The organism is Litoreibacter janthinus, from assembly GCF_900111945.1.
Lineage (GTDB): Bacteria > Pseudomonadota > Alphaproteobacteria > Rhodobacterales > Rhodobacteraceae > Litoreibacter > Litoreibacter janthinus.
The window spans coordinates 1891098-1947778 of the sequence record NZ_FOYO01000001.1 but is presented as its reverse complement, the minus strand read 5'-3'; the positions used below and the strand labels follow the sequence as shown (position 1 = coordinate 1947778).

The window sequence follows — 56681 nt, the reverse complement described above, 5'->3', positions numbered from 1 at the left end:
GCTTGTCGCGCAGGCCAACGAGTTCTCGCGAGACTACGGCTTCAAATCATGGAAGCTTAAAGGCGGTGTTTTGGAGCCAGAGCTTGAAGTCGAAACGATGCTCAAACTCCGCGAGTCATTCCCCGATCACGCGCTTCGTATCGATCCCATGGGGGCATGGACGGTTCCAACCGCCAAGCGCATTGCCGATCAGCTTGAAGGAGTCCTCGAGTACCTAGAGGACCCCTGCCGCGGAATGGATGCGATGGCTGAACTGTCGGCGCTTATTCACATACCCTTGGCGACGAACCTTGTTGTGGTGGAGTTCGAGCAAATCATCGAAGCGGTCAAAAAGGATGCTGTCCAGATCGTGCTGTCAGACCATCACTACTGGCGCGGCGCAACTGGCGCCATTCATCTGGGCGAGATGTGTCGCGCCGCAAACCTTGGCGTTTCCATGCACTCCAACTCCCATTTGGGCATTTCGCTTGCCGCCATGTGCCATGTCGCTGCGGCGACGCCCAACCTCACCTATGACTGCGATACCCACTATCCATGGTCGACCAAGGAAATCATCAAGGGTGGTCGACCGAAATTCAAAGACGGAACGCTTCAAGTGCCAGAAGGCCCGGGCCTTGGGGTCGAGCTAGACCACGAAGCGGTAGCCGAACTACACGAGCTTTATAAGACGGCCATGGTCAAAGACCGCGACGATACGGACGAAATGCTCAAGTACATTCCTGACTACGTGCGCAAGGTGCCCAGATGGTAGGTGCAATCAATACAACTAAAACAGCGTCACCCACGGAATACTGGCAAACGCGGTTGCCATCACTTATGTCAGGTCTCAAACGGAGGATACGGCAATGCCAACAGTAGCACGCGTAAAAGAACGCAGAACGAGCGTCGATGTCGTGTTTGACCATCTTTACAAATCGATTGTCACTCTGGATCTGCTGCCCGGCGATAAGATATCAGAAGCCGAGATCGCCGCACAGTTCGAGGTGTCGCGCCAGCCAGTCCGAGACGCGTTCAGTCGGCTTGAAAATCTGGACTTGCTGCTAATACGTCCGCAAAAAGCGACCGAAGTAAAACGGTTCTCGCTTCACGAAATTACCAAGTCGCGGTTTGTTCGCGCCAGTGTCGAAGCCGAAGTTCTGCGCCGCGCTGCAAAAATTGCCACATCAGCTGACGGTCTGTCACTTGACGCCGCACTTGCTAAACAGGCCCAAGCTGTTGCCGACGGGAACTATCAAGAATTTGGCAAGCTCGACTACGCCTTCCACAAAGAACTGTGCAAGATCGCGAAGGTTGAATTTGCTTTCGAAGTGATTTCCTTCGAGAAAGCGAACGTGGATCGTCTCTGCATGCTCAGCCTGTCCAAAGAAGACCGGATGGAACAGCTTTTGGAAGACCACCGCGCTATTGCTGATCGCGTCAAAGCGGGCGACGCGCATGGGGCGGTTGAAGTTGGAATGGTCCACCTATCGCGGCTTGATGCGACAATAGACGCAATCTTTGAGCGCAATCCTGATTACTTCGACACCTAACTGTCTTGAACTTGCGCATGTTTCCAAGCACCGCTGAGCAAGCGCAAGTGGAACATCGGAAACTTCAGCAGCTCTTCTAAGAAGTACAGCGCGAAGACCCAGCCGACAGACAGGTTCAAAACCATCACGAATAGCAGCGTCATAGGGACTTTGAAGACCCATTGCCCGACGACAAAGATGTTCATCACGCGCAATGTATCGCCCGAAGCGCGTAAAGTCTGCCCGCAGATCGCGTTCGATCCTTTGGGGAATGGCAAGACCAAAAGCGTCGGCAGGAACAGCAAGACCGCAGCCTGCGTTTCGGCCTCCAGCTCGTCATAGATCCATGGCGATGACAGGCACAAAATCAAATAGATGGACGAAACAATCCCGGCTGCAACAAACGCGCCGCGCCAAGCACGTCTCAAAAAGGTGTCGAGTGTGGCCTCGTTTGCCCCCGCCCCCAAAAGCTGCGCCATGATGATACCTGTCGCTTGCGCCCAGCTCATACCGAATGTTCCCACGACCTGAACCCAAGGCATGATCAGCGTGATAGCCGCAAAGTCATTGATGCTCATCCGTGCATAAATCAGCACGCAAACCTGAGTGCCCAAGGTCATGCTGAGGAACGTACCCGCGATAGGGAGCGAAAAGATCATATGACGCTTGAAGGCCACTACAAAGCTGCCGCGCGTCCACCCTTTCACGTCTAGGAAAAGACGGTTCTGACGATAGAACTGCACCCCAAGAAACGCGACCCGCGTCAGCGAGGCGATGGCGCTTCCATAGGCAGCCCCCACGACCCCCATCTGCGGCGCGCCATAGAGGCCGTGGATCAACACAACGCTGACCACAACATTGATCGGCATCGCCAACAGATAGCTATAAAAGGTAGTTTTGGTTTTCCCGCAGCCGTTGAAATGGCTCCCAAGGCACTGTCCGATGGCTTCCGAGAAAACCACTAGCAAAAAGACATGCAGATATTCCTGCGCCTGTTCGGCGATCCATGGAGTTTTGGCAGCGCTCTCGATAATTGCGCCGCCGAAGGCGATAACCAAAAGAACACCAAGAAAAACAGAAACTAGGTTGATAATCAGGCCGCAGTAAAATGCCGTCTTCAGCCCCAAATCCCCTGCCCCGCCAAAGGATTGCGCGATACGGATCTGCGTCGCATTGGAGAATGCGAACAATATTCCCAAAAGCAAGCCAGCAACGGCACCGGCGATCCCCATCGCGGCCAACGCAGTCTCGCCCAGCGAAGAAATCAGATAGGCGTCAATTACGATAATGCCATGCAGCATCAGTGCCTTAAGCGCCAACGGCCAAGCCAGATTATAAATGTTTCGACTGGTTGGAGTCGCAGCGTCCATCGGAAACTCGTGTCTGAGACCTGCCCCAACCGGGAATGTGTGGGCGCGCGATCAATACGGAAACTAGTATACTAGATGATCCGGCGACTGCACGGTCATAATGCACCTTTTGGGAAACAAATCAGCCGCTTCAAGCAGATGCGATTTGCTTCTCGCGCAAATGGGTCTGCTGAAGAACCAAGCCCTGCCAAAGCAGGTAGGCATCGATTTCGATCTTTTTTCCGCGAGACAGAGAGATCAGCGTCATGAGGTCCTAACTGGAAGCCGCCCGCGAGGATGCGTAGCAGCGTCCATCATGGCGGAACATGTGTGCCAATCCATCGACATAAGCAGCGCTACAAAGTCTAAACGCACACTCACAAACAGCAGTCAATTCCATGTGTGCTGACCGCCAATTGTCATGTATTCCACCGCATGAGGTCGAAACGACAAAACTCGTCATTTCGAAGGCCAGCCGTTGAGCGTTAGTACACCATGACCGCCACGCGGCCTGCGCGCGAATGCTGATCCCTCATCGAGGCTTGGTCTGACAGGTATTGAAGTCGCGGAACCAAAGTGACCCCGAATTGTTAATCCTCTAACCTCGAGAGGAGTCATCATGTCTACGATCACCACCATCAACCCTGCGACAGAGGAGCAACTTCAAACTTACAATTTGATGTCGGAGACGGAAGCAATCGACGCATTGGAGAAGTGTCACGCGGCCTTCTTGGAATGGCGCAACCAGTCACATGAGGATCGTGGAAAGTACCTTACCAAGATCGGACAGAAGCTGCGCGATAACGCGGATGAATTGGCCGCCTTAATGACCCGTGAAACCGGCAAGCTTTTGAAGGATGGCCTTCGCGAGGTCGAAATCTGCGCCGCGATCTTCGATTACACTGCCAAAAACGGGCCCGACGAGCTTGCAGACGAGGAACGCACACATGACGCCGACGGGAAGCGCGGCGTCGTCAGTTATCAACCTCTCGGTGTTATCTATTCCATCCAGCCATGGAACTTCCCCCTCTACCAGCCAGTACGCGTGTTGGCCGCCAATTTAATGGCTGGCAATGGCTGCGTTCTAAAGCATGCAAGCATTTGCACGGGCTCTGGCCTTCGGCTGAAAGAGCTTTGCGACGAAGCGGGTCTCCCTTAAAATTTGTTTCAGGTCATTCTGATAGACCACGACACGAGCGATATCCTTATCGAACATCCCAAAGTGCGTGGCGTCACACTCACAGGAAGCGATGGCGCGGGGCGCCATGTCGGCGCGGTCGCGGCAAAAGCGTTGAAGAAAACAGTGCTCGAACTCGGATCAAACGATGCCTATTTGGTGCTTGAGGACGCGGATATAGAGACCGCGGTGAAATTCTCCGTGATGGGTCGACTTTACAACAACGGTGAAACCTGTGTTTCCGCCAAGCGCTTTATCGTTACAGACAAGGTCTACGATGCGTTCGTGGGCGCGTTTGTGGACGAGATGAAGAACATCACTATGGGTGATCCAATGGACGAGGCTACTCAACTCGGACCGCTATCGAGCCAGGATCAGTTCGAAACCGTTAAAGAGCAAGTCGACGAGAGTGTTTCGAAAGGGGCCACGATTTTATGCGGTGGCGAAGTGCCCGACCGCAAGGGGGCTTACTACCCTGCCACAGCGCTGGCCGACCTCTCCCCAGGAATGCCTGCTTATGACGATGAGATTTTCGGTCCGGTCGCATCTATTCTTCGTGCGAAAAATGATGAGGATGCGATGCGACTGGCCAACGAAAGCCGTTACGGGCTCGGTGGTGGCATCTTCTCTCGAGACGAAGATCGCGCCCTCAAACTGGCTCGAGATCACTTTGACACTGGCATGGTACGTATCAACTCGTTTGGCGCGGCTGACCCGAACATGCCGTTCGGTGGCGTCAAGGATTCAGGCTACGGGCGCGAACATGGCGGCTTTGGCATGAAAGAATTCGTCAACACCAAAGCGATTTTTCTCCCATGATCACACTCCATGCCCTCAAGTATTCTCGCGCGACCCGCGTGCTGTGGCTGCTCCACGATCTTGGTCAGTCCTGCGAGCGGGTCGACTATGATCGAACAGAGAACTTCCGCGCTCCTCCGGCCCTTGGCAAGGTTCATCCACTCGGCAAATCGCCAGTTATCGAAGACAACGGCCAACTGATTTCCGAGTCTGCGACGATCTTGCGCTATCTGGCCGAAAAATATCGCGACACACAGCATCGGCCCCCTTCAGGATCACCGGAGTTCTGGCGACACGAGACCTTGCTCGACTATGCTGAGGCTTCGTTTGCTGAAGTTGCAATGCAATCTATTCTGCCTGCGTTTGACGGAAAGGACATACCGGAAGCCTCTAAGGCTGCTTTGGACAAGCATCTCGACTACATTTCGAGTGAACTCGGGGAAGGCCCGCTTCTGTTCGGCTCTGCTCTAACTTTGGCCGACATCCAGATTTCCTATATTTTGGCGCTTCTCGACCGGTTCGAATTGCTGGGTTCCCATCCGAGTATCGCCGACTATTGGCAAAGGCTGCAAGAACAGAGCGGTTATATCGCAGCACTCACACAAGTCGGTCCGATGGCGCCGCCAAAGGACTGAAACGCTTTTGACTTCGTATAACTATTGAGTACCCCAATTGAAGCGCCAGCGCCTGACTTCTGCGTTCGGTATCCTACTAAGGACTACAACATGCCATTTGATGAGACTGCCCATCACCTCGCGGTTATAGGGTTCGGCCCGCGCGGCTTGGGGGCATTGGAGGCTCTCGCTGTCGAAGCGTCAGAGAACGGGATTCGCATTCACGTGGACATCTTCGATCCGTTCGAATGGCCAGGTGCCGGCCCCAATTTCGATCCTGAACAAAGCGACCTATGTCTTCTAAATATCCCGATCCGAGATCTAGAAATCGATCCGGACCGCTTCCTTGCTGGTGAGTTTGGTTCGTTCTTAGATTGGTCCACACGGCAATATGAGGAAGATGATTTTCCGTCGCGCTCCGACCTCGGGGCTTATCTGCATGCACGTTTCAGTGCCCTGCACCGCGCTGCAAAAGACATGCTGACGATCACGCACGCAAGGACGCTCATCACACACCTCGACCTTTCTGCCGAGGGCTGGAGGCTGAAGGCGGGCAACACTGAATTTGGCCCCTACGATGAGATATTGCTCACTCAAGGACAGCCCAAAACCGAACCCGACCCACAGTTGAAGAGATGGGATAAACACGCAGAGAAACACAAGCTCCACCTTATGCATGCTTACCCCGCTAACCGTCTTCTGGATGCTGCAAGCGACTGGGCTGGCAAGACCGTCGCGATACGCGGGTTGGGGCTGTCCACATTTGACGTGATCCGGCTTTTGACCTCCGGCTTAGGCGGGACTTTTAGCCAAGGTCGCTACAAGCCCTCAGGCAAGGAGCCCCAGAAAATTCTGCCGTTTTCTCTGAACGGCCTCCCCCCTTCGGCGAAGCCAGCCACTTTGCAGATCGATAAGAAATTCGATCCGACATTGGAGGAAACGCTGTTTTTTGAGGGAGCGTTAAAATCCACCCTCGCCTCCCAACCGGAGGACGCCGTAAAGATGATTTGTGACGCGTTAGTTGAACCCACGGCCCGCATACTCTCGGAATGTGGGAGTAGAGAAACGGACTCTGATGTGACGGCGTGGTTGGAGACAGAGCGCAAAGACGCGGGCGCTCAGGAAGCTCGCGACGCGACGGAGGCGCTGAAACATGATATCGAAATGGCCTACGGTCGCGCTGCGCCGTCGGTCGGCTACGTCATCGGCCAAATCTGGCGCAAGTGGCAAAACGAGCTGCGCCGCGGCATCAATTCGGAACGGCACCAAAAGGACACCGCTGCGGCGATTGTCGGCTTTGATGAAGGATTGAAGCGCTATAGCTATGGCCCTCCTGTCTCTGCTTCGGAAGAACTTTTGATTTTGATTAAACAGGGCCTTGTAAGCCTTTGTATTGTCGATGATCCTGCTGTTTTGCTCGAGCCTGGTGGATGGCGTCTTATCGAGTTCGACGATGCCCTGTTTGCCTCGGTGATGATCGACGCCGTATTGCCGAGCCCTAACCTTGCCCACGTCTCAGATCCGTTGATCTCTTCTTGCAAAATGGAAAGCTGGGCCACCCCTTTCGCACCAGATATGGGTGCCCATACGCTTCCCGACGGCCAGTTGGTTGCAAAGGATGGGAAGACCCGCCCGGGGCTTTGCCTGCTTGGCCGCTTGGCGCTTGGCAGCGTTATCGCTGCGGACTCGTTGCATGATTGCTTCGGAGCATCGTCGTCTAGATGGGCAAAGGGCGTCGCAGGGCGCTTGTCAGGTTGATCCCATCTCGCATCGAAACCGTACGTTAGCGATGTCTTTAGTTGTTTCAGCCGCGCGCACTAAAAGGCACACCACGCCCTTGGTCAGACTTCAATCAGGACGCGACCGCGCTCCACTTTCACGGGATAGGTCCCGAGATTGACGCAGACCGGCGTGCGCATTGCCTCTCCCGTGCGGTAATCGAACTGACCGTTGTGCTTCGGACATTCGATAGTGTGGTCTAATACCAGACCGTCAGCCAAGTGCACCTGCTCGTGTGTGCACAAGCCATCGGTGCAGAAATACGAGTCGTCGGGCGAGCGATAGATCGCAAAAGTTCGTCCATCGTGATCAAAACGGATCACGTCCTCCGCATCGATGTCGTCTGTCGCGCAGGCATCAATCCAAACTGTCATATCGTAATTCCTTATTCGGCCGGAACGGCTGGCGTAGTGGATCGGGGTTAAGGTCTGCCGCCCAATGCAGTTTCGTGCAAATCTATGCGGTAGGGTCGCGCTGTCTTGGGCAGTTCCCGGCTCAAGAAATCGTCGTGATACCTAAGCTGCCGGATCAAAATCGGAAGGGCTTCGCTGTAGGCCTGCCAGATCGAGCGATTGGGCGCTGGCAGGTCGTGTCTGATCATCTCGTGCAATTGAGGCAACCGATGATATGGCACCATCGGAAACATGTGATGTTCAATGTGATAGTTCATATTCCAGTAGATGAAGCGGCTGAGCGGGTTCATGTACACCGTACGACTATTCAAACGATGGTCGATTACGTTCTCGGCCAGCCCTGCGTGTTGCAGAACTCCAGTCAGAACGTGATGCCAAGCGCCGTAAAGCCGGGGCAACCCGATCAGCATTACCGGTAGAATTGATTGCGTTGCCAAAGAAGTCGCGATGACCACTGCATAAATTGCGGTCCAAATCCGGGCGATGCGGATGACCTTGGGATGTTCGCTTTCGGGGATATAGGTTCGTTCCTCCGCGTCGAGGCGACCCGAGGCGTTAAGGATCATCCGCTTCCACCCTGCAAAAGCATCAAGGATGCCAAAGAAGTTTAAAGCGATCCGAAGCAGCGCGGGTGGGCGCATCGCCACGATTTCAGGATCGCGACCAACGATGATGGTATCGGTGTGATGGCGGGCATGGCTCCACCGCCAAGTGACGGGGTTGCGGACCATACAGAACGAAGCAATCTGGTAAACCCAGTCATTATACTTCGCCGTTCTGAACGGCGTGCCGTGGCCACATTCATGCCAGCGGCTGTCCATGGCCGATCCGTAAAGAACGCCGTACGCCAGCCAGAATGGAGCAGACCACCAAGACGGCCAAAGCCAAACTGCGGCAGAGGCAAACAGGAACATCGCGGCAAACAAGACAATGGTGTCACGCATCGCCGGTCCGTCGTCGCGTTTCATCAAGGCTTTCATGTCCTTGCGCGGGATGTCGGTGTGATACCAGTCCGCTGCAGCCAAACCCGTCTTGACCGCGCGTTGCGCGTCAGGTCCCAACAAAGAGTAATTGCGTACGCCCACCGGACCCTCCCGATTTGAACCATTTTTTTGGATGATAGCAGGCGGGTTTGAACCGGTCTTGCTTGGCGCATTGAATTACATCAAAATACCTCAATCTATCGTCAATATTTTGGTGTAATTACATCAGGAATAAGATGCCAAAACGCCCGACCCTTAAAGACCTCGCGCTCGCGGCGGGCGTCGGTGTCGCTACCGTCGACCGGGCACTGAACGGCCGGTTGAACGTGCGACGGGAAACCTTGGATAGGGTGTTGGAGGCTGCTGAGCGCATTGGTTATCCAACCCGCCTCTTGTCGGCGCGGCGCGATGAAGCCAACAGACCGGTGATCCGTTTCGGCTTTGTGCTTCACAAAGGCACGCAGGAATTCTATCGCAACTTTGCATCAGAACTCCAAGATGCCGTTGCTCGACGCCACGACATCCGCGGACGTGCGATCATTCGATTTGCAGCCTCACAATCCCCAGAGGATTTTGCCGAAGATATCCGCAACATCTCCGAGCAGGTCGATGTCATTGCCACGTCGGCCATCAACCACCCGACCCTTTCAGATCTAGTGCAGGAGTTGTCCAGCGCGCAGAAACCGGTCTTCGCGCTACTAAACGACTTCGCGCAGGGTATTCGTCAGAATTACTTGGGCCTGAATAACGTGAAAGTTGGCCGAGCTGCCGCGTGGATGATCACCACTCAGATGCGTGCGCCTGGAAAACTGGCAGTTTTTGTGGGCGGCAACAGGTGGCACAGCCACTTGTTACGTGAGACAGGTTTCCAAAGCTACGTCCGCGAGTTTGCGCCTGACTTCACGATGCTCAATACCTTGGTCAATCTTGAAACGCGGCAGGTGACGTATGAAGCAACGCTTGACCTGCTCGAGCGCCACTCTGACCTGCGTGGCATCTACGTCGCTGGCGGCGGAATGGAGGGGGCTATTGCCGCCCTGCGGGAACAGCGTCCGGCTGGAAAGGTGGCGCTTGTTGTGAACGAGTTGACTGAGGTGAGCCGCAAAGCGCTGGTGGATCGTTATGCCACAATGGTGATCGCGACACCTTTGCAGCAGCTGTGTACAGATCTGGTGGAGATGATGACTGCGTCAGTTCGAGACGGGTCGAACCGGACCTCTAGCCAGCACTTTCTTACTCCACAACTGTATCTGCCAGAATCCTTTTAAAGCTTGTGCTTATGCGTCGCGCTCCATAATCCACTCAACCTCTGGGGCCGGAACGAAGCGCCACTTGCGCAGCGGTCCTGCCATGACGTTAAGGTAATACATCTCGAACCCGTATGGCGCGCCGCACGGGTGGTGCCCGCGCGGAACGCAAACAACATCGCCATCGGATACGGCCATTGTTTCATCAAGGCTGCCATCATCCGTATAAACCCGCTGGATGCCAAATCCAGACGCGGGGTTAAGGCGATGATAGTAAGTTTCTTCAAGATAGGTGATGCGCGGGAAGTCGTCTTCGTCATGTCGGTGACTGGGATAGGACGACCAATGCCCTGCAGGAGTAAACACTTCTGTGACCAAGAGGCTGTCACAGAAATCCTCGTTCTCCATTGCGATGTTGTTGATGTGGCGCGTGTTGGTGCCCTTGCCGCGTTCGGTCAAGGTAATGCCGTCTGGCCCGATGCGACGCGCTTGGTGACCACCCATTCCGGGTGCCGTGCAGACAGCAATGACGCAATCGGTTTCAGCAATAGCAGACCACTCAGTGTCATTCGGGAGGTAAAGGCAATGGGGCGGCGTTTTTTCAAACACATCCATGCGGTCCCCCAGAACACCCCATTCCTGACTTGCGCCGCTGATCGCCGCTTTGCCCTCGACCATGACCAAGATGACTTCCCGATCCCCTGTCATTTCAGCCGCCGTATCACCAGCGTTAAGCCGGTAAAGCGAGAAACCGACATAGCGCCACCCCGCGCTTTCGGGCGTGATCTGGTGCACCTTGCCACGGGTGCCGAATGGCTTCTTCAACAAATCGGGCATAACCGGCTCCTTCAGTTTGCGATGGTCAGGCCGGAGCGACCACAGACATCAACGATATGATCATAACCGATCTTCGAATACTCGTAAGGCGGCGCCTTTGCCGGATCTTGTTCTGCCTCGACGACGATCCAGCCGTTGTAGTCCATCGCCTTCAGCGCTTGCGACACGGCAAGAAAATCGATGCATCCATCGCCCGGCACCGTGAATGCCCCAGCGATGACCGCGTCCAGAAAGCTGCGGTTGTTGGCGCGCACATCCGCGACAACTTCAGGGCGGATGTCTTTGAAATGGACATGCTGAATGCGGTCTCCCCAACGGTCCAGCGTGCGCATCACGTCGCCGCCACCGAACAGCAAATGGCCGGTATCAAAGCAAAGCCGCAGCTCTGGGCCGGACCCCTCCATCAGCCAATTCACGTCGTCTTCGCTTTCGATGATAGAGCCCATGTGGTGGTGGTAGGCCATCGGCATGCCTTGATCGGACATCCATTTGGCCAATTCGGTCAGCTTGCCCCCGTAAGTCTGAACCTCGTCGCGTGACAACGTCGGGCGATCATTGACCGGCGTTTCGATCTGGCCCTGCACCGTGTTGGAGCATTCGGCATAGACGACGCAAGGGCTCGACAACGCCACGAACTGCTCGACCTGCTGGCGCACCGCATCGCGCTCAGCCGCAAAATTGTTGTTCAACGAATTGCCCGAACACCAGCCGCCGCACAAGGCGATGTCATTGGCTTCCAAATAAGCCCGCAACCCTTCGGTATCATGCGGCATGCGCTGCCCCCGCTCTACGCCCGTGTAGCCGATTTCGCGTGCCTCTTTGAGGGCCTGCTCCATCGTGTAGGCCGCCGTAATATCCGGCAGATCGTCGTTTTGCCACGCAATTGGGGAGATTCCAATTTTAACGCTCATCGTAGTGTTCTTTCCTTAAGCGCCTGCTCATATGCGGCGCGTTTCTCATTGACGGACTGTCGCTCGGATACCTCTGGGACTGCCACTTCCCACCATGTTCCGCCATGTGGCGTGCTGGGATAGGGGTCGGTGTCAATCACAATGACATATGGCCCTTTGACGCTGGCACGCTCCGAGAGCGCCGACTCCAGTTCGGCAATCGAAGAGACTTTGAGGCTTTTCGCGCCCATTGACGCAGCATGGGCCGCGAAGTCGATTTGTGAGGGCTGAGAATGGACGGAGTGATCAAGCAGGTTGTTGAACTCTGCCCCGCCTGTGCCCATCTGCAGCCGGTTGATACAGCCAAAACCGCGATTGTCGGTGATCACAACGGTAAAGCTAACGCCCATCATCGCGGCGGTGGCCATTTCGGAGTTGGCCATCATGTAAGTGCCATCGCCTGTAAAGCAGATCACATCGCGCTCTGGCTGGGCCATCTTGATCCCCAAGGCTCCGGCGATTTCATACCCCATGCAGCTAAAGCCGTATTCCATATGGTAGGACATCGGCCGACTGGATTTCCAAAGCTTGTGCAATTCGCCCGGCATGGTGCCAGCGGCGCACATTACCACAGTGTCCTCTGTCGATGCGCGCTGCACTGCGCCCACAACTTGCATGTCGGTGGGCAGGGCGTTGCCATCGCTCGGTGCATCTGTCAACGGGTCGACATTGTCGAACCAGTCGGATTTCAGTCCCTCCACGCCCGCACTACATTTGTGCCTGCCCAAAGCTTCAGACAGCTCATGCAGGCCAACCTTTGCATCAGCGACAAGCGGAATCGCCCCGTGTTTTGCCGCATCATAGGGAGCTACGTTCAAGCAAGCGATTTTCCGGACAGGGTTGGAAAACAGCCCCCACGATCCAGTGGTAAAATCCTGAAAGCGCGTACCAACCCCCAGCACGAGATCAGCTTCGGCGCAAACGGTGTTCGCAGGGGCCCCTCCCGTAACACCAACCGGCCCAAGATTGAGAGGATGGTCCCATGGCAACGCGGATTTGCCCGCCTGTGTTTCTGTGACAGGGACGTTGTGCGCTTCGGCGAACGCGCGCAACGCTTCAGTCGCGCCAGAGTAATGCACACCGCCACCTGCGACGATCACGGGCCGCTTGGCGGATTTGAGAGCATCGGCCATCGCGGCAAGCTCATCCAAATCAGGACGGATGCGACGCGCGGTCCAGACTTTGGGGGCAAAGAAATGCTCCGGGTAGTCATAGGCCTGCGACTGCACATCTTGACAGAACGCAAGCGTTACCGGCCCACATTCCGCCGGGTCGGTCATCACGCGGAAGGCCCGCGGCAACGCGGTCAAAAGATGCTCTGGACGGGTGATGCGATCGAAGTAACGGCTGACCGGTTTGAATGCGTCGTTGGCGGTGATCGTGCCGTCGCTTATATCCTCGATCTGTTGCAGCACAGGATCAGGGCCACGGGTCGCAAAGACGTCCCCGGGCACGATCAGAACAGGCAGCCTGTTCACATGAGCGAGTGCCGCCGCGGTGACCATATTCGTCGCGCCCGGCCCGATGGAGGACGTGACCATCATCGCCCGCTTACGGCCCAACTGCTTGGAATACGCAATCGCGGCGTGGGCCATTGTCTGTTCATTATGCCCGCGATAGGTCGGCAGATCGTCCTGGACATGATACAGCGCCTCCCCAAGACCGGCGACGTTGCCGTGACCAAAAATCGCCCAGCATCCGGCGATGAAGGGCTCACCGCTTTCGGTGCGCTGAGCGGTGATGTATTTCACCAAGGCCTGAGCCGCGGTCAGCTTAATAGTTTTCGTCATGACTCTGTTCCTCTAGAGGGCATTCAAATTGATACCTTTGCGAGCGTCATCCCAGATCTCGCACAGGCGGGCAAAACGCTCCGACATTTGTGTGACAGCCGCCTCATCGCTCATTTCGCCGGTCATCCAAGCTCGCGCAGCGTCCCCAAATATGGTGCGCCCTACTGCGAAGCCTTTGACCAGCGGTTGCTTGGCCGCAATGGCAAAACTGGTGGTCAGCTCTGCCTCTGGCGCGTCCAGCCCCAACACCACAATTCCACGTGTGCGCGGGTCATTCCGCTCGATGGTTTCGACGACATTTGCCCAAGCGGAATCAGTTGTGAACGGCTCAAGCTTCCACCAGTCGGGGTAGACGCCCAGATCGTAGATCTGCTGGATCAGCTTAGGCGTCGTCATGTCATCAACAGGCGCGACCTTTGACGGGATCACTTCAAGCAGGAACTCTAGATTGTTACGACGGCTTGCGGTCCACAGCCGTTTCACCACATCTTCCTGCTTTTCGCGGATCTCCGCCCTGTCTTCGGGATGCGCGAAGATCAGAAGTTTGACGATGTTCTCCCGCGCCCATTCGGTCAACTGGCCATAGTCGTGGCCAAGCTCCGGCTCTAGCTTGATCGGGCGTGAGCCGGGCAATTCCGTTGGGCGGCCTATCCACAAACCGCTGCCAGTGGCACGATGCAATGCGCGGCGCCCTATGCGGTTGTCGCACAGGATACCAAACCCGCCCTGCCCGTTCTGCACTTTCAGCGCCGCCTCAAGGCAGAGTTCTTTGAAGGCGCCGCCTTTCTCAAGCGTATAGCCTTGCATTTCTTCAAGCTGCAGTCGGTGATCGAAGGCGAAGGTCTTGACAGACGGCCAATCCCCAGCGCGGTTTGTGGCCCAATGGACCTGCTCCAGTTCTGCATCGTTGCGCAGGTCAGGCCGTTTGATGCCCCGCTTGAAAAAAAACTGAAGCTCTTCCCAGCTGGGATAGGCTGGTGTGCATCCATGCCGCGACACTGCGAAAGCGCCGCAGGCATTGGCGTATTTGAGCGCGGTTGGCCAATCCTCGCCATCGAGCCAGCCCTTCAACAGGCCGGACATGAATCCGTCCCCTGCCCCGAGCACGTTGAAGACCTCAATCGGGAAACCCGGCCCTGCTTCTCCATCGTCTAAGCTGTCCGGAATATCGCCTGTAAAAGCCACTGCACCATCCGCGCCGCGCTTGCAGACCAGTGTCGCGCCAGACACGGCGCGCACCGCCCGCAATGCGGCGATCGTATCGGTCGAGCCACCAGCGATGTGGAATTCTTCTTCGGTCCCAACAATCAAATCGAACAGATGCAGCGAGGTCTGAAGCTTGGCAGTTACATCGGCGCTTTCGACAAAACGGCTTTCGCCGTCGCCGTGTCCTGCAACGCCCCAAAGGTTCGGGCGGTAGTCAATATCGAGAGCCGTCTGCATCCCGTCAGCGCGGGCAGTTTTCAGAGCTTTGATCGTCGCGGCCTCGACGCTTGGATGGCTCAGATGCGTGCCTGTCGCAACGACGGCGCGGGCAGAGCGGATGAAATCCTCGTCGATATCGTCCACCGTCAGCCCCATATCAGCGCAATTCTCGCGGTAGAAGATCAGCGGGAACTGCTCTTGGTCGCGGATGCCCAACAGAACTAGAGCGGTTAGGCGATCGGGATCGATTTTCACTCCGTCGGTATTTACCCCCTCGGCCTGTAGCTGCTCGGTTATGAAGCGGCCCATATGCTCGTCACCCACACCGGTTATTACAGCCGATTTCAGACCAAGTCGCGCGGTGCCACAGGCAATGTTTGTAGGGGAGCCGCCGATATACTTGTCGAACGAACGCATGTCTTCGAGGCGGCCGCCAACTTGCGCGCCATACAGATCCACGGAGCTTCGGCCTATCGTTATAAGATCAAGAGACTTCATTGCATTTCCTCGTGTGCAAGCGATCCCGCCGGTCATTGGCTTGTTGCGGGTCCAGTGCTGCGCTTGGCTGCCGAGCAGTTCGGCGGGTGGCGCTAACTTATTCTGACGGCATTTCCAGTTTGTACAGATTTCAGCGCGGCGTCGGCGAGTTCAAGCGCCTTGAGACCGTCATCCCCTGTCGTCGGCATCGGAGTCCCGTTGGCAACTGCATCCACAAACGCCGCGATTTCGTTGGCGTAGGCTGCGGTGTAACGCGACATGAAGAAATTCAGCAGCGGTGGGCGAGTATAGCCGTTGGCATTGGCAATCTCGATCCGAGCTTCGCGGTGGTTTTCCGCACTAACGGAACCCTCAGACCCGTGAACTTCGATCCGCTGATCATAGCCGTAGCTTGCACGACGGGTATTGCTGATCGTGCATTGTTTGCCGCTTGCGGTGGTCAGGATCACGTTGAGGCTGTCATAGTCGCCCAGCTCTTTGATCGCAGGATCAGTCAGAACTGATGCTGAGGCTTGAACGGTTGCGACCTCCTCGTCCAAGAGCCACCGTGCGACGTCGAAATCGTGAATTGTCATGTCACGGAAGATGCCACCGGAACGCTTGATATAGTCGGCAGGAGGTGCCCCGGGATCACGGCTGATCAACGAGATCATCTCGACCTTGCCGATTTGACCGTCATCAATGGCCTTCTTGAGCGCCATGAAATCTGGGTCGAACCTGCGCTGGAAGCCAACCATCAGCGCTGCACCTTCTTCAGTTACCGTCTTGAGACATTCCTTCACCCGTTCGACACTCAGGTCGACGGGCTTCTCGCAGAACACAGCTTTGCCAGCACGCGCGAAGGCTTCGATCAGATCAGCGTGGGTGTCTGTGGGCGTGCAGATTGCAACCGCGTCCACATCATTGCTGTCACGGATTGCATCAATAGTGCGGATTTCGCAGCCATATTGATCGGCCACCGCCTTTGCCGCATCCGCCATAGGGTCTGCAATCGCAACCAGTTTGGCGCCGGGGGTTGCGGCGACAGCGCGGGCATGGACTTGCCCAATTCGGCCAGCGCCGAGAATTGCAAAGCGAACGGTCATATGTGGCTCCAGTTTACCGACATGTGTTTAGTTAGTCTGATTGCCCATGATTCACGCCAAGCGCGAGCTGCGCGGCAACGTGAACAAAAGAGGGTTGAATGGCGCGGCCGTAGAGACTGTAGCCACCAAATCCATGCTTCATAGAAATTCCGATTGGAGTTCAAGTGGTATTGCGCCCGCCCCCCATTGGGCTAGGCTGCGTCTTCATAGCCTTCTTGCGTCTTCGCTCCGGTGATGTAGGCCACGACATCTTCGCCAGAAATGTCTTCGGACTTGATGTCGAGGTTGGCGCAAATCCGACCACGTCGAAACACCACGACTCTGTCCACCAGATCAAAAACCTGCCGCATATTATGGCTGACCAAGATCAACGACTCGCCCGCCTCTTTCAAAGTGCGGATGATGTTTTCAACCTGAGCTGTCTCCTGAACACCAAGTGCTGCGGTGGGTTCGTCCATAATGGTCATTTTGGAATGGAACGTCGCCGTGCGGGCAATCGCCACGCATTGCCGCTGACCGCCCGACATGTTGCGGATTGCGTTGCGAATGTTGGGGATCTTAACCCCTGTCTTTTCCAGCCCCTGAACGGTGGCCTGCCGCATCGTCTTGTAGTCCAATATCCGGAAGGGGCCGAGGAAGTTCCATTTCGTAATCTCGCGTCCCAAGAACAGATTGTCTGGCACGTCCAGATCATCGGCCAAGGCCAATGTCTGGAACACGGTTTCAATCCCGGCTTCGCGGGCATCAATCGGACCCGAAAACTCTACCGGTTTGCCATCGAAGATAACCTTGCCACGCGTGCGTTGCTCAACCCCAGTAATCTGCCGAACGAAGGTGGATTTACCAGCCCCGTTGTCGCCCATAATGGCGACATGCTCGCCCTTTCGGAGCTGGAAGTCTGCCCCTGTCAAAGCGTGGACACCGCCATAGTGTTTGGTCAGGTCGTGCGTCTCGAGGATGAATTGATCGCTCATAGGAAATCTCCTTTCAACGCCCACCGGCGCGTTGCTGACGGTACTGGTCTAGAACTACCGCACCGATGATGATCGCGCCCATTGCCATCAACTGATAGAACGCATCAAGCTTGATGAACGTGAAGCCGGATTGGATGACACCAAAGACCATGGCGCCCAGAACGGTGCCGATGATCGACCCGCGCCCGCCAGTAAGACTGACCCCGCCAATGACGGCCATGGCAATTGCATAAAGCTCGTAGAATTGCCCCATACCCGCTTGAGCTGTCAGGTTTTTCGAGCTCAGGATGATCGCTGCAAATGCTGCCAGCATAGAGGCAATCATATAGACGAGGATCTTGTGACGTTTGACGTTGATGCCAGACATCCGCGCGGCATCCTCGTTCGATCCGATGGCGTAAGTGTGTTTGCCGTAAACCGTAAATTTCATGATCAAAAACAGCAGGCCCGCCAGCAAGGCGAACCAAACGACTGGCATCATACCAGCCCCAAGGGCCGCGAATTCTTCGGTTGGAAATGAGACCGGTTGGCCTTTTGTCCACCATTGCGCAATGCCGCGGCAGATCAGGAACATGCCCAGTGTCGCGATGAAAGGCGGAATCCGGGTGAAGGCAATCAACGTGCCATTTATGGCCCCGATGAATGCGCCAAAGGCAAGGCCCACGACTATTGGTATGAGCACGGGTAAATCAAAGGCCCAGTCGCCGAACACAGCTTTCGGGTTCGGGTTCCCGTTGACTAGCTCGGTCTGGCCGAAGGACATCACGATCATGGCCGCAGCCCCGACAAGTGGTCCGGATGAAAGGTCGATCCCCCCCGAGATGATGACTTGCGTCACACCCAAAGCGATGATGCCGATAATCGACACCTGCAGAATGACAATCTTGATCCGAGCGACGTTTAGGATGGTCCCATCGCGCTTCTCATTGAAATCGAACAGCATGCTTTGACCATTCATATATGGCAGCAACTGCCCCAGAGCCTCGAAAGCCAGAATGATCAGAACGAGCGCAATAAAGACATTCGCTTCGTTGGGCCACGCCCGCTTGGACTTGTCATAGGTCAGCCCACCGACGCCGTGTGATGTTTGATTTGCCATGGGTCCCTCCACAGGCGTTTGAAGCTTTTTGAGCTTCGGTTGTCGGAGCGACGCACATAAAGCGCCGCTCCGACCCTAATCGCTTAAATGTCCTAGTTCTTATTCAGGAAATCGCCGAGATTAGCCGGAGTTACCAGTTTGAACGGGATGAAGACCTGCTGGTCGACTGCCTCACCACGTGCCAAGGCCAGTGCGGCATCGACAGAGCCTTCGCCCTGACCAAACGCATCTTGGAACACGGTTGCATCCAAATCACCTGCCTGCATGGCCACCAATGCGTCTTGTGTCGCGTCAACACCTACGACCACAACGTCTTCCATCGAGATGCCAGAGGCCTTCATCGCCTGGATCGCACCAATCGCCATTTCGTCGTTGTTGGCAAAAACCACGTCAAAGTCGGCGCCCGAAGATAGCCAGTTGGTCATAAGGTCTTGCGCCTTATCACGTGACCATTCAGCTGTCTGGCGGTCGATGATGGACACGAAGTTGCACATGTCCATTCCCAGAACGTCGTCGACGTCTTTCGTCCGCTGCACGGCGGCTTGGTTGGACAGCTGCCCCATCAGCAAGTAACCGGAAGCACCGCCGCCCAGTCCAGCTGCGCGAAGCAATTTGCAGGCCTCAAATGCCGCCAATGTGCCGGATTCAATCTCGTTCGAGGCCACGAAGGCCTGATCATCAGGAAGAGTGTCCATGTTGACAGGCTGGCGGTTGACATAAACCAGTGGGATGCCTGCGGATGACGCAGCTTGCGTCATAGCTTCGGTTGCGTTGGTGTCGACCGCGTTGATGATGATCGCGTCCACGCCAGAAGCGACGAAGTTGTTGATCTGGTCAAGCTGCTTGGCGACATCGTCAGCCGCATCTTCTACAACAAGATCTACGCCATCGAGGCTCTTCGCGTATTCTTCCATTCCGTTCCGCATGACGGTCAGGAAGTTGTCATCAAAGCGCGCAATCGAGACGCCGATTGTCTCGGCCATTGCACTAGTGGTCATAAGCGAGGCAAGGCCTACGGCTATTAGGGTCTTTTTCATTGGGTTCCTCCCGTTATTGGTGTCCGGCGCACCATTCCTCCAGCCGGATCCCCATAAGTTTGGGGCAGTCAATCCTCGCGGCTATGCGGCCTCCTGCTGCACACGTGAGGTTATGAATTCGAATGAGCGCTTGATCACTGCATAGGGGTCCGCAAGCGCATGGGTCTCTGGCGAGAAACACTCGTAAGAGATCGGCCCTGTGTAGCCCCCTTCGATCAAAGCGCGGATTTGCTCTACGTTCCCAAGACGGTCTTTCGCGTCGATAAGAACCCGGTGCCCGTCTTCCATCTCGTCAAGGCTCAAGGCAGGGTTTGTGACTGCTGAGACGTGAACCATCCCGGTGGAATCCGGAAAAAACTGCTCTTCGCCGGCCAGAACGTGATGGAACGTATCATGCACCAACTTGAAATGAGCGCCACCATCTATGGCGTCAATCGTATCAACCAATTCTTGCTTAGATCGCAGGGAAGAGCGCAGAAATCCCAGTGGCTCGACCAATGCCACCATGGCAGCATCACGCAACATGGGCAGAATGGCCTTCATTGCCACCCGCAAATTGGCCTGACGTTCCCCGTTCCCCAAACCCGAACCGTCATTGCGAGGGATCAAGCTAATGGTCTCTGCACCCGCAGCCCGCGCTGTGGCAATCAACTCTCTGACCGCGATTTCTCGCTCGTCATTCCAGTCATTGAATGGATAAATTTGGCTCAGCCCGACAAGGCGCAACCCTTTGTTGCGTGCAATCCGACCTGCTTCGAGGGGGTCCATGCCGTCAAACAAGGGTTGGTCAATGTCATTGCGAACTTCGACGCCCTTGCATCTAAGCGCGGCCGCCAGATCCAGAAATGCGACATAACTCAATCGCGGAACGGTCATGTGATTAAGCGCAAAATCCATCATCCCCCCTTCCGCCGATAGCCAAACAGGAAAACAACTGTTCAGGACGGCGTGACCAGAACCTGCGGCGCTTTGATCGATTCGATCAAGGGTATCAGGGTGCGTTTTCGTCATTCATGACGCAATATGAGAGGCGACAATGACGTTTTTTCGTCACTACAGGGATTCTGGCAAAACGATCCTGGGCTCTAGGAATTTCTGACCCGACACTCCGTCATCCTCTTCAACGGTGGACTGAATCATCATCTCGATTGCGTCCTGACACAACTCTCTAAGGGGCGTAGAGATGACCATTGTCACGTAGCCGTCCAGCAACGCGGCACGGCTCTCGACGGTGATCTCGTTAACCACAAGTGCGACTTGTGGAGTCTCGTGCACTTCCCGCAGGGCGGCTATAGCGCCCTCCATGCCCCCGCCCGCAACGTAGATACCGCGCAGGTCGGGGTGCCGATGCAAAAGGTCTAGTGTTGCCTCATAGGTCACTTGCCGCGTCTCAAGGTTCACCAACGTATCAAGAACGGTAAACCCTCGATTGCTTTCACGCACAAATGACCGGTACCCGACCTCACGCAAGTCATGACCATGCCAGCGATTGCCTCCAACGAAAATTGCTAATTTCCCAGGGGAATGCACTGTTTTCGTGATCATCCAACCTGCAATTCGACCGACCTTCATATTGTTCAGGCCAATGTAGTGACGCCGAATACCCTGCGCGAAATCGTTTAGCATCGACACAACAGGAACGCCGTTCCCCTTCAAATCCTGGACAACGCGGTTCAAACGCGGATCATTGACCGCACCGCAAGCTATCGCGTTACAAGTCCGCCCCAGATCGGTGAGCAATTCAGAGAACTCTGCAGGTGATTGCGACGAAGAGTATCTGATATCGGCAGTAATCCGGTAATCATGACGCTCCGAAATAGCGCGCTCTATATGGCTGGCGTAGTCTTGGTAAAACTGCTGGCTCTTTTTCAGGAGCACAAATCCGAACCGCAATTCGGGGGCAGGATTGTCCAGCTTGCCTTGGAATATGCCCTTGCCGTGATATCCGACCCGATGCGCTGCATCTGCGATCTTGCGCATTGTTTCGTCGCTCACGATGGACCGGCCGTTCAGCGCACGATCCACTGTCGTGGGACTTACCCCCGCCGCCAATGCTACATCTTTGATCGTCGGGCGTCGTGCCATTGCGTCCTCATGACGAATTTACGTCATGAGGATGTAAGGCGTGATCGTCCTCGAAGTCCAGCAAGTTTGCTGGGATTCCGTGTCGAAGTGGCTCAGCCTCGCATGTGATGGAAGTCTGGATCATAGGGGCTAGGGGCGATCACTTTGACGCCGACAGACTCGCCGCACAGGTCCAGCTCCAATTCGTTTCCGATCTCGGCTTGATCCGGATCGACGAAAGCATAGGCAAGGTTCTTACCAATACGATGCCCCCAGTCGCCGGATGAAATAGTCCCTATGACTTTTCCATTCTGCATCAGTGATCCCCCGCCAAGCGCGGGCGTGCGAGTGGAGTCCACCTCGAGCGACACCAGCTTTTTCTTCGGGCCGTTCGCGTGGCGTTTCTCCAGAGCCTCTTTCCCGATGAATGCTGGCTTCTCAAATTTCACGAACCGATCGAGCGACGTTTCAAACGGATCAAATTCGGTGAGCAGATCAGCTTTCCAATGCATGAACCCTTTCTCCATGCGCATCGAGTCAACTGCGCGTGCACCGAACAAGGCAAGGTTATACGCCTTTCCGGCCTCCTGAAGTGCCAACCATGCCGCATAGAGCGAGGCGTTGGGAATATGTATCTCATAGGCTAGCTCACCCGAGAAGCTGACCCCCATCACTATGGCCGGTGCAAAGCCGATAAAGCATTCGCGCACGCTGAGCCAAGGGAACGCCGCCTTCGACCAATCCCCCCGCGAACAGGCCGACAGAACGGCGCGGGCATTTGGGCCAGCCAGAACTAGAATGGTGTGGTCATTTGTCAGGCTTTGGATTTGGACATCTTCTTCAGGCTGAACATGTTTCGTGAGCCAGTCCATGTCGTGGAATTCGCTGGCTGCGGCAGAGCCGTACCAGACCCGCGCCGGGCCACGATCAGAGGCAGGCAGATTGGCAATTGTCGCTTCGCCTTTGACCATGCCGAAGTCATTCAACAAATACCCCAATCCGACGCGGCCGTCGCGCTTGGTCACTGCACCACAGAACATCCGGTCAAGGAAGCTGTGGCGGTCGGCGCCCGTAATTTCAAATCTGTTGAAGCCGTTCACTTCGCACAGGCCGACATTCGTCTCAACGTTTTTCACTTCGGCTGCTATCAAATCGAACGTCTCATCGAAATCAAACCCGAGTGTGGGATGGAAGTCCGGCGTCGGTTTGAAATAGTCGACACGCTCCCAGCCGTTCACAACCGTGAACTCGGCCCCAGCCGCCGCAAGGATCGGCGTCAACGGGGTTGTTTTCGCCGGACGGCCTGCGGGACGATGCTCATGAGGGAAATGGAAGCGGAATTCGTTTTGATAGTCTTCGATTGCTTTCAACGAGGTCAGTTCAACATTGGTATGTCCAGTGAAGCGACGCGGGTCGATGCACCAAGTGTCGTAACATGCTTCCCCATGGACGATCTGCTGCGCCAAAAGCCAGCCGTGCCCCCCACCCTCGCCAAGACCCGCGCGCAGGCCGATGATGCAGAACGCGTTGCGCTTTCCGGGAATTGGACCAACCAGCGGCGCGCCGTCGATCGTGTAGGTGATCGGACCATTCACCACGGTATGAATGCCAACCTCCATCAGTGCAGGCATGCGTTCGAACGCGCCTTCGAGCACGTTCGTCACACGGTCTAGATCGTCGGGGCAAAGGGCGTTCACAAAGTTCGGGTCGATCCCGTCCATGCCCCATGGCCGGCAGTCCTGCTCGTAGAAGCCAAGCAAGAGCCCGTTCTTTTCCTGACGACAGTAATAATCCGAGATTGGGCAGCGCAGCAAAGGCATCCGGTGACCGGCATCCTTGATGGCAGGGATATCTTCGGTGAGGAAATACTGATGCTCCATAGACGCGACAGGGTGATGAACGCCCATCATTGCACCTACTTCGTTCACACGGTAGCCGCCCGCGTTGACGACGATATCGCAATCAATATCACCATGTTCTGTGTGAACCGTCCAAGTGTCGTCCTTGTGCTGCGTCAAAGCGGTCACAGGGGTGTTGCGATATACCTCTGCCCCAGCGTTACGCGCACGACGGGCAAGCGCTTGGCACAGCTGCGCGGGGTCAATATCGCCATCCAGCGGATCCCATAGGCCCCCGATCATGTTATCGGTCGAAATCAGGGGATGGCGCCGCGCGCATTCTTCTGCGTCGATTACTTCGAAATGCACATCCATGCCGCGGGCCATCGAGGTGAAGTGGCGATAGCCCTGCATCTGTGCCTCGGTATTGGCGAGCCTGATCCCCCCATCCCCATGGTGGTAGTTGATCGGATATTCAGGATCCTCGGCCAATTCTTTGTACAGATTGATGGAGTGGGTTTTGAGCCCGACCATCGTTTGGTTCATGCCGAAATTCGTGACCTGTGCTGCGGAATGCCATGTCGTGCCGGAGGTCAGCTCATTGCGTTCCATCAAGACAACATCGCTCCAGCCCTCTTGGGTCAGATGATAAAGTGTCGAACATCCTGCGATGCCACCACCAATGACGACAACTCTGGTTCTGGATTTCATGACGCGGCTCCTGGTTGCGAATACAGCCAGAATTGCAAATGCACCTTGCTTTGAAAAATAGTTTAATGAGAGGTATTACATCTGAAATTCAGAGGTTTCACTGTGTCCCTATCCTTACGTGCAATTCGCTATCTTCAGGCCGCCTTGCAACACGGAAGCATCACTGCGGCAGCCGAAGCGATGCATGTCGCCCCTTCCGCAATTGCGTCTGCTCTTAACCAAGCCGAAGAGACCTTCGGCATGGCGCTGGTCACACGTGCTCGCGCGAAAGGCATATTTCCGACATTGGCCGGGCGTGATGTGCAGAGGCGTATCGAAGACCTGTTGGAGCGTTATGACGCCTTGATCACTGACTTGTCGGACTTGCAAACTGGGTTCTCCGGCACCTTGGCGATTGGGTTCAACGCACCGATTGCGCCTGCGTTTCTCCCAGAGATCTGCGCACCGCTCCTTGCCGCTCACCCCGATGTGACAGTGTCATTGATCGAAGGGGATAACACATCTGTTCAACAAGGACTTCTAGAAGGCCGTTTTGACGTAATCCTCTTTGTCGCCGAGTTGCCCAATCCGCAGATTGCGACACAGCCCCTAATTTTTGCGCCGACATATTGCCTGTGCCCGGCAGGTCACGAACTCGCCAAGGGCGAGTCCGTCTCCGTTGCCCAAATTGCCCGAGAACCGCTCATCATCTTGGACCGCCCAGCGGCGCGTGGATATTACATGGATCTGTTAGAACAAAGTGGCGAAGAGTTTCGCATCGTGGCCACGGCTAACTCTACCGAGATGGTGCGCTCACTGGTTGCTTCCGGAATTGGGGTATCGCTGCTGAACATGCGTCCGCGCGAAGTGCCGCCATACGCTGGGCGCGAAATCAGCTGTTTACCTGTGTCAGGCTCATCATCCGGCGTGACACTATCTCTGGGGTTTGCGCCGGGGCCAAAGCGGCAGTTGGTCCAGATGTTTGTAGATAGATGCACAGATTTCTGCGACGGGCCCGAGGGAGCGAAGCTGATTGTGGCCAGTAATGCTTAGCCGAAACCGCTGCGCCCGATCTTCAACGGGCGCGATACTGACCAGATGTCACAGACCGCGTGGTTCGGTTGCATTGTCGAAATCTAGGCCAGTTCTGGATTAAGTCGTATGTTTCAAGCCGCCTCGTCGAACAAGTCTGCGACTAGCGCAATTTCGTTGCGAACTCCGGTTTGATTGTTCTGAAAATGGCTATTCTTGATCGCCCTGAGTGTCTCTATTCCCTTCAACGTGTTCTTCGCCGCAGCCCGACTTCGGAAGCCTCGTTTGGGCTTCAGTAGTTGCTTCAAAGCGCCATGGTCGCCTTCAATACGATTGTTTAAATGCTTGCGATCGACATGTCGGATCGCGTCTTCTGACCCGCAGTATCGCTTCACTTCTTTGATCACTTTGGCGTAGCTATGCGTCTGGTCCGTGATGACGGTCATTGGATGATAACATCGAACAGTTTCACTTGCTTGACGCATGAATGCTCTCGCTGCTTTGGCATCTCGCCGCGCTATCAGGCGGAACTCAATCAGCTGACCAGGTTGATCAACAGCACGCCACAGGTAGCACCAGCGCCCATTCACCCGCACATATGTTTCGTCCACATGCCATTATAAACCTCGCCAACTACGATGCTGGCCATAGGCCGTTTTCCGAGTTTCAGGGCCAAACTTCTGGACCCAGCCGGAATTTGTGGCCGCATCAACCGAAATCCCACGCTCAGCCAGAAAGTCACGTACATCGCGGTAGGAAAGTGGATATCGACAGTACCAACGGACAGCTAGGAGGAGGATATTCTTGGGTAATCGGTGGTGCTTGAACGGGTATAATCAGGCTGACTGAAAGTTAATGCAACAGAACCCACATAACAGACCTCTGCGCGGGCTCGGCAGGGAGCTGCTATCGGGCCAGACCGGACAGTCGCGTTATTTTCCGACGCTGCAGCGCGGGTTTCGCATTGTGGTCATTTGTGGATGGCACAGGATTGAACCTAATCGACTTTGTCTCCTAAAGTTCTCAGATGTTACGATTTATTTTGAGAGTTCTGGTAGGTCCACCTATCGGCCGAAAGCCAAACCCTACAAAAAACCGGTTAGCGAGACGTTTACGTACAAGGCCGGACGCAGCATCACCGCTCCTTCCACGCAGCCGAAAACGCTGCAGTCCGGAACGGCAGGAAGGGACAAGGCGTTCGATGCGGCGACCGCTCATCCAGTTGCGCGGTCGCGCGTGCTGGTTGGGCCAGCTCATGTTACAGACGGTGATACTATTACGATCCAAAAGACCCAAGTACGCCTTTTCGGGATAGACGCCCCGGAGCTGCATCATCCCTACGGAAAGAAAGCTAAGTGGGCCATGGTGCGTTTGTGTAAGGGCCACCACATACGCGCAGAAATCACTGAAGAAGACGAATATGGCCGCACGGTTGCAAAGTGCTTTCTGCCCGATGGCCGTGACCTCTCCGAAGAACTTGTTAAACAAGGGCTGGCTATCGACTGGCCAAAATTCTCCGGAGGCAAATACAGCCATCTTGAGGTGACAGGCATCCGCAAGAAACTCTGGCTTGCCGACGCACGCCAAAAGGGCCGTGTGCATGTTTGGGAAAGGTTTGACGCGCGACAGAAAGCCGAAGGTAAGGGACGTTGAAGAAGGGCCCTGACCGACTGGATTTCGGTTGGTAACGGGCCATTCAGGCCAAGCCTCTTTTAAAACCTTCTAGGCAATCCGCCCACCAACCCGCCAAGCGCACCCTTTCCTCCCAATGCGCGCCTCTCACAAACGCACGGCGCACTTCGTTTTTTTAACATGGGCCAAATCGCGCTCGATAGCATCCGGGTTCCATAGGCCGCTTTCATTGGCCAACGTCGAGAATGACGCGCGAAAACCGTGGGCAGTCATTTCATCACCTGAATACCCCATGCGACGTAGGGCAGAGCATAAGTCGGGTCTGTTTCTGCAATCCCACTCGCCACAGCGTAGCTAAAGATCGAACCGATACGGGCGCGCAGGCAGTGCGCGGTTTCATAATTACCCTTAGCTTCTACCTTGCGCAGGGTTTTAAGGATCATGGGCGCGGTGATTTCGGTTACAGGCTTGCGGCCAAAATCACGGTTAGCAAATTTAAGGTGATATTCTGTCTTGGAAAGCGTAGCCACCGACCTCCCCTCTTTTGCGTTGCTTGGCCAGAAACGCCGCGCCAATCTTCTCGAAAGTTTGGCCCTTGGCCTCAAGCCGCAACCGCTTTTCTTCTTGTTTAGCTTCGCTTGGGTCCTGCCCATCCGCCAAGAGCGCCTTAGCGATGTCTCGGGCTTGTCGCGCTTTGGCCAGCGTCACCGCTGGATAATTCCCGAACACCAACAGGCGCTCTTTACCATCAATCCGGTACTTGAACCGCCACGGCTTCGCTCCACTGACCTTCACCAAAATGAACAGCCCCTCAAAGTCACTCACCCTGTAGGCCTTATCACCCGATTTCAGGTTTCGAATCTTTATATCGCTTAGGGGCACGGTGGGGGTACGCAGTTTTTCCAGTTTTCATTGTACCCCCAAATACACCCCCATTCAGAAGCTACGCTGCTGGACGTCAAAAAACAGTGATAGACAAACGATCTCGATAAACCCCTTATGAACAAGGCTCAAACGGATGTCATCGGACAAATCTGGATATTGAAATGGTGCCCCACACGGACCCACATTCTGATGTTATCATATTGATAATATTTGATTTAAAATAGTATCATATGTGGAATACCCCCATTCATACCCCCAAAACCATCTGAGTGAAGTGAATTAGGTGATCCACAGCGGATATCTGAGGCTGGAACGTAGTAGCCCGATTGCACGAAGTCGTCATCTTAAAATCATTGCAATGTCCGTAACACGGCCCTTACCGGCCATTGACCTTGTGTCGCGTCGCCGAGATGCAGCTTCCCCCGAAGCGGTCATTGATCGATCGCGCAACATTTTTGGTGGAGCCGATGACTGCAATGCGGGACAAAGCTGCCGTTCACTGCCAATTAATGGACAGTGGAATTTCTGTGCATTGCCGACTTTCCCAATGGATAGCGTAGGCACCCATCATTCCTATTGGCCTCGAACTGGATACAGCGGGGTGTCTGTCCGTTCCTCCACATGCGATCAAGCCAAAGTGGCCAACGCCGCACTGCCCGTTTCACTGTAATACTCGCCTACAACTTGGAATGGACGAAAATTCCGCGTGCCAAAAACTCGAATGAACGCAGCGAAACTGGAAAAGGTACCACGCATGGTCGTAGCTTTCGCTTTGGCCAACAAAATGGCCAGACGGCTTTGGGCAATGATGGCCAAGGAACGAGATTACGAAATTCAGGTCGCCGCATAACTGCGCGGCCAGGATACCGGCAGGACTGAAAGGACGAAGATAAGTTACGGAACACGACGATCATGAGATCGGCAGCGGAAAACCAGGATAAGATTGTGGCCGTAGAGCCCGTTACTCTGATTTGGACCCGCGTCGCGTATCTCCATAAGGGCCCGCCGCCAGTGTCGCGGCACTCCAGAGGCCGGACACATGACTGCACCTGATCAGGAGTTCCAAGACTTAAAATTCGTTCTCAGTATCCCGGGAATCCACACATGATCGACCTTCACACTAACTCTTAAAGCCGCTCGTCCGAAAAGTTCTGACGGTACTTTGGGAGGACCAATCAGACGAGGAAGCTGCTGAAGGTCAAAGGACGAGACAAAGCGAAATCGCGCAGTCTGGCGTATTCCAGATCAGAGTTGGATTCTGCGAAACGACTGCAAACCGCACGGTGAAAAAGGCTGCAACTCAATTGCGCGAAATCATGTGCCAAAATCGTTGGATCCTCAGCTTGAGCAACTGATGCCCGCGCTTTACGCCAAAGCTCACGAAGTTCCAATACAGTTGCGTTATCGGTCAGCTCTTCGATCAGCGCATCAAAGGCATCCGCCCCTGCTCCACCTTTGAGGCGAAGGCCCCGGGTTGCCACAGCAAGTTCATGGATGCCATTCGCCCCCTCGTAAATTGCGGTGATCCGCGCGTCAGCCCAAGTCTGCGCAAGGCCGTATTCAGTCAAATATCCATATCCCCCAAGGATCTGGATGCCGAGATTGGAAGAGGTGATACCAGCTTCTGTACAGAAAACCTTGCACAGCGGAGTCAGAAATTCGACCAGTTCCGGTCGTTTCCCATTTAGCAATTCGACCAGCGCCACATGCGCCATTCCGCGTGCGCCAATTTCAAGCGTTCGTTGTTCGTCAAGCATGCGACGCACGTCGGCATGGTCTGTCAGTACCGCCTCTGATCCGTCTGGCCGTCGTCCTTGTTTGCGCTCACTCGCATATGCTTTAGCGATGCGATACGCGTGTCCGGCAAGAGCGACGCCTTGCAAGCTCACGTCTAAGCGCGCGTGGTTCATCAGAACGAACATCGCAGCCAGCCCGGCTCCCTCTTCGCCGATCAGCTCAGCTGGGCAGCCGTCAAATGCCATTTGGCAGGTTGGCGACGCGTGAAGGCCCATCTTTTCTTCAATCCGTGTAATCGTGATGGCCGTTCCAGCCATATTCTTACTTGTAAGGAACAGGGACAACCCTTTGACGCCGTCCTCTTTTGTGCCAGTCCGTGCAAGGACCAGATGTAGGATGTCATCGCTCAGGTCTTGGTCGCCGCCAGAGATGAATATCTTTTCTCCATCAATGATCCATCCGTTTTCATTGCGCGTGGCCTTGGTGCGGATGCGCGATAGATCGGACCCCGCCCCAGGCTCGGTCAAGCACATCGTCGAGAGCGCCTCACCTGCAGCTAGTTTCGGAATCCATTCTGATTGCTGTGCTTCATTGCCAAACTTTCGCAGGGTCGAAATCGCTCCAGGCACAAGATTACAAACCATCTGCATTGACAGGTTTGCACCCGAAAATATTTCCGAGACGGCCGCCGCAACAAGTGCGTTTTGTCCCATTCCGCCATAATTTTCGGGTGCGGTCAGACCTTGCCACCCCATTTCAGTCAATTGTTCGAAAGCATCCTTAAAACCATCCGGCATACGCACACGCCCGTTTTCCAACTTGCACCCTTGGCTGTGTCCAGTTGCGTTCAATGGCGCAATTGCACCCTCAGCAAAGGCCCCGAAATGAGCCGCAATCTCGGCAGCCAGATCGCCGTCCCAAACCGAAATCCTGTTTGCACCTGCGATGGTCTCCAGCGAAAACAGGATGTCGTCTACGGGCGCTGTAAAACTGGTCATGTCTGCTGTCCTAAAAGGTAACGCCCAACAGGCGCATGGCATTTTCTTTTAAAATGAGTGGGCGAACTTCGTCTCGGAAATCTGCCTGATCGAATGCATCCAGCCACTTTTCTGGAGCGATCATCGGCCAGTCCGACCCGAAGAGCATTTTGTGCTTCAACATCCGGTTCGCGTATTGGACAAGGATCTTAGGGAAGTATTTCGGCGACCAGCCCGACAGGTCGATATAGACATTCGGCTTATGCTGCGCGACCGACAGCGCCTCTTCCTGCCAAGGGAAGGACGGATGCGCGAGGATGATCGGCATATCGGGGAAGTCCACGGCCAGATCATCCATATACATCGGGTTGGAGTACTTGAGCCGCATTCCGTTACCGCCGGGCATGCCTGACCCGACACCAGTCTGACCTGTGTGGAACAGTGCAGGTTTTCCAGATTCCGCGATGGCCTCATAAAGCACGTAGGCGGACCGATCGTTTGGGTAGAATCCTTGCATTGTGGGGTGGAACTTGAACCCCTGAACGCCGTGGTTTTCTACTAAATCACGGGCTTCGCGTGCACCAAGCTTGCCTTTGGCCGGATCAATCGAGGCGAAGGGGATCAGGATGTCATCGTTTTTGGCGCAGGCGTCGGCGACCTCATAGTTGTCATAGCGTCGGTACCCCGTTTCACGTTCTGAATCGACGGGAAAGATCACCGCCGCGATATTCGTTTCCCGATAGTGCGCGGCGGTTTCGTCAATGGTTGGCGGATGTTGCCAAGGAGCGCCAAAATATTTGGCCATCGTGCTTTGCAGCTCGTCATAGCCGTCATCCGCATGACACCCGCAGGCCTCTTCTGCGTGAGTGTGAAAATCGATCGCTCGAACTTTTGCAAAATCTACCATGGCGTCCTCTTCATACCCGGATCAATGCCGGGTCTTCGTTGTCATATAACCGCTCGAGCAAATCAGCCCGACGTGTCATGATTTTACGCGGGTTGAGCGAGCCTTTGTCTGTAATCTCTCCGTCCTTCAGTGAAGGAGGCTCGGCCAGAATGATAGCCCGTGAAATCCGTTTGGCGGACCCCGATGCAGCCTTTGCCATTTCAGCCAAGCGGGTGTCGATTTGGCTTTGCAGTACGGGATCAATGACCGCGCCTTCTGATGTGTTATTGCCATGCACTTGGTCCGGAAGGGGGAAGACAAACAGCCCGATGGCGTCGCGATCATGCCCGCAGATCATCACGTCTTGGACCAAGCCGCGCAGCGCATCCAGAGCATCCAGCCGAAGCTTACCCGCCTGCACCCATGTGCCCGTCAGGAGCTTAAAATCCTCGGAAACGCGCCCATCAAAGGCCAGCCCCATGTTTGGCTCCTCCGGATTAACGAAACGCACAGCGTCGCCCGTAACCAGATAGCCCCCATCATCGAATGCCTCGGCGGATTTGACTGGATCGTCGTAGTAGCCCGTCATGACGTTGGGGCCTTGGACCCGCAATTCACAACGCATTTCATCATCTGGGGACAGTTTGACTTTGGTCGCAGGCAACGGAACTCCGATCACGCCGGAACGGCCGATAGGTTCATGAACCATGAGGGTAGCGGGGGCCGTCTCGGTCATACCCCAGCTGGAAATCATCAACGGGAGGCGGCCACGCACTTCGATCGCCATTTCCTCTAACCGGGTCCAGACATCTTGCGGCAGAGAAGCCCCCGCATAAAAAATCAAGTCCAGATCGCGGAAATAGGCGTCGCGTAGCTTGGTATTGGTCTCCATCTCGTGGACCAACATGGAAAATCCAACCGGCACGTTGAACGCCAGTGTGCCGGGCCGTTCGATAATGTTTCGAACGGTGCGATCGAAATACTTTTTCGTCGGCTTTCCGTCATCCACGACAAGCGTGCCGCCATTCGCGAGCATCATGTTCACATTATGCGATCCACCGAAAACATGGTTCCACGGCAGCCAATCGCAGATGCGCGGCGCGCGTTCTGCAAGAAATGGCAAAACTGCAGACATCTGAGCCTGGTTCGCACACATCATCCGCTGCGTCGTCAGAACCCCCTTTGGGTCAGACGACGAGCCGGACGTGAAGAGGATCTTGGCTACGGTATCAGGGCCAGTCGTTGCCAAAAGCGCATCGGCATCTTGGCTTGCGTCGCCTTCCACAAGGCTGGCAAAGGACGTCACAGGCCCCGGCGCGCCCTCGGTCTTGGTCGCAACAATTTCCACATCCTCCAACTGAGGCAGTGACAAAGCAGAGGCAAAGAGCCCAGCATCATCCGTATAGGCCATTGCCGGGCGCACCTTATCCAACACATAGATCAGTCGACCGTGCGCTTCGGTTATCAGCGAATACTGCTCGGCCAGTGGAACCGTCGGCACACCTGCATATTGCGCACCGAAAGAAAGCAGAGCGTGATTGACCGAATTTCCGGACAAGATCACGATCGGCGTGTCCTGACCCATGTTGCGCCCGCCCAACGAGCCCGCGATGCCGCGCACCGCTTCGAGCGCTTGCTTGAATGTAACCTCTCGCCAGCCGGTCGCAGTCCGCTCGGCCAGAAAGACGTTGTCGGGCGTTGTTTCGGCCCAGTGATGAAGCCAGTCCGCAGTCCGGTCAACGACGTCCCCCAATGGGATCTTTGACGACATGACCAGATCTCTGCCTACGCGCTCCATACTCACGTCGTGGGGCACCAGGTTGAGGCCGGTCTGCTTATCAATCATTGTTCTTTCTCCAAATCCGATATTGGGCTCTTGGTCGCCCGCGCCAGAAGATCGTGAAGCGTCGCGATCTCTTCTAGGTCTAAGCCGCTGAAAAGCACCGCTTCATGGTCTTGCACAGCCTTTTCGACTTTGTTCCAAAGGCGCCGACCTGCGGCCGTAACTGTAAGCGCATTGGTCCGACGGTCCCCTTTGACAGGCTTGCGCTTTAGCACCCCAGCGCGTTCAAGTTCATCCACCACAACGACCACGCCAGAGCGCTTGATATTCAAGACATCGGACAAGTCTGACTGGGAAATCCCCGGGTTCGAAATGACGACCGCAAGGGCGGAAAAAGTTCCGGTGCGCAGGCCAAACGGCTCGAGCGTTTTTGCCATGTCGTCTTGGATCAGCAGGTTGGCACGTTTCACCCTGTAGCCCACAAACTGACGCAAAAGCATATCGCTTGCCGGAGTTCCCGGCGCCTTGGGTGCAGTCGCACTAATTTTCGAAAGCGGCATTTGCTTTTCCTAATTCATCACAAGGTCGACCAGCCAATAGCTCAGCGCCGGAAAGCTAACTAGGATCGCGATACGGCAGAACTCGGCCAAAATGAACGGCACCGTGCCACGAAAAATCTGTTTCATCGGGATGTCTCTTGCCATCGCTGAGATCACGAACAAATTCATGCCCACGGGTGGGGTTATCAACCCCATCTCCACCACGACCAGCGCGATGATCCCGAACCACATGGCCTGTTGTTCTGGCAACAAGCCGAAATCTAGCGCCATGACCGTCGGGAAAAAGACCGGAACCGTCAGCAGTATCATCGACAAGCTGTCCATCAGGCACCCCATCACGAGGTAGAACACAACGATGGCCAGCAAAATCAGCATGGGCGCGATGTCAGACGCGGCAAAATACTGCGCCACGTCTAGCGGCATCCGGCTAAGGGCGAGGGCAACGTTAAACAGGTCTGCACCAAAAACGATGGCAAAGATCATCGCGCTGGTGCCTGCCGTATCAATGAGGCTGTCCAGAACCGAGCGCAGGGTTAGCCCGCCCTTCAGCGATCCCAGAACAAGCGTTAGTACAACACCTACAGAGGCGCCTTGGGCAGGTGTAAACAAGCCACCGTAAATGCCGCCAAGAACGACACCAAAGATAACCAGAACGTGCCAGATTTCACCGATTGCACGGATACGCTCAGCGAAGTTGGACCGCTCACTCGTTGGCCCCTCTTCCGGGAACAGGCGCACGTAGATCGAGATGGCAATCATGAAGCCGACAACGGCTAAGATACCGGGAACAGTCGCGGCAAGGAAAAGTTTGACGATGTTTTGTTCCGTCAGCAGAGCAAAGATGATGAGAACGATTGACGGCGGAATCAGTATGCCCAACGTCCCGCCGGCGGCAAGTGAACCCGCCGACAAGGCGCCTGAGAACCCGTGTTTGCGCATCTCAGGCATGGCCACCCGCGTCATCGTCGAAGCCGTGGCAAGCGAAGACCCGGAAATTGAACCAAACAGCGCGCAACCTGCGACCGCAGCCATGGCAAGTCCGCCCCGCATATGGCCAATCCAAGCGCGTGCGGCGTTGAAAATGGATGCCGAAATTCCAGATCTCGTCGCCAGATGGCCCATCAAAATGAACAGAGGAATGACGGCGAAGTCGTATGACATGAACTTATCCACCCACGCGGTGCTCAAATAGAATTTCAAGCTCGCGAAAGAACTGAGTTGGATGTAGCCAACGACGCCCGCCAGAGCCATCGCCAGCGCGATCGGCATCCTCATAAAGATGAGGACAAACAGCCCGACGATAAGAACAATTGAGAAGACGAACGGATCCATCAGGCACCTACTTTTCTGGCAAGACGCGGCATTAGGACAGACAAGCTTTGAACAACCGCGACGAAAGCGGACAGTCCGGCTCCAAATACGGCTGGTACATAGGCCCACCAAACCGGAACGCGAAGCAACATCGTACGGTCGCCATATCCGTGCACCTCCCAAAGACCGTGAAAGAGTTGCCAACAGACAAAGGCCCACCCGATTGCAAAGAGCAGGGTCCAAATTGCATCCATGGTTTGGTTCACCCGGACTGGCAACCAACCGGTAAATACGTCAACCAGGACGTGCCCTTTGGTGAGCTGGCAAAGCGGAAGGAATAGCGATGCACTAGTTGCGCATGCCAACTCCACCAATTCAAATTCGCCGCGCATCGCACCGAAGCCCAGCAGGCTTTTTATGATGGAAAAGGTGACAAAGAAGGCCGCGCCAAAGATGACCAATCCACCGACAGCAGCGCTGGAAACGCAAATTCGGTGCAAAAGAGTGTTCAGAGGGGCACGAGGCCCCTCTGTTGAGTCTGTAAGTATCTCAGACATTTTTTAGCCTGCGTCGAGCAAATCGTTGGCGCGAGCCATGATCGCTGCGCCATCTAGGCCTTTGTCATTCAGCTTGCCGATCCAAGCTTCATGAACTGGCGATGCCGCTTCTACCCAGATTGCGATTTCTTCGGCCGGGATGGTTTCGATCGTATTGCCCTGCTTTTCGACAACGCCACGGCCATATGCTTCAAAGCCGTCGAACTGCGCACCAATACGGCGGGACAGATCAATGCCTGATGCAGCGTCGATCACACCGCGTAAGTCGTCGGACATGCCTTCGTATTTCGCTTCGTTCATCAAAAGCGAGAAGGTGTTGGCATAAAGGCCACGTGCGCCTTCTGCTGGTTCGGAGGTGAAGGAAGTCAGTTCCTGAAGTTTGAACGCCGGCACAACTTCGTACGGCAGGCAACAGCCATCGATGACTCCGCTAGACAAGCCGGAGACCATTTCAGTAACCGGGAAGAAGACGACCTCGGCACCAAAACCGGCAAGCATATCGCCTGTTGCCTGGTTCGGCGCACGCAGCTTCAATCCTTGCAAATCAGCAGCGCTCAGCACTGGAGCGTCGCGTGTGTGCAGCTTGCCGCCATCATGCGTATGGAACGCCAAAGGCTTCATGCCTCGGTAATCGTCCGCTCCGAATTCATCCATCAGCGTGTGCAATGCCACGGATGTCTTTTCGGCATTTGTCACCATGAATGGGTTCGACATGGTTTCCGCTACGGGGAAGCGATCTGGCGTATAGACCGGCAGTGTCCACGCGATGTCGCAAATGCCGTTGCGCACCTGATCAGCGAGCTGTGGCGGTCTTCCGCCAAGCTGCATCGCTGGGAAAATTTGAACTTCGATCGCGCCCTCAGACGCTTCTGCAAGTTCGGCAGCCCATACTTCGAAGAAGCGCGAATGCATAGGAGCGACAGGTGGCAGGAAATGGTGCAGGCGAAGCGTTACTTCTGCCGCGCTTGCGCGCGAAACCAGAGCAGGCGTCGCGAGCGCTGCGCCCATTGAGGCAAGTGCCGTACGGCGGGTCATATTGGTCATTTGGTTTCCTCCCTTAAATGACGGTGTCGTTTTCTTGTTTCTTGGACTTAACGAAAGACAGGTTTGCGTTTTTCGAGAAATGCCTTGAGCCCCTCTTCGGCGTCCGCACTGGTCTGAGAGACCGCTGCAGCAAGGCTTTCGGTAAACAGACCGTCGCTGCGCGACATGTCTGAAATGCGACTGATCGCTTGGATCATCATGTAGTTGGACAAAGACGCGTTGTGGGCGATACCCTTGGCCAATTCACGAGCCTTAACGAGTGCCTCGCCTTCGCCAACGGCGTAATGGGTTAGGCCCATCGCGAGCCCCTCTTCGGTGCCGAATTTGCGGCCCGTCAGCATCATCTCGCACATCCGGTCCGCGCCCAAGATGCGGCCAACCCGAACCGTCGCGCCACCGCCAACAAAGATGCCGCGGCGCCCTTCGGGCAGCTGAAAGATGCAAGACGGTTCTGCGATACGCACGTGTGTCGAAGCAGCAAGCTCTAGCCCGCCACCAATAACGGCCCCAAACATCGCAGACACGACCGGAAGACCAGACATCTGGATCACATCCATGACCCGGTGCCAGTTACGCGAATGGCGCATGGTGCCTTCTGCGTCGCGCGCGACGTGTTCCGACAAATCCAAACCAGAACAGTAATGACCAGCCGTACCCGTCAGGATCACAACACGTACGCCCTTGGGCGGCTTTAAGAAGAATGCATCAATCGCATCAAGAAGCTCATCGCACATCGCGTTTCTCTTTGCGGGCCGATTCATCGTCAGCGTCGCAACAGGCCCATCGATCTCAACGAGCAACACGGCGTCTTTGGCTTTGGACTTGGTCACAAAATCTTCCTTATTTAATGGGCATGCGCGCGGCAGCATCAAGACGGATCACTGTTCCGTTCAGCATTGGGTTCTCAACAATGCTTTGCGCAAGCTGCGCGTACTCATCGGCGTCGCCCATTCGGGATGGGTATGGGACGGCCTTGAGGATCTCGGCGCGAATATCATCTGGGAGGCCGGCGCTCATGGAGGTCTCAAAAAGACCGGGCGCGATTGCCATGACACGAATGCCAAAGCGCGCAAGCTCCCGAGCGGCGGGAAGAGTCATCGAAACGATACCGCCCTTGGACGCAGAGTAGGCGGCTTGACCAATCTGTCCGTCTTCGAATGCTACGGATGCGGTATTGATGATTACGCCACGCGCATTGTCGGCGCCGGTCGGGTCAGTAGCAGCCATTGCCCGCGCGGCGATATTCATAACGGTATACGTACCCAAAAGGTTGACACGAAGGGCTTGCTCAAAACTGTCGATGGTCAGGCTACCGTCGCGCGGCAAAATACGGGCAGCAGTGCCGATGCCCGCACAATTGACAACAACACGCGGGGTGCCCTGCGCGGCCTCTATATCTCTAAACACAGTCTCAACAGCAGCGCTGTCGGATACGTCGACTGAATGGGCAGAGCCACCAACTTCGGCTGCGACGTTTTGCGCGGCTGCTTCACTTAGGTCGAGACACGCAACCACAGCGCCGGCCTTGGCAAATCGGCGCGCGGTAGCAGCGCCTAAGCCGCTTCCTGCACCTGTAATAGCAACTGACATGTTCTGTAGAATCATTCGCTCTCTCCCTGTGGAAAATAGATACACCAGACAATAGTTCAGTCAATGAACATTTATTATGCTATAAAATCAACGCAGTGCATTGGCTTTTGAAATTAAATGAAGAATGCGGCCGCTCTCGGCCATTAGTGAGAAGCCAATGCCACTGCTGCGTCGGACAGCGCGATGCGAAACAAGCCCACGAGGGCAGATGAGTTTTCCTCTGACCGGGCCATGATCCCAACCGCGCCTTCCGTAGACCGCATGTCGATGTCCAACGCCACAAGTCGCCCCGCATCCAAGTCATCCGCCACAACCCCTCGCGAGATAAACCAGACCGGTTGCAACGCACCCAAGGTCATCGCCCGTCCCAACGCACCCGAAACGCATTCGATCCTATCGCTGAACAAAGCCATACCCCGCGACAGCATCAACTGCGCCAAGAGCGGCCGTATAGCGGCAGCGTCAGGGGGATAGATGATCAGGTCTTCTTCAATCTGTTCAAGACGCGTCGCATCACGTCTGGGATGATCTGGCGCGACGACCGCGACCACACTCTCGGAATAAAGCGCGGTGAACGAAAGGCCTCGCATCGACTCGGCGTTGCCCAACCGACCTACAACAAGGTCGAGCTCTCCATTGCGCAGACAATCGGTCAGGAACCCGTGTGAGCCCTCATCCACATCCAGGATCGTATCTGGGGAAACACGACGGAACGCTTCAATTGCCTTTGGCAAGACCTGCGCTGCAACGCTGGGCAGCACTCCAATTTTCAGAACATGCCCGCCTGCTTCGCTTAGGGACGCAATACTATTGATCCCTTGGCGCAGAGCGGCGGTGCTTTGTTCGGCGTATTGTAGGAAAACCTTGCCTTCAGGTGTCAGCCGCACACCGGACCGGTCCCGCGTCATCAAGCTGACACCCAAGATCTCCTCAAGGTCGCGCAGGGTTTTCGAGATGGCGGGCTGGGTCAGGTTCAGCTGCTCTGCAGCACGTTTCAAGCGCCTGGCCCGTACAATCACCACAAAGGCTTCGAGGTGGCGAAACTTGATCCTACGATCCATTTGATATTACTTTAAGCAACTATAGAGGCCAATATGTCAATTTACTTTCCTATTTTATGTATCAGAATACCCCCAGAGGAAAGATTCCATTGAATGCGGGGGATTCATGAAAACGCAGGTTGCGATTATTGGTGGTGGTCCGTCGGGGCTCTTACTTTCTCAACTTCTGTATACTCGTGGCATTGAGAGCATCGTCCTAGAGCGAAAGACCAAAGACTACGTACTTGGCCGCATCCGCGCAGGTGTCTTGGAGCAAGGGATGGTCAGCCTCATGGAAGAGGCCGGCTGCGCAGACAGATTGCATGAGGAATGCTTTGTCCATGACGGAACCTTTGTAGCCTACGGGGAAAAGATGTTTCGTATCGACTTCAAGGAGCTCACAGGCACGCCCGTCATTGTCTACGGTCAAACCGAAGTCACCCGCGACCTCTATGAGGCCCGCGAAAAGGCAGATGGGAAGATCGAATTCAACGTCGAAGATGTGGTGATTAACAACGCCGACACTGACGCGCCCTATGTAACCTACACCGTGGATGGCCTAGAGCGCCGGATCGATTGCGACTTTGTCGCCGGATGCGACGGCTTTCACGGGGTCAGCCGCAGAACCATTCCGGCGGACGTGCTGCGCGAATACGAAAAAGTATATCCATTTGGCTGGCTTGGCATCTTAAGCGAAACGCCCCCAGTCAATCATGAGCTGATCTACTCCAATTCTGAGCGCGGGTTTGCGCTTGCCTCGATGCGCAATGAAAACCTGTGCCGCTATTACATTCAGTGTTCGCTGGCTGACACCGAAGAAGATTGGTCCGACGAAGCGTTCTGGGATGAGTTCAAGAAACGCATTCCTGCCCATCAAGCCGAAAAACTGATCACCGGGCCGAGCATCGAGAAGTCCATCGCACCACTTCGGTCATTTGTGACCGAGCCGATGCGTTGGGGCCGACTGTTCCTTTGCGGGGACGCCGCGCACATTGTGCCGCCCACGGGCGCCAAAGGTCTGAACACTGCTGCTTCCGATGTACATTACCTCTACAATGGCTTGCGCGATTATTACGAAAACGGCAGTTCAGAAGGCATCGACAGCTATTCCGAAAAGGCGCTTGCGCGTGTGTGGAAAGCGGAACGCTTTAGCTGGTGGTTCTCATCTTTGATGCATCGATATCCGGATCAGACGGAATTCGACCTCAAGATGCAGGTCGCCGAATTGGAATACCTAAGTAGCAATAAAGCCGCACAACAAGCCATGGCAGAAAACTACGTCGGATTGCCCTACTGATGGAGAAACAGATGACAGACCGATACGATACGGGCATGAAAACGCGCCGTCAGGTTTTGGGCGACGCCCATGTGGATCGCGCAGAGGCCAACAAAGTCGACTTTGATACTCCCTTCCAATCTATGATCACTGAAGGTGCTTGGGGCACGCTTTGGTCCGACGAAACGATCCCGCATCGCGAGCGTTCGATGCTGACGTTAGCCCTGCTGGCGGCAACCGGAAATTTCGAAGAAATCCCCATGCACATCCGGGCCACACAGAATACAGGCGCGAAACCACAAGACGTGCTGCAAGCCTTTATGCACGTCGCTGTCTACGCCGGCGTCCCCGCTGCAAACCACGCAATTAAACTTGCCAAGCAAACATATGCCGAATTGGGAGTAGAGATATGAGCCTAATAGCCCCGCCAAAGGCAGGTGGCTTTGTGCCACGTGACCGCGATTGGCAGCCTGACGCGCTGACCCCGTGGTACAAGACCAGCGTCAAACGCAGCCCCCAGTCGGCCCTGCTGTCCTTTCCAACGACCCTTTCGGAAGAGACCTCTCCGGTCTTCGGGCACAACATGCTGGGCGAGTTGGATAACGACCTACTGTTGAACTATGCCAAGCCCGGCGAAAGCGCGATCGGTCCCCGCATCATTGTACACGGGCGGGTGCTAGACGAAAACGGTCGCGGCGTCTCGAACGCGTTGGTTGAGTTCTGGCAGGCCAACGCCGGCGGGCGCTATCGCCACAAAAAGGAAAGCTACCAAGCGGCGCTTGATCCCAACTTTGGCGGTTGCGGTCGCACGATCACAGCCGAAGACGGATCCTACGAATTTCGCACGATTCAACCCGGTCCCTACCCTTGGCCAAACGGCATGAACGATTGGCGCCCTGCCCACATTCACTTCTCGATTTTCGGTCATGGATTTGCGCAACGTCTGATTACACAGATGTATTTCGAGGGCGACCCGCACATCCCACTGTGCCCGATCGTCGGCGTCCTGAAATCCCAAGAAGCCGTAGACGCGCTAACAGCGCCGCTGGACATGAACCGCACCGTCCCAATGGACAGCCGCGCCTTCAAATTCGACATTGTCCTGCGTGGGCAGCGTCAGACCTATTTTGAGAACCGAAAGGAGGGTTTGTAATCATGGTACAGAAACTCGACTATCTTCGCGAAAGCCCCAGCCAGACAGCAGGCCCCTACGTCCACATCGGTTGCACACCCAATTTCACCGGCATCGACATCTACGGAGGTGATCTGGGAACATCGATGAAGACCGGCCCCGTTAAGGGCGAGGAAATCATCATCAAGGGTATCGTCTATGACGGCACCGGCACCCCCCTGCGCGACGCCATGATCGAGATTTGGCAACCCGACGCAGCCGGGCTGTTCCCTTCTGCGAATGAAACCCGCGGCAAGGCTGACCCGAACTTTGTTGGTTGGGGGCGTTCTCCGGGCGATATGGTGACTGGGGAATTCACCTTTGATACCGTTAAGCCCGGTGCCGTGCCGTGGCCCGACGGACAGATGCAGGCGCCTCATGTCACCGCTTGGGTCGTCGCGCGCGGCATAAATATCGGCCTGCATACGCGCATCTATTTTGAAGATGAGGCGGAGGCCAACGCATCCGACCCCATCCTAACCCGCATCGAGCATCAGAACCGCATTCCGACCTTGTTGGCAAAAAAGCTCGAGGACGGAGAATACAGGTTCGATATCCACCTCCAGGGTCCGAACGAAACCATCTTCTTTGATATTTGAGGCCGCTGTGAACAATCCCTGCATCATCTGCGTCGCGATCACCGGGTCGTTGCCCACTAAGGACAACAATCCGGCCGTGCCGATAAGCATCTCCGAACAGATTGAAAGCACGCACGAGGCATTTGAGGCAGGGGCCACCATCGCCCACTGTCATGTTCGCGACGATGACGGAAAGCCCACATCGGATCCTGACCGGTTCGCGCTGCTTAAGGAAGGCCTCGAAAACCACTGTCCAGGCATGATTATTCAACTCTCGACAGGGGGGCGATCGGGCAGCGGGAAAGAGCGAGGGGCCATGCTGGATTTGCGGCCGGACATGGCCTCAATATCGGTCGGATCAACAAATTTCCCCACACGTGTCTATGAGAATTCTCCGGACCTTATCGACTGGCTCGCCCTGGAAATGCGGACACATGGAGTGAAGCCGGAAATCGAGGCATTTGACCTCAGCCACATTTTCCAGGCCAAGCTGATGGCCGATCGCGGGGAGATTGTAGGTACGCCCTATGTCCAGTTCGTCATGGGCGTGAAGAACTCAATGCCGGTGGACCGTGAGGTTTTTGATTTCTACGTCAAAACCGTCAAGCGCCTGTTTGGGGAAGACGCGCCGTGGTGTGCTGCCGGCATTGGGCGGCAGCAGATTGTGTTGAACGACTGGGCGGTATCAAGCGGTGGCCATGCTCGCACCGGGCTTGAAGACAACGTCCGGATTGACAAGACCACGCTTGCCCCGTCCAACGCGGCACTGGTCAAGCGTGTTGCTGACCTATGTGTCAAATACGAACGTCCGGTCGCCACTTGGCAGCAGGCACGCAATATTCTCGGCCTAAGAGCAGTCAAAGAATGAAAAAGATCTATCCTAACGCCACGGCTGCACTCGACGGGTTGCTGCACGATGGCATGCTTATGGCGGCAGGCGGCTTTGGCCTTTGCGGCATTCCGGAACTGCTGATCGACGCTGTGGTCGAAAGCGGCGTCAAAGACTTGACAATCGCGTCTAACAACTGCGGCGTTGATGGCTTCGGCCTGGGCAAACTGCTCGACACCCATCAAATCAAGAAGATGATGAGCTCTTACGTCGGCGAGAATGACGAGTTCATGCGTCAATACCTCGCCGAAGAGCTCGAGATCGAGTTCAACCCACAAGGCACGCTTGCCGAACGCATGCGCGCTGGCGGCTGTGGCATCCCGGCCTTTTACACCAAAACGGGTGTCGGCACGGTTATCGCCGAGGGCAAAGAACACAAGGATTTCAACGGCGAAACCTACATCATGGAAGAAGGCATCTTCGCCGATCTGTCGATTGTGAAAGCCTGGAAAGCCGATGAAACCGGCAACCTGATCTTCCGCAAGACTGCTCGCAACTTTAACCCACCGGCGGCCATGTGCGGCAAGACTTGTGTCGTGGAGGTCGAGGAAATCGTGCCGACCGGATCGCTCGACCCCGACGACATCCACCTGCCCGGCATCTACGTCCACCGCCTGATCCAAGGCGAACACGAAAAGCGTATCGAACAGCGCACCGTCCGGGAGAAGAAATGATGGCTTGGGACCGAAACCAAATGGCCGAACGGGCCGCTGCTGAGCTTGAAGATGGCATGTATGTGAACCTTGGCATCGGCATCCCGACGCTGGTGGCCAACTACGTGGGCGACAAGGACATCACTCTGCAATCGGAAAACGGCATGCTGGGCATGGGTCCGTTTCCTTACGCAGGCGACGAAGACCCCGACCTGATCAACGCCGGCAAACAAACCATCACCGAGCTGAACCGCACGGCCTACTTCGATAGCTCCCAGAGCTTCGGCATGATCCGCGGCGGCAAAATCGCCGCGGCGATCCTAGGCGCGATGGAAGTCGACGAAAAGGGCGATCTTGCCAACTGGATGATCCCGGGCAAGCTGATCAAAGGCATGGGCGGCGCAATGGACCTCGTCGCAGGCGTCGGCCGCGTGATCGTTGTAATGGACCACACCAACAAACACGGCGTGTCCAAACTGCTGAAGGAATGCACTTTGCCCCTGACCGGCAAGGGCGTAGTTGACCGGATCATCACCAACCTCGGCGTGTTGGATGTAGTCGACGGCGGCCTCAAAATCGTCGAATGCGCAGACGGCGCCACCAAAGACGAACTACGCGCAGCAACCGAAGCGACAATCGTTTAATGGCGTTCGTGACCGTCAATGATGTCACGCTGCATTATCGCCATTCCTATGGGGTTGGCATTCCCATCGTCTTTCTCAATTCGCTCGGAACGGATTTTCGGATCTGGGACGCGGTGATCCACCAGCTAACCGTCAACGCGCCAATCCTTTGTTTGGACAAGCGCGGCCACGGGCTAAGCGACGATGGCCCCATCACGATGGACGCCTTGGTGGGCGATGTCAGCACTCTGATGGATCATCTTGATATGAAGGCCGCGCTGATTTGCGGGGTCTCTGTTGGCGGGCTGATTGCGCAAGGCTTAGCAGCGGCCCGCCCTGATCTGGTTGCAGGACTTATGCTATGCTGCACAGGGGCCAGGATTGGCGATGCGGAGGGCTGGAATGCCCGAATCCAAGCCGTCGAGGACCAAGGCATCGCGTCCATGGCCGAGGCCATTCTGGAACGGTGGTTCTCAGAAGGGTTCCGCTCCGGTCGACTTGCGGACCTTGCGGGGTATCGCAACATGCTGATCCGCACATCTGCTGTTGGTTACGCAGGTGTCTGTGCCGCAATCCGCGACAGTGATTTCACAGACCAAGCCCCACGCATCACCATGCCGACCCATTGCATTGCTGGCGCTATTGATCTTGCCACGCCCCCGGCCCTCGTCCAAGCTCTAGCGAGTTTGATTAACGGGGCACACTATGAGGAACTGGACAACTGCGGGCATCTTCCGTCCATCGAACAGTCTGCCGCAACGGCCCGATCGATCAGCAGCCTGCATGAGACCCTAAGATGACCGGCCCCTTCGATCATCCGTTTCTTGGCGGATTATTTGGCGACCGGGATGCGGCGCAGATTTGGAACCCCGAACGTCAGATCACCCATATGCTCGCATTTGAAGCCGCCTACACCCGCGCCTTGGGGCGTGTCGGCAAACTGGATGCCGTCACGGCTGAGAAGACAGCGCAACAGATCGAAACTTCTGAGCCGGATATGTTTGCCCTTAACAGCGGCACTGCGTCGGATGGCGTTGTGGTCCCCGCTTTGGTGGCGCAACTAAAAGGCGCGATTGGTGGCGATCCCGCCAGCATTCACGAAGGCACGACATCACAGGATGTTATCGACACAGCTCTTGCCCTGACTTTGCGTGATTTCAATGACCTGCTTGGGGTCAAGCTTGAAGAATTGTGCGGCGCGTTTGACCGGCTTGAGGTCCAGTTCGGGACCCGCACCATTATCGGGCGGACACGGATGCAGGCTGCGATCCCAATCACGCTGGCTGGCCGGCTTTCGACATGGGCCTACCCCGTTGAACGGCATCGCCAGCGGCTGGCGCGCCTCCGCCCGGCGGTTGAACGTTTGCAACTAGGCAGCGCAGCGGGCGACCGCGCGGCCCTCGCACCTCATGCTGACGAGATCGCAAGAAGCATGGCTGACCAACTTGGTCTGCAGAACCCCGAACTGGTCTGGCACGCTATTCGGGATGACCTTGCGGATTATGCCAATCTTCTGTCTCTCATGACCGGCTCGCTCGGCAAGTTTGGGCAGGATATTTGCCTGATGGCCCAGCAAGGCATTGATGAGGTCACCCTTGCGGGCGGCGGCAGTTCATCGGCGATGCCCCACAAACAGAACCCAATCCTGGCCGAGCTTCTTGTGACGCTAGCGCGCTTTAATGCCACCCAGGTCGCAGGCATGCATCACGCACTTGTCCACGAGCAAGAACGCTCTGGCTCCGCCTGGGCGCTGGAATGGATGATACTACCACAGATGGCTCAAGCCACCGCGCGTAGCCTAGCAGCCGCAACTGAAATCTGTGGCAAGATCACGTCGATTGGAACGGCCTAACTTGCGGGCCTGAGCGCCTTTGTCATCAAGGCCAACAGGCTTGCTTTTTCGCTTTCGGATAGATCCGGTAGAATGCGAGACTGTAGTGCGCAAACAACCGGCGCCAGCTTTGCCAGCACGGCGTCACCCTCTGGTGTCAGGCTCACTTTGAAGGCACGACGGTCCTCATCATCAGGCTGACGCCTGACCAGACCCTTTTGTTCTAGCCGCTTGATCACGCCGCCAATCGTCGCTCGGTCATAGGCGATGCGCTTTGCCAAGCTCGCTTGGTCAAGACCGGGGTCCTTGGCCAACGTGGACATCGCCGCAAACTGAACCGAGGTCAGATCGAAACCGGCAGCTTTGGTATGTTCCAAGAACACCGCGGTAGACTGTTGATGAAGTCTCCTGATCAAATGGCCCGGCAGTGCATAAAGGTCCAATTCATCGGTCATGTCCGCAGCTCTCCATAGTATGCATACTTACCATATTGACAGGAGCGCCCCCCGTCCAGTATTTAGTAAGCATACATACAAAATGCGGAGCGCGACATGCAGTATCATCTGAACGGGTTTTCTACCGGTGACCCGGCCATTGCAAAACCTAACGTCGGTGCAGCGGACAAGAATGATCCCGTTGACTTGCTAATTGTCGGTTGTGGCCCCGCAGGTCTAACACTTGCAGCCCAGCTTTCTGCCTTTCCCGACATCAAGACCCGCATCACCGAGCGTAAATCAGGCCCCCTGGAAGTGGGCCAAGCGGACGGTATCGCCTGCCGCTCTATCGAAATGTTCGATGCATTCGGCTTTGCCGAGAAGGTTCTGAAAGAAGCATACTGGGTCAATGAGGTCGCCTTCTGGCGGCCGAACGACTCCGGTACCGGCCTGCACCGCGCGGACCGCATTCAAGACGTTGAGGATGATCTGTCAGAGATGCCTCATGTGATCCTTAGCCAAGCACGGGTGCATGATTTCTACCTCGACATCATGCGCAATTCCCCGAACCGTTTGGAACCCGACTATGAACGTGAGCTGATCGACCTGACCACCGATCCTGAAGCCGACTACCCCATAACAGCCACGTTTAGCTGCCCCGACGGGACAACCGAAACGATCCGTGCCCGCTATGTCGTTGGCTGCGACGGCGCGCGTAGTGTCGTGCGCAAGTCCATGGGTCATGATCTAAAGGGCGAATCCGCTCGGCAACTTTGGGGCGTGATGGATGTTCTGGCGGTGACGGATTTCCCTGACATACGGCTCAAGGCCGCGATCCAATCAGCCGACCACGGCAGCGTTCTAATCATTCCGCGCGAAGGCGGCTACCTGGTGCGCATGTATATCGAGCTGGACGAGCTCCGCGGGAACGAACGCGCCGCCGACCGAGGCGTCACACCAGAGCTGCTGATCTCAAAGGCGTGCGATATTCTAGCCCCCTACCAGCTCGACGTGAAAGAGGTGGCGTGGTGGTCGGCTTATGAAATCGGTCAGCGCGTCTGTGATGCCTTTGATAATGTCCCCGATGCGGAGCGTGCCGAGCGTTTCCCCAACGTGTTTATCGCCGGTGATGCCTGTCACACCCACAGCCCCAAGGCCGGTCAGGGCATGAACGTCTCGATGGCTGATACGTTTAACCTCGGGTGGAAACTGGCATCGGTCTTGCGTGGGCAGGCGAGCCCCGCCCTGCTGCATACATACTCCGAGGAACGCCGCGCTAAGGCGAAAGAGCTGATCGACTTTGACCGCGACATGGCGCGGCTGTTCAGCGCCAAGCCCAAAAACGCTTCTGAGGCGGCCCAGTTCCAAGGCTATTTCAAAAAGCATGGGCGTTACACAGCCGGGGTAGAAACCCTCTATGACCCATCGATGATTACGGTCGCCGGTGACGGCCAAGCACTTGCTACGGGCCTGAAGACCGGGATGCGGCTTCATTCTGCGCCCGTCATTCGGGCTGGTGATGGTAAATCCATGCACCTTGGTCATACCCTCAAGGCCGATGGCCGATGGCGGCTTATCGCCTTTGCAAACGACACCGATGCTGGCCAAACCGGCGCCCCTATCGACGGGTTGTGCTCCTATCTGGCGCGGGCCCCGGACAGCCCTCTCGTAAGATACACGCCAAAAGGCGCGGACATCGACAGCGTCATCGACCTGCGGGTCGTGTTCCAAACCAACCACCGCGATCTGAAGATCGAAACCCTGCCGAGCCTGCTTTTGCCGACCAAGGGGCGTTATGGGCTGGTTGATTATGAAAAGGTCTTTTGTCCGGATCTCAAAAACGGCCCCGACATTTTTAACCGTCGCGGAATCGATCGTAAGAACGGCGCGCTTTTGGTCGTGCGGCCCGATCAGTTCATTGCGAAAGTTCAAACCCTCAGTGACTTCACAGGACTTGCCCAGTTCTTTGATGGATTTATGACGTCGGCGTAACGGCGGCTCATCACCGCCGTCATGCGTTGATTTTGCGGAACCTTCCTATTCGAAGAACGTCGCGTTGCGCCCGCCGACCACAATGTCGAAATCGTAGGCTTCTTCGACGTCCGCGTCGCCCGCGTCCCGCGGAATGCCCAGATTGCGCTCAAAGGCATCGCCCATGAGGATCGCCATCGGGTCAGTTTCGTTGTTCGGCTCGCCCGGGAAATACATCTGCGTGATAAGCCGCGAGGACCCGCCACTGATCGACATATGGATGTGCTTTGGACGCCAGCGACCAATATCAGGACGGGCAAGGTAGGCACCCGGGCTGATCGCCCAGAAACGATAGCGGCCCTCGTCGTCGGTCAGAACGCGCCCCAGCCCAAGGTGGTTTTCATCCAGTTGCAGGCCCGAATGATCCTCGATGTGGCGGTAACGCCCGAAGTGATTGGCACTCCAGATTTCCAACAACGCGCCTGCAACAGCGCGGCCTGATGCTGTGCGCACACGGCCTGTAACCTCGATCGGAACACCAGCAGCGCGAGGCCGATCCGGGGCCGTCCGGGTCATGTCCCATTCATGCGGATTCGCCGCGTAGCGAGCCGGCACCACCGGCACAAAGCTTTCGCGCGCGACATCAGGGATCAACCGCAGCCGCTGGCGCGGGGTGCGCTGATCCGATGTGTTGTCCGTTGGGCCAATGCCCAGAATACGTCCTTGCTTGGCCATGTCTCAGCTCTCCAGATCATCAAAGAATGGGGTTTCATTGTCGCCGGCCATGATGATGTCAAAGACATAGACCTCGGCTCCGCTGGCCGTACGCCCGTCGTGGCGCGCAATCAGTTTGGGGGCATCGTCCCCCGCGGCCTGCAACACAGGGTCGCTTTCATTGCCGTCCTCGGTGTCGAAAAATACCTGCGTCACGATACGGTTGATACCGTCCGAGAAAATCGTAACCGTGATGTTAGGCGCGCGCCCTGCGGCCGCACCCGGCTTAATTGTGGGGAACTCATAAATGCCCGACGCCGACCGGATGCGACCATACCCGTAGAACCATGGATCGATATCTTCATCCCCTTCCGTTGCCGGTGTGCGATAAACACCCTTGGCGTTGGCCTGCCAAAACTCCATCACAATGCCGTTGGCCAGCTCTCCGTGCCGGTCCAGCACCCGTCCGCGCAGAATGATCGGCGTGCCCGATGCCTTTGCTACGACGCCCGGATCGAGACGAGTCAGATCCTCTAGCGCCGGATCCGCGAAATAGATTGGGAAGTACGGCCCGCAGGTGTCTTCGTTCGTCGCTGGTAAAAGGTTTGATGCCGGGTCGGTCATCTCCTGTCCTCCATTGTCTTTGGTGCGTTTTGCAGATTAAACACATGAGAGCACAACTCGGAATCTAATCGTCTATGCCCAAAGCGTCCAATCATGATGTCTATTTTGTCCCCGGTTTGCACCGAGGCTTGAGAGTTCTCGAAATCCTTGGCGCCGCAGAAAATCCCATGTCGCTGAGCGACATTGCCCGCGCGATGGAGCTGAGCCGGAGCTCGGCGTTTCGTCTTGTCTACACCCTGCGCCAGATGGAGTTTATCCGCGAAGCCGAGCAGGCCAATACCTTCACCCTTGGCGCACGCGTGCTGAGCCTTGGGTTCGCCTATTTGAACCAGCAGCCCATTACCGCCATCGCGCGGCCCATTCTGGCCAACCTGCGCGACGAAACCGGCGTTTCGACGCACTTGAGCGTGCTGGAAGGGGATGATGTTTTGTATCTTGTCAGCCACCAAGCCCGGTCGGGATATGTTTCGAACATGCGCACGGGTACCCGAACGCAAGCCTTCGCCTCGGCAATTGGCTGGTGCCTCTTGGGGGCCAAGAACGCCGCAGACTTGGACACGTTTGCTGAGGGGCAAGACTGGCACCGTTTTACCGAACACACGCCCATGGACGCGGCTAGCCTTGTGGCACGTGTCTCTGAGGCGCGCGATGCGGGCTTTGTGATTTCCAGAGGCTACCGAGAGCCGGGCGGGTCGAGCGTCGCCGTGCCAGTGCGTGACAACACCGGCGCTATAGTCGCTTGCGTAAACCTGTCCGGCCCCGACAGTGGATTTGATTTTGATCGTATGGAGAGCTTTTACCTGCCGCAGGCCCAAGACGCTGCGCTGCAAATCTCGCGCGCCTTGGGGTATCAGGGCAACTAGGTTCATCCGGCGATGCCCAGAATTTCGCGGGCTTCATCTGGGGTTGCTAATTCGCCACCCAGATCACCGATGATGCGGGCTGCCTTTTCGACCAATTGCGCATTGCTTTCGCAATGCTGGCCCTTGGCGATGTAGGCTGTGTCCTCCATCCCGATACGGATATGCCCGCCCAGCAGCCAAGCCTGTGCCAGCATGGGAAACGCCGTACGCCCGATGCCAAAGGCGGCCCATTCGGTGCCCTCAGGCAATTGGCTAACGAGGTAAGCCATCGTTTCAGGGTTCGCGACCGCGCCAAAACGCACGCCCAATACCATCTGCACCATCAAAGGTGTCTTGAGCACTCCACGCGCCACAAAGTCTTTGACCATATGCAGATCGCCACTGTCGAAAATTTCGATTTCGGGTTTCACACGTGCTGCATAGATCCGCTCGGCCATGATTTCGAGGTTGCGCGGCGCGTTGATGACCGAAGCTTGCCCCGACCACATGGTATTGAAATCCAGCGTGCAGATATCGGGCTTCAGAGCCTCGACATGGGCCACGCGTTTTTCGGGCACGCATAGGGTCGATCCCTCGGCGGCGATCTGTGGATTCTCATCGGAGGGAATGAACCGCCCACCTTCACCCGTGGTGAGGTTTAGCAAAACGTCGGTGTTCTCGGCGCGAATACGCTCGACCAGTTCGGAATAGAGTTCGAGCCGCATGGACCCTTTGGCGGTTTCCGTGTCGCGCACGTGAAGGTGCACAATGGCTGCACCAGCCGCAGCGGCATCCAGCGCCTGACGTGCAATCTCTTCGGGTGTGATCGGCAGGTTTGGGCTGATTTCGGGCGTCATCAGGTTGCCCGTGATCGCAGCCGTGAGAATCGTCTTGCGCGCCATTGCTTAGCCCCTCACCACGTCAGAAACTGCGTGCACGAGGGTCTCGAGTATCTGTTCAATCTCGGCCTCGCTCGACGTATAGGACGGTGCCAGCAACACGTGATCACCGTTTATGCCATCAATGCACCCCTGCGACGGATAGGTCATAACGCCTCGCACCTTGGCGGCCGCTCCGATCTTGGGTGCGATCTCGTCCGCTGGATCAAATGGCGCCTTGGTTGCGCGATCCGCGACCATTTCGATGGTCCAGAACAGCCCGCGGCCGCGAATATCTCCAACGTGGGGATGCTGTGCAAAGGCCTTGCGCAACCCAGCCTCTAGCTGCTTGCCGCGCGCGATCACGTTGTCCAACAAACTCTCATTTTCAATGACCTGCTGCACGGCCAAGGCACCCGCCGTCGCAATGGCATGAGACATATACGTATGCCCGTTCCAAAGCTTGCCGCTGCCCGCTTTGATCACATCAACAACCTTTTGCGCGGCCATAACGGCGGCGATCGGTTGATAGCCCGCACCCAAACCCTTGGCCATCGTGGTTAGGTCGGCAGCAATGCCTTCTTGTTCTAGCGCGAACGAGGTGCCCGTCCGGCCCATACCGCTCATCACTTCGTCAGCAATGAAAAGCACGCCGTATTGATCACAGATCTCTCGGATGCGTTTGAAATAGCCTGCGGGTGCAGGCTGGGTGCCCAAGGACGCCCCCACAACAGGCTCGGCAACGAAGGCCATCACGGTCTCAGCCCCCAGGCGCTGGATTTCTTCCTCCAGCAGGTTTGCCATACGCACAGCGAAATCTGCGTCACCTTCTGAGTCATGCTGCAAACGATAGGGGTACGGCGCGTCGATATGATTGACCTCGATCAAAAGCGGCGCAAAAGGCGCGCGCCGACCCGCGTGCCCCCCTGTTGCCAACGCACCGAGGGTATTGCCGTGATAGCTGGGTTTGCGCGCAATAATATGGCGGCGCTCAGGCTCGCCTTTTTCAAGACAGTACTGCCGCGCGAGTTTCAGCGCAGCTTCCATCGCCTCAGAACCCGAGCCCAGATACATCACCCGTCCAGCGCCTGTTCCCTTTGGTGCACGCGCCACAAGATGGGCCGCCAAATCCTCGGCGGGTTGATTGGTGAAGGACCCTGTATGCGCAAAGGCGAGTTTGTCCACCTGCGCCTTGATGGCCTCTCGGACCTTTGGGTGATCATGCCCAAGACAGGACACAGCTGCCCCGCCGCAGGCATCCAGATACCGCTTACCCGTTGCATCAATGAGAAAATTTCCATCCCCCGCAACGACAACTGGCAGGTCAGAATTGAGGTCTCGGTGAAAAATGCTGCTTTGGGACATAGCTCTCACATCTTATGTCTTGTATATAAACCTACGTTTTGTATATTAGACGCTATTCCATATCGCAAGGCTTTACTGACGTGACAGGCGCATTGAACGGTATAATTGTTTTGGACATGACCCATGTTCTGGCTGGGCCCTTTTGCACTTACCAGTTGGGATTGCTTGGCGCAGACGTAATCAAGATCGAAGACCCGTCCAACCCAGATTGCGCGCGGGGCCGCGGGCCAGATGACGCGTTGAACGCAGCAGGCCTTGGGCTGAACTACCAAGTGCAGGGAGGCAATAAACGTAGCCTCGCGCTGAACCTGCGCAGCGCTGAAGGGGCCGACCTGCTGAAATTGCTCGCCGCCCAAGCAGACATCGTGGTCGAGAATTTCACAACCGGCGCCTTGGCGTCCCTTGGGATCGGCTACGAGGTTCTAGCCGACATCAACCCCAAGCTCATTCACTGCTCCATCACCGGATATGGCGACAGCGGCCCTCAAGCCGAAGACGGCGCCTATGATAATGTCATCCAAGCGACCAGCGGCACGATCGGTCAATGCGGCGGCGTTAAGCCCGGTGTCTCCTTTGTCGATTATGCAACAGGGTATGCTGCGGCCTTTGCCGTCACCGCCGCTCTGACGCAGCGCGAACGGACTGGGAAAGGCACGCATATCTCGGTGTCCATGCTTGAAGTCGCCATGCAAATGATGGCGCCCGAGGCAGCCGCCGCCCAAAGCCCTGCTACCGCCAAGCGTAGCAAAGAGGCAGGCATCGCAAGCTATGAAACGCAAGACGGCCAGTTGATGCTCGGCGCGTTCCACCCCGCGCAATATCGCAAGCTTTCGGGGCTTCTTGATGGATTGGGTCATCCCCTGCCCGCCCTAGCCACTATCCAATGCTGGCGCGACGTTTGGGCTATCGGCGCGGGAACCAAATCAGCCCTGCGCGACATTTTCATGACCGCCGATGCGGACACATGGGTCACCCGACTGCGCGCGGCCGATCTGCCCGCAGAACGGGTCAAGACTTTGGCCGAGGCTGTCGACCTGCCCCAACTGACCGCGCGCGGTTATTTCCAGCCCAGCCCTGACAATCCGGGCACGGCCCTCCCCACAACGGCCTTTCACATGGGGGGCGCAGGCACCACACTGCATCAAGCGCCCCCTACGCTGGGTCAGCATTCCCACGCTGTCCTGATCGAGATGGGGCTGGATGAACGCCAGATTGGCCAACTTTTTGACGCAGGGATTGTGACATGCCCCACCTAAACGCGACCCTTTGGAGTGCTTTGCCCGATGATATGCATCATCGCGGCGAACCCTCGGCTTGGGCCAAGATGACCCGCCCAGGCCAGCCAATGCATTCCTTCCTTGAGGCCGCGTTTTTTGACGAGGATGGGAACCTTTGGCTGTCGGATGTGCCTTACGGTCGGATCTTCCGGGTCTCGCCCGCTGGCAACTGGACCCAGATGCACCAGATTGATGGCGAACCCCACGCCATGCGCATCGCCCCCGACGGACGGCGCATCGCAGTAGACTACAAGCACGGCCTGATCGAGCTGACTGGCGAAACCTCTATTGAGGTCCTCAGCGCGGGCGAACCAATGCCCTTCCTTGGCCTGTCGGATATGACCTATGGCCCCGATGGTGCTCTATGGTTCACCGATAGCGGCCGCACCAGCTTGAGCGATCCGCACGGACGGGTCTATCGCTGGCAAAATGGCGATCTGCGCCTTGTGTTGGACTGCGTGCCCTATGCCAACGGCATTGCCGTTTCACCAGATAATACTTGGGTCTACGTCGCCGCGACCCGTGCCAATCAGGTCTGGAAGTTCTCGACCCGCCTGCCCGAAAAGGGCCAGCCTATGGTTGGCACCTATCTGCAGATGTCGGGCGGGCTGGGTCCCGATGGATTGGCCTGCAACTCTCATGGATGGCTCGCCATAGCCCAGGCGCAGGCCGGGCGCGCCTATGTGTTCGACGCTGCCGGAGACCTGATCGCCGATGTGCGTTTGCCTCGCGGGCTCTGGACGACATCCGTCACTTTCGATCCTGCCGACCCGACCCGACTTTTCATTGTGGATGCCCAATTCGGATGCGTCTTCACCTGCCAAATCCCGACTCCAAGGACCTGATACAATGCAAAAAGAAGACCTTCACGGCTATGTTCCCGCCATCGCGACGCCCTTCAATGAACGCGGCGAAATCATGGAGGATGCCTTTATCGATCTGTTCGAATTCCTTCTCTCACGCGGCGCAACCTGTATCTGCATCGCTGGCGACAACGGCGAAAGTTGGGCGCTGAGCGCCGAGGAACGCGGCCGCCTTGTCCGCCTTGCCAAGGACACTGCCAAAGGACGCGTGCCGGTGATGATGGGCATTTCCGCCCCCACCATCGATGCGTCTCTGGCCTATGTCCGCGCCGCCGAAGAAAACGGTGCTGACGTCCTGTTATCGATGCCACAGACCTATGTTCTGAAAGCTTCCGAAGCTGAACTGATGGCGCGCTTTGACAAGGTATCGGCAGCCACCAAGCTGCCACTGGTTCTGTATAATTCGCCCCGTCGCATGGGCTTTTCCCTGACCATCGACCAGACCGAGCGTCTGTTGGAAAACCACGATGTCATCGGCATCAAGGAAAGCCAGCGGGACTTTTTCTATCACACGCATTTGCTGCACCGCCTTGGCGACCGCTTGTCTGTGATGACCGGCCCGTGCCACTACATCCTGCCTGCCTTTGCCCTAGGCGCAAAAGGCTTTATCGCGACGGGGCCGGAATTCACCGACCTGCTACCGTCAGAGATGGCGGCTGTCGGGAACGGTGCGCCGGATGACACATACCGTCATGCCCATCACCAACTGACGGTTCTTTATGAACTGTTGATGGGCACCGGCACATGGCCGGCCTCCTTCAAGGCGGCGCTGAACCTGATCGGCCAGCCCGCTGGCGTGCCGCGCGATCCGGTCATGCCATTGGCAGAGGCCGACATCGACAAGATCAAACGCACCTTTGACGAACTGGGCATCTCTTACAAATGATCCGACTGGTCCCCAATCACGCGGCCTGGATAAAGCGGTCTGAAACGGTGACTTTCACCTTTGATAGCGAGCCGGTTCAGGGCCACCTGGGCGAGACGCTTGTGTCTGCCCTGATGCGGGCGGGGCATTTGAACTTTCGCGAGGCGCCCAACGACAGTGCCCCGCGTGGGGCGTTCTGTTGCATGGGGCTATGTCAGGAATGCGCCGTCATCGTGGATGGTCAAGTTGTCGAAGCCTGCCGCACAGACGTGTCGACGGGCCTCGTGGTTGAAAGGGCCTGATGTCAGATCTTTACGACATAGCTGTTGTTGGCGCCGGACCGGCCGGAGGCAACGCGGCCGTAGTCGCCGCCCAAAGCGGTGCGCGGGTCGTGCTGTTGGATGAACAGCCCGCGCCCGGCGGGCAGGTTTGGCGAGGCAAATCCGCAAGTATTCTGTCGGCCCCGCTTACGCCAGAAACAACCGCAGGAAATGCCTTGCGCAGCGCCCTTTCCGAAAGCCCAGCAACCCATCTGGCCGACACCCGCGTGTGGGACATTCGTCGTGATGGGGATCATTGGTCTCTGCAAATCCTGCGCAAGGGCGCGACTGAGCAACTGATTTGCCGTTCGTTGGTCC

At 56.2% G+C, this 56681-nt stretch carries 55 protein-coding genes and 2 pseudogenes (2 of these 57 cut by a window edge); 25 read left to right on the top strand and 32 right to left on the bottom strand.

Annotated elements, in window-relative coordinates; all coding sequences use genetic code 11:
• Together BM352_RS09795 and BM352_RS09790 are read left to right on the top strand one after the other, a co-directional pair.
• Window positions 1-751 carry the 3' portion of an enolase C-terminal domain-like protein gene (locus tag BM352_RS09795; protein WP_090216094.1) on the top strand. 500 nt of this gene lie to the left of the window's left edge, so the window shows 751 of its 1251 coding nt (coding positions 501-1251); the start codon falls outside the window, past its left edge; its stop codon occupies window positions 749-751.
• Between the two features lie 94 nt (window positions 752-845).
• Window positions 846-1529 (top strand): GntR family transcriptional regulator, encoded by a 684-nt coding sequence (locus BM352_RS09790; protein WP_090216092.1) that lies wholly within the window; start codon window positions 846-848, stop codon window positions 1527-1529.
• On the opposite strand, the gene BM352_RS09785 is transcribed toward BM352_RS09790, so the two are convergent.
• Window positions 1526-2878 carry an MATE family efflux transporter gene (locus BM352_RS09785; RefSeq protein ID WP_090216089.1) on the bottom strand — a complete coding sequence of 451 codons (1353 nt, stop codon included), beginning with the start codon at window positions 2876-2878 and terminating at the stop codon, window positions 1526-1528. The genes BM352_RS09790 and BM352_RS09785 overlap by 4 nt on opposite strands.
• Window positions 2879-3476: 598 nt before the next feature.
• On the opposite strand from BM352_RS09785, the pseudogene BM352_RS09780 reads away from it, so the two are divergent.
• From BM352_RS09780 to BM352_RS09770, 3 genes and pseudogenes are all read left to right on the top strand, one after another.
• Window positions 3477-4853: pseudogene (locus BM352_RS09780) on the top strand (NAD-dependent succinate-semialdehyde dehydrogenase).
• Complete coding sequence (locus BM352_RS09775) at window positions 4850-5467, top strand: glutathione S-transferase family protein (protein WP_090216087.1); 618 nt, start codon at window positions 4850-4852, stop codon at window positions 5465-5467. The pseudogene BM352_RS09780 and the gene BM352_RS09775 overlap by 4 nt, the downstream one beginning before the upstream one ends.
• A gap of 90 nt (window positions 5468-5557) precedes the next feature.
• Window positions 5558-7204, top strand: coding sequence for an FAD/NAD(P)-binding protein (locus tag BM352_RS09770; protein WP_090216084.1), 1647 nt, complete (start codon window positions 5558-5560; stop codon window positions 7202-7204).
• An 83-nt stretch (window positions 7205-7287) separates the two neighbouring features.
• On the opposite strand, the gene BM352_RS09765 is transcribed toward BM352_RS09770, so the two are convergent.
• Window positions 7288-7599: a MocE family 2Fe-2S type ferredoxin gene (locus BM352_RS09765; protein ID WP_090216081.1), complete on the bottom strand. Its 312-nt coding sequence runs from the start codon at window positions 7597-7599 to the stop codon at window positions 7288-7290.
• A gap of 47 nt (window positions 7600-7646) precedes the next feature.
• Window positions 7647-8723 carry a fatty acid desaturase family protein gene (locus tag BM352_RS09760; protein WP_090216077.1) on the bottom strand — a complete coding sequence of 359 codons (1077 nt, stop codon included), beginning with the start codon at window positions 8721-8723 and terminating at the stop codon, window positions 7647-7649.
• A gap of 134 nt (window positions 8724-8857) precedes the next feature.
• On the opposite strand from BM352_RS09760, the gene BM352_RS09755 reads away from it, so the two are divergent.
• Entirely contained in the window at window positions 8858-9889 is a 1032-nt protein-coding gene (locus BM352_RS09755) for a LacI family DNA-binding transcriptional regulator (RefSeq protein ID WP_090216074.1), read from the top strand.
• Window positions 9890-9898: 9 nt separating this feature from the next.
• Here the strand turns inward: BM352_RS09755 and iolB are convergent, their stop codons facing one another.
• The 11 genes from iolB to BM352_RS09700 form a co-directional block, all read right to left on the bottom strand.
• The gene (gene iolB, locus BM352_RS09750) at window positions 9899-10705 is read right to left on the bottom strand and encodes a 5-deoxy-glucuronate isomerase (protein WP_090216071.1); all 807 of its coding nucleotides are present in this window, start codon (window positions 10703-10705) and stop codon (window positions 9899-9901) included.
• Window positions 10706-10716: 11 nt separating this feature from the next.
• On the bottom strand, window positions 10717-11616 hold the full coding sequence (iolE, locus tag BM352_RS09745; protein WP_090216068.1) for a myo-inosose-2 dehydratase: 900 nt from the start codon (window positions 11614-11616) through the stop codon (window positions 10717-10719).
• Window positions 11613-13445: a 3D-(3,5/4)-trihydroxycyclohexane-1,2-dione acylhydrolase (decyclizing) gene (gene iolD, locus BM352_RS09740; RefSeq protein WP_090216064.1), complete on the bottom strand. Its 1833-nt coding sequence runs from the start codon at window positions 13443-13445 to the stop codon at window positions 11613-11615. The genes iolE and iolD overlap by 4 nt, the downstream gene beginning before the upstream one ends.
• A 12-nt stretch (window positions 13446-13457) precedes the next feature.
• Window positions 13458-15368: a bifunctional 5-dehydro-2-deoxygluconokinase/5-dehydro-2-deoxyphosphogluconate aldolase gene (locus BM352_RS09735; RefSeq protein WP_090216061.1), complete on the bottom strand. Its 1911-nt coding sequence runs from the start codon at window positions 15366-15368 to the stop codon at window positions 13458-13460.
• 92 nt (window positions 15369-15460) lie between these two features.
• Window positions 15461-16453, bottom strand: a complete 993-nt coding sequence (gene iolG, locus BM352_RS09730; RefSeq protein ID WP_090216059.1) for an inositol 2-dehydrogenase — start codon at window positions 16451-16453, stop codon at window positions 15461-15463.
• 191 nt (window positions 16454-16644) lie between these two features.
• On the bottom strand, window positions 16645-17427 hold the full coding sequence (locus tag BM352_RS09725) for an ATP-binding cassette domain-containing protein (protein ID WP_090216054.1): 783 nt from the start codon (window positions 17425-17427) through the stop codon (window positions 16645-16647).
• Between the two features lie 13 nt (window positions 17428-17440).
• Window positions 17441-18526, bottom strand: coding sequence for an ABC transporter permease (locus tag BM352_RS09720; protein ID WP_090216051.1), 1086 nt, complete (start codon window positions 18524-18526; stop codon window positions 17441-17443).
• Between the two features lie 92 nt (window positions 18527-18618).
• Window positions 18619-19563 (bottom strand): sugar ABC transporter substrate-binding protein, encoded by a 945-nt coding sequence (locus tag BM352_RS09715; protein ID WP_090216050.1) that lies wholly within the window; start codon window positions 19561-19563, stop codon window positions 18619-18621.
• A gap of 81 nt (window positions 19564-19644) precedes the next feature.
• Entirely contained in the window at window positions 19645-20460 is an 816-nt protein-coding gene (locus BM352_RS09710) for a TIM barrel protein (RefSeq protein WP_090216047.1), read from the bottom strand.
• 156 nt (window positions 20461-20616) lie between these two features.
• A complete protein-coding gene (locus BM352_RS09705) occupies window positions 20617-21648 on the bottom strand; it encodes a LacI family DNA-binding transcriptional regulator (protein ID WP_090216044.1) in 1032 nt (343 codons plus the stop codon).
• Window positions 21649-21740: 92 nt separating this feature from the next.
• Entirely contained in the window at window positions 21741-24176 is a 2436-nt protein-coding gene (locus BM352_RS09700) for a GcvT family protein (RefSeq protein WP_090216041.1), read from the bottom strand.
• Between the two features lie 102 nt (window positions 24177-24278).
• On the opposite strand from BM352_RS09700, the gene BM352_RS09695 reads away from it, so the two are divergent.
• Entirely contained in the window at window positions 24279-25208 is a 930-nt protein-coding gene (locus BM352_RS09695; protein ID WP_090216037.1) for a LysR family transcriptional regulator, read from the top strand.
• Between the two features lie 113 nt (window positions 25209-25321).
• Here BM352_RS09695 and BM352_RS09690 read toward each other — a convergent pair.
• Window positions 25322-25987, bottom strand: a pseudogene (locus tag BM352_RS09690) (IS6 family transposase).
• Between the two features lie 55 nt (window positions 25988-26042).
• Between BM352_RS09690 and BM352_RS19150 the strand changes: the two are divergent.
• Complete coding sequence (locus BM352_RS19150; RefSeq protein ID WP_245780958.1) at window positions 26043-26840, top strand: thermonuclease family protein; 798 nt, start codon at window positions 26043-26045, stop codon at window positions 26838-26840.
• Window positions 26841-27088: 248 nt separating this feature from the next.
• Here BM352_RS19150 and BM352_RS19145 read toward each other — a convergent pair whose 3' ends face one another.
• Window positions 27089-27349, bottom strand: coding sequence for a phage integrase central domain-containing protein (locus tag BM352_RS19145; RefSeq protein WP_425434521.1), 261 nt, complete (start codon window positions 27347-27349; stop codon window positions 27089-27091).
• Entirely contained in the window at window positions 27315-27644 is a 330-nt protein-coding gene (locus BM352_RS19140) for an Arm DNA-binding domain-containing protein (RefSeq protein ID WP_245780956.1), read from the bottom strand. Before BM352_RS19140 ends, BM352_RS19145 begins: the two co-directional genes overlap by 35 nt.
• Window positions 27645-28425: 781 nt before the next feature.
• Here BM352_RS19140 and BM352_RS19135 point away from each other — a divergent pair.
• Entirely contained in the window at window positions 28426-28554 is a 129-nt protein-coding gene (locus BM352_RS19135) for a hypothetical protein (RefSeq protein WP_342713601.1), read from the top strand.
• Between the two features lie 325 nt (window positions 28555-28879).
• Here the strand turns inward: BM352_RS19135 and BM352_RS09675 are convergent, their stop codons facing one another.
• From BM352_RS09675 to pcaQ, 10 genes are all read right to left on the bottom strand, one after another.
• A complete protein-coding gene (locus BM352_RS09675) occupies window positions 28880-30439 on the bottom strand; it encodes an acyl-CoA dehydrogenase family protein (protein ID WP_090216034.1) in 1560 nt (519 codons plus the stop codon).
• Between the two features lie 10 nt (window positions 30440-30449).
• On the bottom strand, window positions 30450-31325 hold the full coding sequence (locus BM352_RS09670; RefSeq protein ID WP_090216031.1) for an amidohydrolase family protein: 876 nt from the start codon (window positions 31323-31325) through the stop codon (window positions 30450-30452).
• 10 nt (window positions 31326-31335) lie between these two features.
• Complete coding sequence (locus BM352_RS09665) at window positions 31336-33150, bottom strand: feruloyl-CoA synthase (RefSeq protein ID WP_090216028.1); 1815 nt, start codon at window positions 33148-33150, stop codon at window positions 31336-31338.
• Window positions 33147-33647 carry a MarR family winged helix-turn-helix transcriptional regulator gene (locus tag BM352_RS09660; RefSeq protein WP_090216025.1) on the bottom strand — a complete coding sequence of 167 codons (501 nt, stop codon included), beginning with the start codon at window positions 33645-33647 and terminating at the stop codon, window positions 33147-33149. Before BM352_RS09660 ends, BM352_RS09665 begins: the two co-directional genes overlap by 4 nt.
• Window positions 33648-33656: 9 nt before the next feature.
• Window positions 33657-34979 (bottom strand): TRAP transporter large permease, encoded by a 1323-nt coding sequence (locus tag BM352_RS09655; RefSeq protein ID WP_090216022.1) that lies wholly within the window; start codon window positions 34977-34979, stop codon window positions 33657-33659.
• The gene (locus BM352_RS09650) at window positions 34979-35515 is read right to left on the bottom strand and encodes a TRAP transporter small permease (protein WP_090216020.1); all 537 of its coding nucleotides are present in this window, start codon (window positions 35513-35515) and stop codon (window positions 34979-34981) included. Before BM352_RS09650 ends, BM352_RS09655 begins: the two co-directional genes overlap by 1 nt.
• Before the next feature lie 3 nt (window positions 35516-35518).
• The gene (locus BM352_RS09645) at window positions 35519-36559 is read right to left on the bottom strand and encodes a TRAP transporter substrate-binding protein (RefSeq protein ID WP_245780955.1); all 1041 of its coding nucleotides are present in this window, start codon (window positions 36557-36559) and stop codon (window positions 35519-35521) included.
• Window positions 36560-36606: 47 nt separating this feature from the next.
• The gene (locus tag BM352_RS09640; protein ID WP_281245114.1) at window positions 36607-37389 is read right to left on the bottom strand and encodes a crotonase/enoyl-CoA hydratase family protein; all 783 of its coding nucleotides are present in this window, start codon (window positions 37387-37389) and stop codon (window positions 36607-36609) included.
• A 10-nt stretch (window positions 37390-37399) separates the two neighbouring features.
• On the bottom strand, window positions 37400-38164 hold the full coding sequence (locus tag BM352_RS09635; protein ID WP_090216014.1) for an SDR family NAD(P)-dependent oxidoreductase: 765 nt from the start codon (window positions 38162-38164) through the stop codon (window positions 37400-37402).
• A 128-nt stretch (window positions 38165-38292) separates the two neighbouring features.
• Complete coding sequence (gene pcaQ / locus BM352_RS09630) at window positions 38293-39210, bottom strand: pca operon transcription factor PcaQ (protein WP_090216011.1); 918 nt, start codon at window positions 39208-39210, stop codon at window positions 38293-38295.
• Window positions 39211-39316: 106 nt separating this feature from the next.
• Between pcaQ and pobA the strand changes: the two genes are divergently transcribed.
• From pobA to BM352_RS09585, 9 genes are read left to right on the top strand one after another with little or no spacing between them, the layout of a single operon-like run.
• Window positions 39317-40486 carry a 4-hydroxybenzoate 3-monooxygenase gene (gene pobA / locus BM352_RS09625; RefSeq protein WP_090216009.1) on the top strand — a complete coding sequence of 390 codons (1170 nt, stop codon included), beginning with the start codon at window positions 39317-39319 and terminating at the stop codon, window positions 40484-40486.
• 11 nt (window positions 40487-40497) lie between these two features.
• Window positions 40498-40878 carry a 4-carboxymuconolactone decarboxylase gene (pcaC, locus tag BM352_RS09620; protein WP_090216006.1) on the top strand — a complete coding sequence of 127 codons (381 nt, stop codon included), beginning with the start codon at window positions 40498-40500 and terminating at the stop codon, window positions 40876-40878.
• Window positions 40875-41618 carry a protocatechuate 3,4-dioxygenase subunit beta gene (gene pcaH, locus BM352_RS09615; RefSeq protein WP_090216003.1) on the top strand — a complete coding sequence of 248 codons (744 nt, stop codon included), beginning with the start codon at window positions 40875-40877 and terminating at the stop codon, window positions 41616-41618. The genes pcaC and pcaH overlap by 4 nt, the downstream gene beginning before the upstream one ends.
• Window positions 41619-41620: 2 nt before the next feature.
• Window positions 41621-42235, top strand: coding sequence for a protocatechuate 3,4-dioxygenase subunit alpha (gene pcaG / locus BM352_RS09610; RefSeq protein WP_090216001.1), 615 nt, complete (start codon window positions 41621-41623; stop codon window positions 42233-42235).
• A gap of 7 nt (window positions 42236-42242) precedes the next feature.
• Window positions 42243-43082, top strand: a complete 840-nt coding sequence (locus BM352_RS09605; protein WP_090215998.1) for a 3-oxoadipate:acetyl-CoA acetyltransferase — start codon at window positions 42243-42245, stop codon at window positions 43080-43082.
• Window positions 43079-43777: a CoA transferase subunit A gene (locus BM352_RS09600; RefSeq protein ID WP_090215996.1), complete on the top strand. Its 699-nt coding sequence runs from the start codon at window positions 43079-43081 to the stop codon at window positions 43775-43777. The genes BM352_RS09605 and BM352_RS09600 overlap by 4 nt, the downstream gene beginning before the upstream one ends.
• Window positions 43777-44400: a 3-oxoacid CoA-transferase subunit B gene (locus BM352_RS09595; protein ID WP_090215993.1), complete on the top strand. Its 624-nt coding sequence runs from the start codon at window positions 43777-43779 to the stop codon at window positions 44398-44400. The genes BM352_RS09600 and BM352_RS09595 overlap by 1 nt, the downstream gene beginning before the upstream one ends.
• Window positions 44400-45179 (top strand): 3-oxoadipate enol-lactonase, encoded by a 780-nt coding sequence (gene pcaD, locus BM352_RS09590; protein ID WP_090215990.1) that lies wholly within the window; start codon window positions 44400-44402, stop codon window positions 45177-45179. Before BM352_RS09595 ends, pcaD begins: the two co-directional genes overlap by 1 nt.
• A complete protein-coding gene (locus BM352_RS09585; RefSeq protein WP_090215987.1) occupies window positions 45176-46231 on the top strand; it encodes a 3-carboxy-cis,cis-muconate cycloisomerase in 1056 nt (351 codons plus the stop codon). Before pcaD ends, BM352_RS09585 begins: the two co-directional genes overlap by 4 nt.
• On the opposite strand, the gene BM352_RS09580 is transcribed toward BM352_RS09585, so the two are convergent.
• Window positions 46228-46665, bottom strand: a complete 438-nt coding sequence (locus BM352_RS09580; protein WP_245780953.1) for a MarR family winged helix-turn-helix transcriptional regulator — start codon at window positions 46663-46665, stop codon at window positions 46228-46230. The two genes, BM352_RS09585 and BM352_RS09580, sit on opposite strands and share 4 nt — an antisense overlap.
• 96 nt (window positions 46666-46761) lie before the next feature.
• On the opposite strand from BM352_RS09580, the gene BM352_RS09575 reads away from it, so the two are divergent.
• On the top strand, window positions 46762-48636 hold the full coding sequence (locus BM352_RS09575) for an FAD-dependent monooxygenase (protein ID WP_090215984.1): 1875 nt from the start codon (window positions 46762-46764) through the stop codon (window positions 48634-48636).
• A gap of 45 nt (window positions 48637-48681) precedes the next feature.
• Here BM352_RS09575 and BM352_RS09570 read toward each other — a convergent pair whose 3' ends face one another.
• Together BM352_RS09570 and BM352_RS09565 are read right to left on the bottom strand one after the other, a co-directional pair.
• Entirely contained in the window at window positions 48682-49350 is a 669-nt protein-coding gene (locus tag BM352_RS09570) for a dioxygenase family protein (protein ID WP_090215981.1), read from the bottom strand.
• 3 nt (window positions 49351-49353) lie between these two features.
• A complete protein-coding gene (locus tag BM352_RS09565) occupies window positions 49354-49953 on the bottom strand; it encodes a dioxygenase family protein (RefSeq protein WP_090215977.1) in 600 nt (199 codons plus the stop codon).
• A gap of 128 nt (window positions 49954-50081) precedes the next feature.
• Here BM352_RS09565 and BM352_RS09560 point away from each other — a divergent pair, with 128 nt between their 5' ends.
• Window positions 50082-50816 (top strand): IclR family transcriptional regulator, encoded by a 735-nt coding sequence (locus BM352_RS09560; RefSeq protein WP_217643003.1) that lies wholly within the window; start codon window positions 50082-50084, stop codon window positions 50814-50816.
• A gap of 2 nt (window positions 50817-50818) precedes the next feature.
• On the opposite strand, the gene BM352_RS09555 is transcribed toward BM352_RS09560, so the two are convergent.
• Window positions 50819-51697 carry a beta-keto acid cleavage family enzyme gene (locus tag BM352_RS09555; RefSeq protein WP_090215971.1) on the bottom strand — a complete coding sequence of 293 codons (879 nt, stop codon included), beginning with the start codon at window positions 51695-51697 and terminating at the stop codon, window positions 50819-50821.
• A 3-nt stretch (window positions 51698-51700) separates the two neighbouring features.
• Window positions 51701-53038: an aspartate aminotransferase family protein gene (locus BM352_RS09550; RefSeq protein ID WP_090215966.1), complete on the bottom strand. Its 1338-nt coding sequence runs from the start codon at window positions 53036-53038 to the stop codon at window positions 51701-51703.
• 80 nt (window positions 53039-53118) lie between these two features.
• On the opposite strand from BM352_RS09550, the gene BM352_RS09545 reads away from it, so the two are divergent.
• The 5 genes in view from BM352_RS09545 to BM352_RS09525 are tightly spaced (at most 4 nt apart) and all read left to right on the top strand, a layout consistent with a single transcriptional unit that may run on beyond the window.
• Window positions 53119-54294: a CaiB/BaiF CoA transferase family protein gene (locus BM352_RS09545; RefSeq protein WP_090215963.1), complete on the top strand. Its 1176-nt coding sequence runs from the start codon at window positions 53119-53121 to the stop codon at window positions 54292-54294.
• A complete protein-coding gene (locus BM352_RS09540; RefSeq protein WP_090215959.1) occupies window positions 54282-55160 on the top strand; it encodes an SMP-30/gluconolactonase/LRE family protein in 879 nt (292 codons plus the stop codon). Before BM352_RS09545 ends, BM352_RS09540 begins: the two co-directional genes overlap by 13 nt.
• 4 nt (window positions 55161-55164) lie before the next feature.
• Window positions 55165-56064 (top strand): dihydrodipicolinate synthase family protein, encoded by a 900-nt coding sequence (locus BM352_RS09535; protein ID WP_090215956.1) that lies wholly within the window; start codon window positions 55165-55167, stop codon window positions 56062-56064.
• A complete protein-coding gene (locus tag BM352_RS09530; RefSeq protein ID WP_090215953.1) occupies window positions 56061-56345 on the top strand; it encodes a (2Fe-2S)-binding protein in 285 nt (94 codons plus the stop codon). Before BM352_RS09535 ends, BM352_RS09530 begins: the two co-directional genes overlap by 4 nt.
• A protein-coding gene (locus BM352_RS09525; protein WP_090215949.1) for an NAD(P)/FAD-dependent oxidoreductase crosses the window boundary here: on the top strand, window positions 56345-56681 show its 5' end (the start). 1064 nt of this gene lie beyond the right edge of the window; the window shows 337 of its 1401 coding nt (coding positions 1-337); the start codon lies at window positions 56345-56347; its stop codon lies off the right edge, out of view. The genes BM352_RS09530 and BM352_RS09525 overlap by 1 nt, the downstream gene beginning before the upstream one ends.

What these genes read in the sequence shown, in the direction of transcription:
- BM352_RS09665 (WP_090216028.1), bottom strand. Translation starts at nt 33,150, where the DNA reads ATGATTGATAAGCAGACCGGCCTCAACCTGGTGCCCCACGACGTGAGT.
- BM352_RS09770 (WP_090216084.1), top strand. Translation starts at nt 5,558, where the DNA reads ATGCCATTTGATGAGACTGCCCATCACCTCGCGGTTATAGGGTTCGGC.
- BM352_RS09555 (WP_090215971.1), bottom strand. Translation starts at nt 51,697, where the DNA reads ATGGCGCGCAAGACGATTCTCACGGCTGCGATCACGGGCAACCTGATG.
- BM352_RS09565 (WP_090215977.1), bottom strand. Translation starts at nt 49,953, where the DNA reads ATGACCGACCCGGCATCAAACCTTTTACCAGCGACGAACGAAGACACC.
- BM352_RS09650 (WP_090216020.1), bottom strand. Translation starts at nt 35,515, where the DNA reads ATGTCTGAGATACTTACAGACTCAACAGAGGGGCCTCGTGCCCCTCTG.
- BM352_RS09720 (WP_090216051.1), bottom strand. Translation starts at nt 18,526, where the DNA reads ATGGCAAATCAAACATCACACGGCGTCGGTGGGCTGACCTATGACAAG.
- BM352_RS09645 (WP_245780955.1), bottom strand. Translation starts at nt 36,559, where the DNA reads ATGACCAATATGACCCGCCGTACGGCACTTGCCTCAATGGGCGCAGCG.
- BM352_RS09675 (WP_090216034.1), bottom strand. Translation starts at nt 30,439, where the DNA reads ATGACCAGTTTTACAGCGCCCGTAGACGACATCCTGTTTTCGCTGGAG.
- BM352_RS09580 (WP_245780953.1), bottom strand. Translation starts at nt 46,665, where the DNA reads ATGACCGATGAATTGGACCTTTATGCACTGCCGGGCCATTTGATCAGG.
- BM352_RS09700 (WP_090216041.1), bottom strand. Translation starts at nt 24,176, where the DNA reads ATGAAATCCAGAACCAGAGTTGTCGTCATTGGTGGTGGCATCGCAGGA.
- BM352_RS09540 (WP_090215959.1), top strand. Translation starts at nt 54,282, where the DNA reads ATGCCCCACCTAAACGCGACCCTTTGGAGTGCTTTGCCCGATGATATG.
- BM352_RS09735 (WP_090216061.1), bottom strand. Translation starts at nt 15,368, where the DNA reads ATGAAGTCTCTTGATCTTATAACGATAGGCCGAAGCTCCGTGGATCTG.
- BM352_RS09535 (WP_090215956.1), top strand. Translation starts at nt 55,165, where the DNA reads ATGCAAAAAGAAGACCTTCACGGCTATGTTCCCGCCATCGCGACGCCC.
- pobA (WP_090216009.1), top strand. Translation starts at nt 39,317, where the DNA reads ATGAAAACGCAGGTTGCGATTATTGGTGGTGGTCCGTCGGGGCTCTTA.
- BM352_RS19150 (WP_245780958.1), top strand. Translation starts at nt 26,043, where the DNA reads ATGCAACAGAACCCACATAACAGACCTCTGCGCGGGCTCGGCAGGGAG.
- BM352_RS09600 (WP_090215996.1), top strand. Translation starts at nt 43,079, where the DNA reads ATGAAAAAGATCTATCCTAACGCCACGGCTGCACTCGACGGGTTGCTG.
- BM352_RS09530 (WP_090215953.1), top strand. Translation starts at nt 56,061, where the DNA reads ATGATCCGACTGGTCCCCAATCACGCGGCCTGGATAAAGCGGTCTGAA.
- BM352_RS09670 (WP_090216031.1), bottom strand. Translation starts at nt 31,325, where the DNA reads ATGGTAGATTTTGCAAAAGTTCGAGCGATCGATTTTCACACTCACGCA.
- BM352_RS09765 (WP_090216081.1), bottom strand. Translation starts at nt 7,599, where the DNA reads ATGACAGTTTGGATTGATGCCTGCGCGACAGACGACATCGATGCGGAG.
- BM352_RS09595 (WP_090215993.1), top strand. Translation starts at nt 43,777, where the DNA reads ATGGCTTGGGACCGAAACCAAATGGCCGAACGGGCCGCTGCTGAGCTT.
- BM352_RS09585 (WP_090215987.1), top strand. Translation starts at nt 45,176, where the DNA reads ATGACCGGCCCCTTCGATCATCCGTTTCTTGGCGGATTATTTGGCGAC.
- pcaG (WP_090216001.1), top strand. Translation starts at nt 41,621, where the DNA reads ATGGTACAGAAACTCGACTATCTTCGCGAAAGCCCCAGCCAGACAGCA.
- iolG (WP_090216059.1), bottom strand. Translation starts at nt 16,453, where the DNA reads ATGACCGTTCGCTTTGCAATTCTCGGCGCTGGCCGAATTGGGCAAGTC.
- pcaC (WP_090216006.1), top strand. Translation starts at nt 40,498, where the DNA reads ATGACAGACCGATACGATACGGGCATGAAAACGCGCCGTCAGGTTTTG.
- pcaQ (WP_090216011.1), bottom strand. Translation starts at nt 39,210, where the DNA reads ATGGATCGTAGGATCAAGTTTCGCCACCTCGAAGCCTTTGTGGTGATT.
- BM352_RS09785 (WP_090216089.1), bottom strand. Translation starts at nt 2,878, where the DNA reads ATGGACGCTGCGACTCCAACCAGTCGAAACATTTATAATCTGGCTTGG.
- BM352_RS09655 (WP_090216022.1), bottom strand. Translation starts at nt 34,979, where the DNA reads ATGGATCCGTTCGTCTTCTCAATTGTTCTTATCGTCGGGCTGTTTGTC.
- pcaH (WP_090216003.1), top strand. Translation starts at nt 40,875, where the DNA reads ATGAGCCTAATAGCCCCGCCAAAGGCAGGTGGCTTTGTGCCACGTGAC.
- BM352_RS09570 (WP_090215981.1), bottom strand. Translation starts at nt 49,350, where the DNA reads ATGGCCAAGCAAGGACGTATTCTGGGCATTGGCCCAACGGACAACACA.
- BM352_RS09790 (WP_090216092.1), top strand. Translation starts at nt 846, where the DNA reads ATGCCAACAGTAGCACGCGTAAAAGAACGCAGAACGAGCGTCGATGTC.
- BM352_RS09635 (WP_090216014.1), bottom strand. Translation starts at nt 38,164, where the DNA reads ATGATTCTACAGAACATGTCAGTTGCTATTACAGGTGCAGGAAGCGGC.
- BM352_RS09660 (WP_090216025.1), bottom strand. Translation starts at nt 33,647, where the DNA reads ATGCCGCTTTCGAAAATTAGTGCGACTGCACCCAAGGCGCCGGGAACT.
- BM352_RS09725 (WP_090216054.1), bottom strand. Translation starts at nt 17,427, where the DNA reads ATGAGCGATCAATTCATCCTCGAGACGCACGACCTGACCAAACACTAT.
- BM352_RS19135 (WP_342713601.1), top strand. Translation starts at nt 28,426, where the DNA reads ATGAACGCAGCGAAACTGGAAAAGGTACCACGCATGGTCGTAGCTTTC.
- iolE (WP_090216068.1), bottom strand. Translation starts at nt 11,616, where the DNA reads ATGAGCGTTAAAATTGGAATCTCCCCAATTGCGTGGCAAAACGACGAT.
- BM352_RS09755 (WP_090216074.1), top strand. Translation starts at nt 8,858, where the DNA reads ATGCCAAAACGCCCGACCCTTAAAGACCTCGCGCTCGCGGCGGGCGTC.
- pcaD (WP_090215990.1), top strand. Translation starts at nt 44,400, where the DNA reads ATGGCGTTCGTGACCGTCAATGATGTCACGCTGCATTATCGCCATTCC.
- iolD (WP_090216064.1), bottom strand. Translation starts at nt 13,445, where the DNA reads ATGACGAAAACTATTAAGCTGACCGCGGCTCAGGCCTTGGTGAAATAC.
- BM352_RS09705 (WP_090216044.1), bottom strand. Translation starts at nt 21,648, where the DNA reads ATGGCACGACGCCCGACGATCAAAGATGTAGCATTGGCGGCGGGGGTA.
- BM352_RS09550 (WP_090215966.1), bottom strand. Translation starts at nt 53,038, where the DNA reads ATGTCCCAAAGCAGCATTTTTCACCGAGACCTCAATTCTGACCTGCCA.
- BM352_RS09715 (WP_090216050.1), bottom strand. Translation starts at nt 19,563, where the DNA reads ATGAAAAAGACCCTAATAGCCGTAGGCCTTGCCTCGCTTATGACCACT.
- BM352_RS09575 (WP_090215984.1), top strand. Translation starts at nt 46,762, where the DNA reads ATGCAGTATCATCTGAACGGGTTTTCTACCGGTGACCCGGCCATTGCA.
- BM352_RS09710 (WP_090216047.1), bottom strand. Translation starts at nt 20,460, where the DNA reads ATGGATTTTGCGCTTAATCACATGACCGTTCCGCGATTGAGTTATGTC.
- iolB (WP_090216071.1), bottom strand. Translation starts at nt 10,705, where the DNA reads ATGCCCGATTTGTTGAAGAAGCCATTCGGCACCCGTGGCAAGGTGCAC.
- BM352_RS09775 (WP_090216087.1), top strand. Translation starts at nt 4,850, where the DNA reads ATGATCACACTCCATGCCCTCAAGTATTCTCGCGCGACCCGCGTGCTG.